This window comes from Micromonospora sp. NPDC047756, from assembly GCF_055587245.1.
In genome coordinates, this window is sequence record NZ_JBVJGQ010000005.1 from 1 (window position 1) to 43,951 (window position 43,951).

46 protein-coding genes and 1 riboswitch are annotated in these 43,951 nt (G+C 71.8%); of the genes, 21 read left to right on the forward strand and 25 right to left on the reverse strand.

Translation table 11 applies throughout. From position 1 onward, the window contains the following. Positions 1-785 precede the first annotated feature (785 nt). The 3 genes from ACZ6NZ_RS16695 to ACZ6NZ_RS16705 all read right to left on the reverse strand — a co-directional run bounded on the left by ACZ6NZ_RS16695 (position 786) and on the right by ACZ6NZ_RS16705 (position 3,630). On the reverse strand, positions 786-2,519 hold the full coding sequence (locus ACZ6NZ_RS16695) for a DEAD/DEAH box helicase (RefSeq protein WP_465858889.1): 1,734 nt from the start codon (positions 2,517-2,519) through the stop codon (positions 786-788). A 189-nt stretch (positions 2,520-2,708) separates the two neighbouring features. Next, complete coding sequence (locus tag ACZ6NZ_RS16700) at positions 2,709-3,371, reverse strand: trimeric intracellular cation channel family protein (RefSeq protein WP_465858890.1); 663 nt, start codon at positions 3,369-3,371, stop codon at positions 2,709-2,711. Positions 3,372-3,411: 40 nt separating this feature from the next. Continuing rightward, a complete protein-coding gene (locus ACZ6NZ_RS16705; RefSeq protein WP_007456912.1) occupies positions 3,412-3,630 on the reverse strand; it encodes a DUF3039 domain-containing protein in 219 nt (72 codons plus the stop codon). A gap of 88 nt (positions 3,631-3,718) precedes the next feature. Here ACZ6NZ_RS16705 and ACZ6NZ_RS16710 point away from each other — a divergent pair, with 88 nt between their 5' ends. Both ACZ6NZ_RS16710 and ACZ6NZ_RS16715 read left to right on the forward strand, forming a co-directional pair. Next, positions 3,719-4,654, forward strand: coding sequence for a pseudouridine-5'-phosphate glycosidase (locus ACZ6NZ_RS16710; protein WP_357263499.1), 936 nt, complete (start codon positions 3,719-3,721; stop codon positions 4,652-4,654). Then, positions 4,651-5,550 carry a carbohydrate kinase family protein gene (locus ACZ6NZ_RS16715; protein ID WP_465858891.1) on the forward strand — a complete coding sequence of 300 codons (900 nt, stop codon included), beginning with the start codon at positions 4,651-4,653 and terminating at the stop codon, positions 5,548-5,550. The genes ACZ6NZ_RS16710 and ACZ6NZ_RS16715 overlap by 4 nt, the downstream gene beginning before the upstream one ends. A 60-nt stretch (positions 5,551-5,610) precedes the next feature. Here ACZ6NZ_RS16715 and ACZ6NZ_RS16720 read toward each other — a convergent pair whose 3' ends face one another. Beyond that, positions 5,611-5,970, reverse strand: a complete 360-nt coding sequence (locus tag ACZ6NZ_RS16720) for a DUF3099 domain-containing protein (protein ID WP_355009882.1) — start codon at positions 5,968-5,970, stop codon at positions 5,611-5,613. A 104-nt stretch (positions 5,971-6,074) separates the two neighbouring features. Here ACZ6NZ_RS16720 and ACZ6NZ_RS16725 point away from each other — a divergent pair, with 104 nt between their 5' ends. Then, entirely contained in the window at positions 6,075-6,359 is a 285-nt protein-coding gene (locus tag ACZ6NZ_RS16725; RefSeq protein ID WP_030489374.1) for a hypothetical protein, read from the forward strand. A gap of 17 nt (positions 6,360-6,376) precedes the next feature. Continuing rightward, entirely contained in the window at positions 6,377-6,688 is a 312-nt protein-coding gene (locus ACZ6NZ_RS16730) for a hypothetical protein (RefSeq protein ID WP_366608435.1), read from the forward strand. 28 nt (positions 6,689-6,716) lie between these two features. Here the strand turns inward: ACZ6NZ_RS16730 and ACZ6NZ_RS16735 are convergent, their stop codons facing one another. Further along, entirely contained in the window at positions 6,717-7,307 is a 591-nt protein-coding gene (locus ACZ6NZ_RS16735) for an HhH-GPD-type base excision DNA repair protein (protein ID WP_465859478.1), read from the reverse strand. Between the two features lie 95 nt (positions 7,308-7,402). On the opposite strand from ACZ6NZ_RS16735, the gene ACZ6NZ_RS16740 reads away from it, so the two are divergent. Together ACZ6NZ_RS16740 and dtd are read left to right on the forward strand one after the other, a co-directional pair. Further along, entirely contained in the window at positions 7,403-8,887 is a 1,485-nt protein-coding gene (locus ACZ6NZ_RS16740) for a DUF7782 domain-containing protein (protein ID WP_465858892.1), read from the forward strand. Continuing rightward, positions 8,887-9,309 (forward strand): D-aminoacyl-tRNA deacylase, encoded by a 423-nt coding sequence (gene dtd, locus ACZ6NZ_RS16745; RefSeq protein WP_366608417.1) that lies wholly within the window; start codon positions 8,887-8,889, stop codon positions 9,307-9,309. The genes ACZ6NZ_RS16740 and dtd overlap by 1 nt, the downstream gene beginning before the upstream one ends. A gap of 109 nt (positions 9,310-9,418) precedes the next feature. On the opposite strand, the gene ACZ6NZ_RS16750 is transcribed toward dtd, so the two are convergent. Further along, positions 9,419-10,207: a sporulation protein gene (locus ACZ6NZ_RS16750; RefSeq protein WP_465859479.1), complete on the reverse strand. Its 789-nt coding sequence runs from the start codon at positions 10,205-10,207 to the stop codon at positions 9,419-9,421. A gap of 232 nt (positions 10,208-10,439) precedes the next feature. Here ACZ6NZ_RS16750 and sigB point away from each other — a divergent pair, with 232 nt between their 5' ends. Then, a complete protein-coding gene (gene sigB / locus ACZ6NZ_RS16755; RefSeq protein WP_465858893.1) occupies positions 10,440-11,456 on the forward strand; it encodes an RNA polymerase sigma factor SigB in 1,017 nt (338 codons plus the stop codon). Positions 11,457-11,565: 109 nt separating this feature from the next. Next, on the forward strand, positions 11,566-11,973 hold the full coding sequence (locus ACZ6NZ_RS16760) for a VOC family protein (RefSeq protein ID WP_465858894.1): 408 nt from the start codon (positions 11,566-11,568) through the stop codon (positions 11,971-11,973). A gap of 10 nt (positions 11,974-11,983) precedes the next feature. Here ACZ6NZ_RS16760 and ACZ6NZ_RS16765 read toward each other — a convergent pair whose 3' ends face one another. Genes ACZ6NZ_RS16765 through ACZ6NZ_RS16775 form a run of 3 tightly spaced genes read right to left on the reverse strand, consistent with a single transcriptional unit; the run spans position 11,984 to position 16,643 of the window. After that, positions 11,984-14,539, reverse strand: coding sequence for a bifunctional acetate--CoA ligase family protein/GNAT family N-acetyltransferase (locus ACZ6NZ_RS16765; RefSeq protein ID WP_465858895.1), 2,556 nt, complete (start codon positions 14,537-14,539; stop codon positions 11,984-11,986). 13 nt (positions 14,540-14,552) lie between these two features. Further along, positions 14,553-15,734, reverse strand: a complete 1,182-nt coding sequence (locus tag ACZ6NZ_RS16770) for an acetoin utilization protein AcuC (protein ID WP_465858896.1) — start codon at positions 15,732-15,734, stop codon at positions 14,553-14,555. 48 nt (positions 15,735-15,782) lie between these two features. Then, positions 15,783-16,643 (reverse strand): sulfurtransferase, encoded by an 861-nt coding sequence (locus ACZ6NZ_RS16775; RefSeq protein WP_465858897.1) that lies wholly within the window; start codon positions 16,641-16,643, stop codon positions 15,783-15,785. Positions 16,644-16,743: 100 nt separating this feature from the next. Here ACZ6NZ_RS16775 and ACZ6NZ_RS16780 point away from each other — a divergent pair, with 100 nt between their 5' ends. After that, positions 16,744-17,433 carry a metal-dependent transcriptional regulator gene (locus ACZ6NZ_RS16780; RefSeq protein WP_145784915.1) on the forward strand — a complete coding sequence of 230 codons (690 nt, stop codon included), beginning with the start codon at positions 16,744-16,746 and terminating at the stop codon, positions 17,431-17,433. 19 nt (positions 17,434-17,452) lie between these two features. On the opposite strand, the gene ACZ6NZ_RS16785 is transcribed toward ACZ6NZ_RS16780, so the two are convergent. Then, positions 17,453-18,001 (reverse strand): hypothetical protein, encoded by a 549-nt coding sequence (locus ACZ6NZ_RS16785; protein ID WP_465858898.1) that lies wholly within the window; start codon positions 17,999-18,001, stop codon positions 17,453-17,455. A gap of 99 nt (positions 18,002-18,100) precedes the next feature. Continuing rightward, positions 18,101-18,355, reverse strand: a complete 255-nt coding sequence (locus ACZ6NZ_RS16790; RefSeq protein ID WP_465858899.1) for a DUF5522 domain-containing protein — start codon at positions 18,353-18,355, stop codon at positions 18,101-18,103. A 139-nt stretch (positions 18,356-18,494) separates the two neighbouring features. On the opposite strand from ACZ6NZ_RS16790, the gene ACZ6NZ_RS16795 reads away from it, so the two are divergent. The 3 genes from ACZ6NZ_RS16795 to ACZ6NZ_RS16805 are packed head-to-tail and all read left to right on the forward strand — an operon-like array spanning position 18,495 to position 20,894. Beyond that, the gene (locus ACZ6NZ_RS16795; RefSeq protein ID WP_465858900.1) at positions 18,495-19,058 is read left to right on the forward strand and encodes a dihydrofolate reductase family protein; all 564 of its coding nucleotides are present in this window, start codon (positions 18,495-18,497) and stop codon (positions 19,056-19,058) included. Positions 19,059-19,061: 3 nt separating this feature from the next. Beyond that, on the forward strand, positions 19,062-19,919 hold the full coding sequence (locus ACZ6NZ_RS16800; RefSeq protein WP_465858901.1) for an alpha/beta fold hydrolase: 858 nt from the start codon (positions 19,062-19,064) through the stop codon (positions 19,917-19,919). A 33-nt stretch (positions 19,920-19,952) separates the two neighbouring features. Then, positions 19,953-20,894 (forward strand): MerR family transcriptional regulator, encoded by a 942-nt coding sequence (locus ACZ6NZ_RS16805; protein WP_465858902.1) that lies wholly within the window; start codon positions 19,953-19,955, stop codon positions 20,892-20,894. A 48-nt stretch (positions 20,895-20,942) separates the two neighbouring features. On the opposite strand, the gene ACZ6NZ_RS16810 is transcribed toward ACZ6NZ_RS16805, so the two are convergent. Beyond that, a complete protein-coding gene (locus ACZ6NZ_RS16810) occupies positions 20,943-21,878 on the reverse strand; it encodes a DUF2332 domain-containing protein (protein ID WP_465858903.1) in 936 nt (311 codons plus the stop codon). Positions 21,879-22,022: 144 nt separating this feature from the next. On the opposite strand from ACZ6NZ_RS16810, the gene ACZ6NZ_RS16815 reads away from it, so the two are divergent. After that, a complete protein-coding gene (locus ACZ6NZ_RS16815; RefSeq protein WP_465858904.1) occupies positions 22,023-23,135 on the forward strand; it encodes an FAD-dependent monooxygenase in 1,113 nt (370 codons plus the stop codon). A gap of 25 nt (positions 23,136-23,160) precedes the next feature. On the opposite strand, the gene ACZ6NZ_RS16820 is transcribed toward ACZ6NZ_RS16815, so the two are convergent. Further along, the gene (locus tag ACZ6NZ_RS16820) at positions 23,161-24,132 is read right to left on the reverse strand and encodes a CU044_5270 family protein (RefSeq protein ID WP_465858905.1); all 972 of its coding nucleotides are present in this window, start codon (positions 24,130-24,132) and stop codon (positions 23,161-23,163) included. Positions 24,133-24,142: 10 nt separating this feature from the next. After that, entirely contained in the window at positions 24,143-24,712 is a 570-nt protein-coding gene (locus ACZ6NZ_RS16825) for an RNA polymerase sigma factor (RefSeq protein WP_465858906.1), read from the reverse strand. 218 nt (positions 24,713-24,930) lie between these two features. Further along, positions 24,931-25,013: riboswitch (ZMP/ZTP riboswitch) on the forward strand. 13 nt (positions 25,014-25,026) lie between these two features. Between ACZ6NZ_RS16825 and ACZ6NZ_RS16830 the strand changes: the two genes are divergently transcribed. Next, positions 25,027-25,926: a bifunctional 5,10-methylenetetrahydrofolate dehydrogenase/5,10-methenyltetrahydrofolate cyclohydrolase gene (locus ACZ6NZ_RS16830; RefSeq protein WP_465858907.1), complete on the forward strand. Its 900-nt coding sequence runs from the start codon at positions 25,027-25,029 to the stop codon at positions 25,924-25,926. A 61-nt stretch (positions 25,927-25,987) separates the two neighbouring features. On the opposite strand, the gene ACZ6NZ_RS16835 is transcribed toward ACZ6NZ_RS16830, so the two are convergent. From ACZ6NZ_RS16835 to ACZ6NZ_RS16845, 3 genes are all read right to left on the reverse strand, one after another. Beyond that, complete coding sequence (locus ACZ6NZ_RS16835) at positions 25,988-26,170, reverse strand: hypothetical protein (RefSeq protein ID WP_465858908.1); 183 nt, start codon at positions 26,168-26,170, stop codon at positions 25,988-25,990. Next, positions 26,167-26,385, reverse strand: a complete 219-nt coding sequence (locus tag ACZ6NZ_RS16840) for a hypothetical protein (protein WP_465858909.1) — start codon at positions 26,383-26,385, stop codon at positions 26,167-26,169. Before ACZ6NZ_RS16840 ends, ACZ6NZ_RS16835 begins: the two co-directional genes overlap by 4 nt. 172 nt (positions 26,386-26,557) lie before the next feature. After that, a complete protein-coding gene (locus tag ACZ6NZ_RS16845) occupies positions 26,558-26,746 on the reverse strand; it encodes a hypothetical protein (protein ID WP_450038996.1) in 189 nt (62 codons plus the stop codon). A 142-nt stretch (positions 26,747-26,888) separates the two neighbouring features. Here ACZ6NZ_RS16845 and ACZ6NZ_RS16850 point away from each other — a divergent pair, with 142 nt between their 5' ends. The 3 genes from ACZ6NZ_RS16850 to ACZ6NZ_RS16860 all read left to right on the forward strand — a co-directional run bounded on the left by ACZ6NZ_RS16850 (position 26,889) and on the right by ACZ6NZ_RS16860 (position 28,239). Beyond that, positions 26,889-27,731 carry a helix-turn-helix domain-containing protein gene (locus ACZ6NZ_RS16850; protein WP_465858910.1) on the forward strand — a complete coding sequence of 281 codons (843 nt, stop codon included), beginning with the start codon at positions 26,889-26,891 and terminating at the stop codon, positions 27,729-27,731. Positions 27,732-27,740: 9 nt separating this feature from the next. Next, positions 27,741-27,911 (forward strand): DUF397 domain-containing protein, encoded by a 171-nt coding sequence (locus ACZ6NZ_RS16855; protein ID WP_354941853.1) that lies wholly within the window; start codon positions 27,741-27,743, stop codon positions 27,909-27,911. A 118-nt stretch (positions 27,912-28,029) separates the two neighbouring features. Continuing rightward, positions 28,030-28,239: a helix-turn-helix transcriptional regulator gene (locus tag ACZ6NZ_RS16860; RefSeq protein ID WP_465858911.1), complete on the forward strand. Its 210-nt coding sequence runs from the start codon at positions 28,030-28,032 to the stop codon at positions 28,237-28,239. Between the two features lie 284 nt (positions 28,240-28,523). Here ACZ6NZ_RS16860 and ACZ6NZ_RS16865 read toward each other — a convergent pair whose 3' ends face one another. Both ACZ6NZ_RS16865 and nrdR read right to left on the reverse strand, forming a co-directional pair. Beyond that, a complete protein-coding gene (locus ACZ6NZ_RS16865) occupies positions 28,524-31,433 on the reverse strand; it encodes a vitamin B12-dependent ribonucleotide reductase (protein ID WP_465858912.1) in 2,910 nt (969 codons plus the stop codon). A gap of 35 nt (positions 31,434-31,468) precedes the next feature. Beyond that, on the reverse strand, positions 31,469-31,969 hold the full coding sequence (gene nrdR / locus ACZ6NZ_RS16870; protein ID WP_366608395.1) for a transcriptional regulator NrdR: 501 nt from the start codon (positions 31,967-31,969) through the stop codon (positions 31,469-31,471). A gap of 538 nt (positions 31,970-32,507) precedes the next feature. Here nrdR and lexA point away from each other — a divergent pair. Beyond that, a complete protein-coding gene (gene lexA / locus ACZ6NZ_RS16875) occupies positions 32,508-33,293 on the forward strand; it encodes a transcriptional repressor LexA (RefSeq protein ID WP_091400540.1) in 786 nt (261 codons plus the stop codon). A 73-nt stretch (positions 33,294-33,366) separates the two neighbouring features. On the opposite strand, the gene ACZ6NZ_RS16880 is transcribed toward lexA, so the two are convergent. Together ACZ6NZ_RS16880 and hflX are read right to left on the reverse strand one after the other, a co-directional pair. Next, positions 33,367-35,166: a hypothetical protein gene (locus ACZ6NZ_RS16880; RefSeq protein ID WP_465858913.1), complete on the reverse strand. Its 1,800-nt coding sequence runs from the start codon at positions 35,164-35,166 to the stop codon at positions 33,367-33,369. A gap of 50 nt (positions 35,167-35,216) precedes the next feature. Further along, on the reverse strand, positions 35,217-36,671 hold the full coding sequence (hflX, locus tag ACZ6NZ_RS16885; protein ID WP_366608393.1) for a GTPase HflX: 1,455 nt from the start codon (positions 36,669-36,671) through the stop codon (positions 35,217-35,219). A 183-nt stretch (positions 36,672-36,854) separates the two neighbouring features. On the opposite strand from hflX, the gene ACZ6NZ_RS16890 reads away from it, so the two are divergent. Continuing rightward, on the forward strand, positions 36,855-38,321 hold the full coding sequence (locus ACZ6NZ_RS16890) for an NAD-dependent malic enzyme (protein WP_465858914.1): 1,467 nt from the start codon (positions 36,855-36,857) through the stop codon (positions 38,319-38,321). Between the two features lie 76 nt (positions 38,322-38,397). Here ACZ6NZ_RS16890 and ACZ6NZ_RS16895 read toward each other — a convergent pair whose 3' ends face one another. Beyond that, positions 38,398-39,300 (reverse strand): alpha/beta fold hydrolase, encoded by a 903-nt coding sequence (locus tag ACZ6NZ_RS16895; protein ID WP_465858915.1) that lies wholly within the window; start codon positions 39,298-39,300, stop codon positions 38,398-38,400. Positions 39,301-39,377: 77 nt separating this feature from the next. On the opposite strand from ACZ6NZ_RS16895, the gene ACZ6NZ_RS16900 reads away from it, so the two are divergent. Then, the gene (locus ACZ6NZ_RS16900; RefSeq protein ID WP_465858916.1) at positions 39,378-39,992 is read left to right on the forward strand and encodes a TetR/AcrR family transcriptional regulator; all 615 of its coding nucleotides are present in this window, start codon (positions 39,378-39,380) and stop codon (positions 39,990-39,992) included. On the opposite strand, the gene dapF is transcribed toward ACZ6NZ_RS16900, so the two are convergent. From dapF to ACZ6NZ_RS16915, 3 genes are read right to left on the reverse strand one after another with little or no spacing between them, the layout of a single operon-like run. Continuing rightward, a complete protein-coding gene (gene dapF, locus ACZ6NZ_RS16905; protein ID WP_465858917.1) occupies positions 39,967-40,812 on the reverse strand; it encodes a diaminopimelate epimerase in 846 nt (281 codons plus the stop codon). The two genes, ACZ6NZ_RS16900 and dapF, sit on opposite strands and share 26 nt — an antisense overlap. A gap of 8 nt (positions 40,813-40,820) precedes the next feature. Beyond that, positions 40,821-41,732, reverse strand: coding sequence for a tRNA (adenosine(37)-N6)-dimethylallyltransferase MiaA (gene miaA / locus ACZ6NZ_RS16910; RefSeq protein WP_465858918.1), 912 nt, complete (start codon positions 41,730-41,732; stop codon positions 40,821-40,823). Further along, positions 41,729-42,496, reverse strand: coding sequence for a class III extradiol ring-cleavage dioxygenase family protein (locus tag ACZ6NZ_RS16915; protein ID WP_465858919.1), 768 nt, complete (start codon positions 42,494-42,496; stop codon positions 41,729-41,731). The genes miaA and ACZ6NZ_RS16915 overlap by 4 nt, the downstream gene beginning before the upstream one ends. A 150-nt stretch (positions 42,497-42,646) precedes the next feature. On the opposite strand from ACZ6NZ_RS16915, the gene ACZ6NZ_RS16920 reads away from it, so the two are divergent. After that, a complete protein-coding gene (locus ACZ6NZ_RS16920) occupies positions 42,647-43,855 on the forward strand; it encodes a DUF349 domain-containing protein (protein WP_465858920.1) in 1,209 nt (402 codons plus the stop codon). Positions 43,856-43,951: the final 96 nt, after the last annotated feature.

Genomic DNA, 43,951 nt, shown 5'->3' on the forward strand with positions numbered 1-43,951 from the left:
GCGCCCCGCGCCCCGCGCCCCGCGCCCCGCGCCCCGCGCCCCGCGCCCCGCGCCCCGCGCCCCGCGCCCCGCGCCCCGCGCCCAAGATCCGAACAACATCCCCGATGCTGCTGCCTCCGACACGCACGGAGACACCAACATCCCTGATCCTGCACGGATCTTGAGGACAAACGCCGACCCTGGGGTGACCGGAGCCCCCGGCGTGGCACCCACGGCCACCAAGATCACACTCGAACCAGGATGTAGTGGCCACGGAACGCCGGGAAGCCACTAGAACCAGGATGTTGCGCGATCTTGAGATCGGGACGCCCGCACAGGGGGGCATCCATCGCCGTTTTTGGGCAGGCAACCCGCAGCACCAGCCGGGCCTCCGCTGACCCACTCGGGTTCCGTGAAATCGCGCTTTCCACCTCGCTCGAACACCGCGTCTTCAAGAAAGCCGAGTGGATCAAGGCGCAAAGCACGGACCGCGACCACAGGCGCAAGCACAGCCCGCCACAACACCGCAAGCACAGACCGCGACCACACCGGATTATCGAGACGGTCGAGGCGGCCAGGAGCAGCACGCCCAGCAGCCGGCCGCACGCCGGCCGCACGCCGGCCGCACGCCGGCCGCACGCCGGGCCCACGCCGGCCCCACGCCGGGCCCACGCCGGCCCCACGCCGGCCCCACGCCGGGCCCACGCCGGCCCCACGCCGGGCCCGCGCCGGCCGCACGCCGGGCCGGGCATCTGCGGCGGTACAGGCGCCGCCTACCGACTACCGACCGGCCACGGCTGGCCGGTCTAGAGGGTCTGCACGGTGGCGATGCGTTCCTCAAGCTGCTCGATGGTGGCCTGGGCGCTCGGCGGACCGCCGCAGAGCCGGCGCAGCTCGGCATGGATCTTGCCGTGCGGCTGGCCGGTGCGGTGGTGTCGGGCGGCGACCAGAGCGTTCAGTTGGCGCCGGAGCGCCACGCGGCGCTGGGCGGCGCTCATGGGTGCGGGGGGCGCTGCCGTGGCCGCAGCGGCCGGCTGAGCGGCCCCGTCGGCCGTACGGCGGCGTTGGGCGGCGAGCTGTGCGGCCTGCCGCTTGGTCAGTAGCAGCGAAACCTGGTCGGCGGTGAGCAGACCGGGCAGGCCGAGGTATTCCTCTTCCTCGGGAGTGCCGGCCTGGGCCGCGGTGCCGAACGACGCGCCGTCGAAGATCACCTGGTCCAGCTCGGCGGTAGCCGAGAGCGCCGCGAACCGCTTCTCCAGTTCCCCGCTGGCCTGGTCGTCGCGCTGCGCGCGTTCCAACAGGTCGTCGTCGAAACCGTCGGCTTCCTTGGGTTTGCCGAGTACGTGGTCGCGCTCGGTCTCCATCTCGCTGGCCAGCCCGAGCAGGTGCGGCACGCTGGGCAGGAACACCGACGCGGTCTCCCCGGGCCGGCGGGCCCGCACGAACCGGCCGATCGCCTGGGCGAAGTACAGCGGGGTGCTGGCGCTGGTGGCGTAGACCCCGACCGCCAGTCGTGGGATGTCGACCCCCTCGGACACCATCCGCACCGCGACCATCCACCGCTGGTCGGACGCCGCGAACGTCGCGATCCGGGCGGACGCGCCCTGGTCGTCGGAGAGCACCACGGCGGCCTTCTCACCGGTCACCTGTTCGATGAGCTTGGCGTACGAGCGGGCGGTCTGCTGATCGGTGGCGATGATCAGACCACCGGCGTCGGGCATGCCCGCGTTGCGCAGCACCGTGAGTCGGGCGTCGGCGGCCCGCAGCACCTGCGGCATCCAGTCGCCGGCCGGGTCCAGGGCGGTACGCCACGCCTGGGCCACCAGGTCCTGGGTCATCGGCTCGCCCAGCCGGGCGGCCAGTTCGTCGCCCGCGTTGGTACGCCAGCGGGTCTCCCCGGAGTACGCCAGGAAGAGCACCGGCCGGACCACCCCGTCGCGCAGCGCGTCGGAGTAGCCGTACACCGAGTCGGCGCGGGAGCGCAGCAGCCCGTCCCCGCCTCGCTCGTAGCTGACGAACGGGATCGGGTTGTCGTCGGAGCGGAAGGGTGTCCCGGTGAGCATCAGCCGGCGTACGGCGGGCTCGAAGGCGTTCTTCACCCCGTCGCCCCAGGACCGGGAGTCGCCGGCGTGGTGGATCTCGTCGAGGATGACCAGGGTGCGCCGGGTCATGGTGCGCCGTCGGTGCACCTGCGGGGCCATCCCCACCTGCGCGTAGGTGACCACCGCGCCGTGGAAGTCGGCCGAGGAGTGCAGGTCGGCGTTGCGGAAGGCGGCGTCGAGTTGGATGCCCACCCGGGCTGCCGCGTCTGCCCACTGGCTCTTCAGGTGCTCGGTCGGTGCGACCACCGTAACCGCCTCCACGGTGCCGTCGCCGAGCAACTCGGCCGCGATCCGCAGGGCGAAGGTGGTCTTGCCGGCGCCGGGGGTGGCGACCGCGGTGAAGTCCTCGGTACGACGACGCAGGTATTCCACCATCGCCTTGCGCTGCCAGGCGCGTAGCGCCGGGAACGTCTCGAGCACCGGCGTCCGGGCTGCCACGCGAAGCTCCTCTCCGACCGCACGATGGCGGACCCCGGGCGAGGGCCACGAGGATCCGCCGCCCATGAAAACGCCTCCGCGCAGAAGCTGCCGCGAAGGCCGACTCAGCATAACCAGCACGGGCCGCCGGGCCCAGGCGACGCCACGCTGGTCACAATCCCGCACCCGAGCGAACAGCGCCCGGCCGTCTCACCAACTCCGGTCGGTGCGTGGATCCGCCCCGTCGGCGCGCGGCGGGCGCATCCTGGCCACCGGCGCGGACCAGCGTCGACGCAGCGCGATCAGGCGCAGTCCGAAGACCAGGACGGCAGCGGCGGTGAGCGGACCAGGCCCGGTCTGCCCGGTGACGTACAGCAGCACCACCAGGATCGAACCGGCCAGCGCGGCCAGCGCGTAGATCTCCCGGCGCAGCACGACCGGGATCTCGGCGGTGAGCAGGTCGCGGCCGAGCCCGCCGCCGATGGCGGTGAGCATGCCGATCAGGCAGGCCCCGACCGCCGGCACCCGGGCGTCGAGCGCCTTGAGCGTGCCGGTGACGGTGAACAGCGCCAGGCCGGCCGCGTCCAGCACCAGCACCGTGGTGCGCAGTCGGGCCAGTTGCGGGTGCAGCCAGAAGACGGCGAGCGCGGTGATCGCGGCAGTGGCCGCGTACCGCCAGTCGGCGAACGCCAGCGGCGGCACCTCGTCGATGACCAGGTCCCGGAAGATCCCACCGCCGAGGGCGGCGACGAAGCCGACGAACGCGACGCCGAACAGGTCCAGTCGCTTGGCCACCGCCGCCGAGGCCCCGGACGCGGCGAACACCGCGACCCCGGTCAGGTCGGCGAGGAGCAGGGCGGTGGAGGTGGTCACCGCCGCAGGCTACGTCGCCGGCCGGAACATCGGCCGAGGTTCACTCACGGTACGAGTCGTAGATCTCCTTGCACTTGGGGCAGACCGGTGAACCCGGCTTGGCCGCCTTGGTGACCGGGAAGGTCTCGCCGCAGAGAGCGACGACGAAAGTGCCCATGACGGCGCTCTCGGCGATCTTCTCCTTGCGGACGTAGTGGAACATCTCGGGACCGGTGTCGGCGTCCTTCAGCTCCGGACGCTCGAGAACCTCTGTGCTCACGTCTGCACCTCCAACGGACAAGTTTGGCAGGTCATCACGGCCGGGTCCACTTGAGCCCGGCGGGGGCCCCACCCCGTACGGTGCCCGTGTGACTGACTTTCGCATCAGCTACGGCACCGAGGTGGCCGAAGCCCAGCGCGACGGCCGACCCGTCGTCGCCCTGGAGAGCACCATCGTCTCGCACGGGCTGCCCCGACCGGAGAACCTGCGCGTGGCCAGGGAGATCGAGCGGACGGTCCGGGAGGCCGGGGCCGTTCCGGCGACGATCGGCATGATCGCCGGTGAGCTGGTGGTCGGCCTGGACGACGCGCAGCTGACCCGGCTGGCCACGGTCGACGGCGTGACCAAGCTCTCCGTCCGCGACCTCGCGGTCGCCGCCGCGACCGGCGCGGACGGCGCGACCACCGTGGCCGCGACCAGCGCGGTGGCCGCCGCCGCCGGCATCGGCGTGTTCGCCACCGGTGGGCTGGGTGGGGTGCACCGGGAGGCCGAGCACACCTTCGACGAGTCGGCGGACCTGGTCACCCTGGCGCAGACCCCGATCGCGGTGGTCTGCGCCGGGGTCAAGTCGATCCTCGACGTGGGCGCGACGCTGGAGCGCCTGGAGACCCTCGGGGTCGCGGTGGTCGGTTACCGCACCCGCCGGTTCCCCGGCTTCTACCTGACCGACGCCGGCTTCGACCTGGACTGGTCGGTGGACTCGCCGGAGCAGGTCGCCGCCGTGCTCGCCGCCCGGGACGAGCACGCCGTGCACACCGGCGGGCTGCTCATCGCTAACCCGCTACCGGTCGACGAGCAGCTCGACCCGGAGCTGCACGACCGGACTCTCACCGAGGGCCTGGCCCTGCTGGAGCGGGACGGGATCACCGGAAAGGCCGTCACGCCGTACCTGCTGGCGCACTTCCATTCGGCCACCGAGGGCGCGAGCCTGGCGGTGAACGTCCGGATCATCCTGCGCAACGCCGACCTGGCCGCGCGGATCGCGGTCGCCTCGGTGGCACGCGGCACCGCCGTCCCGGCATGACCCGACCGGCCCGGATGGTCGTCGTCGGGGACGTGATCACCGACGTGGTCGCCGTGTTGTCCGGACCGCTGGCGGCCGGATCGGACACCGGGGCCGCCATCAGTCTCGGCGGCGGTGGTCAGGCGGCCAACACCGCCGCCTGGATCGCCGCGCAGCGGGTGGACGTCACGCTCGTCGGGGCCGTCGGTGACGACGACGCCGGGCGGGACCGGGTGGCCGAGCTGGAACGGGCCGGCGTCGACTGCGCCATCGAGCGGGTCGACGGCGCCCCGACCGGCACTGTCATCGTGTTGGCCGCCGACGACGAGCGGACCATGGTCAGCCAGCGGGGCGCGAACCTGCGGCTGAGCGCCGCGCACGTCGAGCAGGCCCTCGCGGCGGTGCCCGACGCCGGGCATCTGCACCTGTCCGCGTACACCCTGTTGGACGCGGAGTCGCGCGGCGCGGGGCTGCGGGCGTTGGCCGCCGCCCGCGAGCGCGGGCTCACCATCAGCGTCGACGCGGCCTCCGCGGCGCCGTTGCGGCGGATCGGCGCGGCGGTGTTCCTGAGTTGGGTACGCGACATCGACCTGCTCCTGGTCAACGCGGACGAGGCCACCGTGCTGGCCGGCGGCCTGGACCCGGCGGCGCAGGGGCGGGCGCTGTCGGCGACGGCTCGACGGGTGGTGGTGAAGCGCGGCGCGGCCGGCGCGGTCTGGGTGGATCGCACCGCGGGGGTCTGCGTGGCTCCGGCCAACCGGGTGGCGGTGGTGGACGTCACCGGCGCGGGCGACGCCTTCGCGGCCGGTCTGCTCACCGCGTGGCTCGCCGGTGCCACTCCGAGCGCGGCACTGGGTCGCGCCACCGACCTGGGCGCGCTGGCTGTCTCCACCGCCGGGGCTCGGCCCCAGGGGTAGCGGCCGGCGCACGGCCACCGCTCGACTTCTTGACTGCTCGAACCCTGGCCCGTTCGCGGGTCAGGGTTCGGCGTCGATGACCTTGTGTGGGCGCTCCTCGGCGGTGAGGCTCATCGGCGGGGTGTCGTCCTGCTGACGGGGGTGGAACCGGTTGGCCAGCCGGTGCTCCTCCTTCGGTGGCCGGTCGTTGGCCAGCAGCACGGCCAGCCAGGGGATGAGCACCATGCCGAGGCCGCACAGTGGCAGCCAGAGCCAGAGCAGTGGGGCGTTCGCACCGACCAGGATCGCGCCGACGATGATGCACAGCACCCGGATGCCCATCATCAGGACATAGCGGCGCTGGCGACTGTTGAGCTGATCGTCCTGGCTGCGCGAGGCGTCGGTGATCAGAATCGGCTGGTACGCCTGACGCTTCACCATGGACCTCCTCGAGGGGGTTACGCCTCATCCTGTCACCGCAGGTCCGTGATCAGCGAACTTCGACTCATCCCGGCACGTGTTACGCGCGTGGTACGCTCCGCGCTGTGGGCAGCAGGTTCAGCTTCACCGACGAGGCGTTGGCCAACCTGAGGGTCTACGACGTCACACCCGGGGAAGTCTGGGAGGCGCTGCACAGCGCCCGACGGGTCATCCGTCATCTGGGTGACGACGTGATGGTGGTCTACGCCGCCGCCCGTCGGGGCCGCAGGCTGGCGGTGCTGCTCGCCGAGGCCGATGGCACCGACAACGACTGGGACATTCTCTCCGCCCGCGAGTTGAGCGACGTCGAGTCCAAGCGCTACGACGAGGCCGTGCGGAGATCTCGCTAGACGAGGAGGCCGTGACGATGCACCGTAACGACGCGACCAAGCAGTTCCACGGCGGCGGCGAACGCATCGCCGAGCTGATCGACGAGAGCCCCGCGGCGGAGCTGCCCATCCCCGACAGCGACGTGCCGATGGTGAGCCGCTCGGTGCGGCTGCCACTGGACACCTACGAGCGGGTCCGCGCCGCCGCCGACGCCCGGGGCATCGGGGTCACCACGCTGATGCGCCAGTGGATCGAGGCCGGCCTGGCCGACCTGGACGACTCGGCGACCGTCTCGCTGGCCGACGTCCGGCGCGCGCTGGCCTCGCTGGCGCACCCCACTGCCGCCTGAGCCGACCGCCCCTCACCGGGCCGGCCGGTCAGCCGCCGGCGGTCTTCGCCTTGGCCGCCGCCTTCGTCTGCTGCTTGAACTCCCGCACCCGACGCAGCGAATCGGCGTCGGTGACGTCGGCCACCGACCGGTACGCGCCCGGATCGCCGTAGTCCCCGGCCGCCTTCCGCCAGTCGAGCGGTGTCACCCCGAACCGCTTGCCGAGCAGGGCCACGAAGATCTGCGCCTTCTGCTTGCCGAAGCCGGGCAGCGCGGAGACCCGGCGCAGCAACTCCGGCCCGTCGACGACCTCGGCCCAGAGCAGCGCGGCGTCGGCGTCGTACCGCTCCACCAGCACCTGGCAGACCTCCTGCACCCGGGCCGCCATGGCCTTGGGAAACCGGTGCAGCGCGGGCGGCTGGGCGAAGAGCGCGACCAGGGCCTCCGGGTCGTACCCGGCCAGCTCCGCCGCGTCCAGCTCATGGCCGAGCCGCTGCGCCAGCACGTACGGCGAGGAGAACGCCTTCTCCATCGGCACCTGTTGGTCCAGGACCATGCCGAGGAGCAGTGCCAGTGGGCTGCGCTCCAGCAGCCGGTTCGCTTCGGGGTCGATGGGCAGCACGAGCGTCATGCCGACCATCCTGCCCGGCGCACCGATCCGGGCAGACACCGACGCTCCGACACCATCCGGCGGGTGACGCTGACCCGGGACGCGACGGGAGGCAGGATGTCGGGGTGGACGAACACGACATGCTGCTCTCCCCCGCCGGTGTCGACGCGCTGCGCACCGCGCTGACCCGGGCCGGTTTCACCAGCCACGGCATCGCCGAGCGGCTGGGCGCGCAGGCGACCGCGGCGGTCGCCCGCAACGACTACCGGGCCGCGCTGCGCGCCACCGAGGACGGCGACCCGCTCGGCACCCTGATCCGGGTGTTCATCTGCGACCAGACCGAGCCGGAGGGAGCGGTGGCCGCCGCGCTGACACCGCTGAGCCTCACCGAGGCGCTGGCCGGCGGGCTGGTCGAGCGGTACGGCGACGGCCTGCGTGCCGGCGTCGACCTGGAGCCGTACGGGGACGACTGGTGGGTGCTCGCCGACGTGCCGGCCAGCGCCCGGCCGGGTCGTCCGCTGCACGCCGAGCACGTCCTCGGCATCGGCGGGGCGACCCACACCCTGATTGGCGCGACCATGCGGCGGCCGGTCGACACCGCCCTGGACCTGGGCACCGGTTCCGGCGTCCAGGCCCTGCACCTGGCCACCCACGCCCGGTCCGTGACCGCCACCGACCTCTCCGATCGGGCGCTGCGTTTCGCCGCGACCACCGCCGCCCTCAACGGGCAGGACTGGGAGTTGCTCCGCGGCGACCTGGTCGCCCCGGTGGCCGGTCGGCGGTTCGACCTGGTGGTGAGCAACCCACCGTTCGTGGTCGGCCCGGGCACCACCACGCACGTGTACCGCGACTCCGGCCGGGTCGGTGACGCGATCGGCGCCGAGCTGGCCGCCGCCGCCCCGGGCCTGCTCACCGACGGCGGCACCATGCAGTACCTGGCCAACTGGGTGCACGTCGCCGGCGAGGAGTGGGACGAGCGGGTGGCCGGCTGGTTCGCCGGGACCGGCCTGGACGCCTGGGTGATCCAACGCGAGGTGGCCGACCCGATGGCGTACGTCGACCTGTGGCTCACCGACGCCGCCGAGAGCGCCGACCCGCAGCGGATGGCCGCCTGGCTGGACTGGTTCGACGCGCACAAGGTGGAGGGCATCGGCTTCGGCATCGTGTCGCTGCGTCGCGGCGGGCATGCCGACCCGGTGGTCCGGGTGGAGGATCTGCGCCAGCAGGTGCAGCCGCCGCTGGGCGACCAGGTCGCCGCCTGGTTCGACCGCCAGGACTTCCTCCGGGTACGCGACACCGAAGCGTTGCTCGCCGAGCGCTACCGGGCCGCCGAGGGCCTCCAACTGCGGCAGGAAGCCACCATGGGCGACGAGGGCTGGGGGGTGGACCGCCAGGTCCTCGCGATGCCGCACGGCCTGCGGTGGACCGAGGAGATCGACCCGCTGGTCCTGGCGCTGGTCGGTGGCGCCGACGGCCGGCTGCCGCTGCGGGACCAGCTCGCCCTGCTGGCCGCCGCGCACGACGTCGAGCCCGACGAAATGGCCGAGGCCGCCGGCCCGATCGTGGCGCACCTGGTGGAGCGCGGCTTCATCGAGCCGGTGAACGCCTGATGCGGGCGGTGGTGCAGACCGTCGGGCGGGCCAGCGTGACGGTGGACGGCGAAGTGGTCGGTGCGATCGAGAACGGCCTGCTGGTGCTGCTCGGCGTGACCCACACCGACACCGCGGAGACGGTTCAGACGATGGCCCGCAAGGTGCACGAGGTACGCATCCTGGACGGGGAGCGGTCCGCCGCGGACACCGGCGCGCCGATCCTGGTGGTCAGCCAGTTCACCCTCTACGGCGACGCCCGCAAGGGCCGCCGACCGAGCTGGTCCGCCGCCGCCCCCGCCGAGGTCGCCGAGCCACTGGTGACAGCGGTGGTCGACGCCCTGCGGGAACGAGGAGCGAAGGTGGAGACCGGCCGCTTCCGCACCCACATGGTGGTGGAAAGCACCAACATAGGCCCCCAAACCCTCCTCCTGGACCTCTAACCCCCCCCACCCCCCACCCCGCCTCCGTTGATCATGAAGTTATTGCCCTCCACCTCGGCGTGTCGTGGCAATAACTTCATGATCAACGCGCAAAGAGGGGTGGGTGGGGTCAGGAGAAGAGGCCTCGGCGGGTCAGGGACTGGCGGAGCCAGTTGTCGAGTTCGGCGGTCCAGTCGGTGCGGTCGGCGGTGGCGTGGTCGACAGTGAACCGACCGAAGGCGTCCCGGCCCTCGGCGAAGACGCCGCCGCGCTTGTCGACCTCAAGCACCACCTGCATCTGCTGGGCGTCGGCGATGAAGGTGACCTCCAACTGGTTGATCGAGCGGGCGTACTGCGGCGCCGGGCTGAACTCGATCTCCTGGTAGAACGGCAACGTCTGGCGTACGCCGTAGATGTGCCCGCGTTCCACATCGGCGCGCGCGAACCGGAAGCCCAGCCGCAGCAGCGCGTCCAGCAGTCGCTCCTGCGCCGGCAGTGGGTGCACCGACACGGCGTCCAGGTCTCCCTTGTCGACCGCGCGGGCGACCTCCAGCTCGGTACGCAGGCCCATCGTCATCCCGTGCAGGTGCTGCCCGCACAGCTCGGTGACCGGTGTCTCCCACGGCACGTCGAAACGGAACGGGAGGTCGTAGCGCTGCCCCGGCTCCAGCCGGAACGCGCCGGTGACCTGCTGGCGGTGGAACTCCTGAGTGGTGTCGTAGTCGTTGTCGCCGCTCTCCACCTCCACCCTGGTGACCAGGCCGAGGGTGACGTGGTCGATGTCGACCTGGTGGTCGCCGCCCAGCACCTGGATCCGGCCCTCCAACTGGCCACCCGGGCGGCAGTTCGGGTCGGCCAGCTCCGTCTGGACCGACGGACCACCGACGCCCATCGCCTTCATGAGCCGCTTGAAGACCACACCGTCCTCCAACTGTCGTTTCCGGCTGGCCGGAGGTGGCCGGCCGTCCGCAACGTAGCCGGGGCGGGCAACCACACACTCCGACGACACACCGCACCAGCGATCTGACGCGATTCCTGTCGGGTGCCCGATCGCCTCACTCCCGTTTTACGCCCCGCCCGCCAAGCTGTTGTCACACCGGCACCACTGGGCCGGGAACACGGCACCGACGTGGAAACGGGGAGAGACAGAGATGGTTCTGCAGATGACGGAACACCGGACGCGCCCGGCCACCACGACCGACACCGACGGGGCCACCGAGGCCCTCGTCGACCTGGACGCCACCGACGAGCGCGGCATCTCGACCGACCTGGTCCGGGCCTACCTCAACGGAATCGGCCGGACGAAGCTGCTGACCGCCGCGCAGGAGGTCGACCTGGCCCGGCGCATCGAGGCCGGCCTGTTCGCCGCCGAGAAGCTGGCCACCTGCACCCCGGTCTCCGCGGAGCTGCGAGCCGACCTGGAGCTGATCGTCGCCGAGGGTCGGGCGGCCAAGGACCACCTGCTGGAGGCGAACCTGCGGCTGGTGGTCAGCATCGCCAAGCGCTACACGGGCCGTGGCATGGCGTTTCTCGACCTGATCCAGGAGGGCAACCTCGGTCTGATCCGGGCCGTGGAGAAGTTCGACTACGCCAAGGGCTACAAGTTCTCCACGTACGCCACCTGGTGGATCCGACAGGCCATCACCCGGGCGATGGCCGATCAGGCCCGTACGATCCGCATCCCCGTGCACATGGTCGAGCAGGTCAACCGGATGGTCCGGGCCCGCCGCGAACTGGCGGTGACGCTGGGCCGCGAACCGACCGTCGCCGAGGTGGCCCGCGCGCTGGAGGTCCCCGAGATCCAGGTCATCGAGCTGATCTCCTACGACCGGGAACCGGTCAGCCTGGACCAGGCCGTCGGCGACGACGGTGAGAGCGCGCTCGGCGACTTCGTGGCCTCGGTGGACCCGCGCACCGAGCCGGGCGACGCCGCCGCCCAGGGCGAGCTGCGCAACGAGGTCAGCATCGTGCTCTCCACCCTGTCCCAGCGGGAACAGGCGGTCATCCGTCTCCGGTTCGGCCTGGACGACGGCCGTCAGCGCACCCTGGACGAGGTCGGTAGGGAGTTCGGCCTGTCCCGGGAGCGGATCCGGCAGATCGAGAAGGTGACGCTGCTGAAGCTGCGCGCCCCGGAGCGGGCCCAGCGCCTGGAGGCGTACGCCTGCTGACGCACCCGGTTCCCACGCAAGGCCCCGGCGGTTCGCCGGGGCCTTGCGTGCTGTCGGGGTGATTGACTGGGGATTCTGTCCGCCGGTCGACGATGCGGGGATAACGACGATGAACTGGACGCTGGAAGTGGTGATCGTGCCGGTCTCGGACGTGGACCGGGCGAAGAAGTTCTACGCCGAGCAGCTCGGCTTCGCTGTGGACCACGACACCGTGATCAGTGACGACGCGCGCATCGTCCAGCTGACGCCACCCGGCTCGGGCTGCTCGGTCGTGATCGGTAAGGGCGTCGTCCCGGAGATGCCGCCCGGCTCACTCAAGGGCCTGCAACTGGTGGTGCCCGACCTGAAACGGGCCCACGAGGAGCTGGTCGAGCGGGGTGTGGACGTCAGCGAGATCCAGGTGATCGGTCAGAACCCCCGGCCGGTGCCCGATCCACTGGACAATGTGGGTTTCGTCTTCTTCGCCGACCCGGACGGCAACACCTGGGGCGTCCAGCAGATCTCCAGCCGCGCCTGACCGGGCACGCTCACAGGCGGCGGGGGCCGGTGTCCGGGCGGGCGACCACGCCACCCACTCCCACCTGCGCGTGCAGGATCGAGATGCCGTCCGGGCGGGCGAGCACCGGGTTGAGGGTCAGCGAGCGCACCCGGGGTTGTTCGTCGGCGAGCTGACCCACCCGGAGCAGCAGATCGGCCAGGGCCGCCCGGTCGACCGGCGCGGCCCCCCGGTGCCCGCGCAGCAGCGGTGCCGCCCGAGGCTCGTCGACCAGCTCGGCCGCGTCGGTGTCGGTCAGCGGCACCGCCCGCCAGGCCCGATCGCCGAGCAGCTCGGTGGCGACCCCGCCCAGGCCGAAGCCGACCACCGGCCCAAACGCGGGGTCTTCCACCACCTCCACCACGCAGGCCACGCCGGGCGCGACCATCGGCTGGACCAGCGCGTCCGCGCCGAAGCTCGCGGCCAGGTCGGTGTACGCCCGGCGCAGGGTCGGCTCGTCGGGCAGGTCCAGCCGAACCGCGCCGAGGTCGAGTCGGTGCCGCAGCCCGGGATCGGCCGCCTTGAGCGCAACCGGGAAGCCCAGCCGCGCCGCCGCGTCGACGGCAGCCTCGACCGAGTCGACGGACACCGAGGCCACCACGTCGATGCCGTACGCGGCCAGCAGCGCACCCGGGTCGGTGCCGTCGGCGCGGAGCGCGGCCTGCGCGGCGGCGCGATCGACGTCGGGCAGTTCCGGGGCGACCCCGGGCGGGCGGCGGAGCCACTCGGCGTACCGGTGTGCGCGGGCGAGCGCGCGGACCGCCTCCTCCACGCCGCCGTACGCCGGCACCCCCGGTGGCAGCCGCCCGACCAGGAAGGTCGCCACCGTCGGCTTGCCCAACGCGAGGGCGGCCGGCAACGCGGCGGTCACGTCGGCGTCCACCTCGGTCAGTTGACCGGGCAGCGGCGGGGCGAAGACCACCACCAGGGCGTCCACCCGTTCGTCGGCGGCCGTCTCGGCGAGCGCGGCGGCGAACTCGGCGGCGCCGGCGCTCGGCCCGACGTCGCGGGGATAACCGTCGGCCACGCTCAGGCCGTGCCCGACGCAGGCGGTCGCGGCGAGACCGGTGAGGGCCGAGGAGTTGCCGACCACACCGACCCGACCGCCGGCCGGCAACGGCTGGTTGGCCAGCAGCACACCCACGTCGAGCAGCTCCGGCACGGTGTCCACCCGAATCACCCCGGACTGGGCGAAGAGCGCCGCCACCGCCACCTCGTCCGGCCCGGCGGCGTCACCGACCCCGGGCGGACGGGCCGGCGAGGCGAGCGCGACCACCGGTTTGGCGCGGCCGATCCGCCGGGCCAGCCGGGCGAACTTGCGCGGGTTCCCGAAGGTCTCCAGGTAGAGCATGATCACGTCGGTGCCCGGGTCGTCCTGCCAGTACTGCAAAAGGTCGTTGCCGGAGACGTCGGCCCGGTTGCCGGCCGAGACGAAGCTGGACAGCCCGAGGCCCCGCCGGTCCGCCTCGGCGAGCAACGCCACCCCGAACGCACCGGACTGGCTGAAGATGCCGACCCGACCGGCCGGCGGCAACGACGGGGCGAGGGTGGCGTTGAGGCGTACCGTCGGGTCGGTGTTGGCCACGCCCAGGCAGTTCGGGCCGACGACCCGCATCCCGGCCGCGTGCGCCGCGCGGACCAGCGCCCGCTGGGTGGCCGCGCCCTCGCCGCCGGCCTCGGCGAAGCCGGCCGAGATGACCACCAGGCCGTGCACCCCCGCGGCGGCGGCGTCGGCGACCACGGCGGTCGCCGCCTCCGGTGGGACCGCCACCACCGCCAGGTCCACCGGCGCCGCCGCGGCAACAGCCGACGGGTACGCGGGAAGGCCCGCCACTGTGGACGCGCTCGGATGCACCGGCACCACCGCACCGGTGAACCCGCCGTCGCGCAGATGCCCGAGCACCGCCGCGCCGACGCCCTGGCCGGTGGCGCTGGCACCGTAGACGACGATGCCGCGTGGGGCGAGCAGCCGGGCGATCGAACGGGCCTCGGTACGGTGCTCTCGGCCGCGCTGCACCTCCAGGCTGGCCTCGGTGGGCGCGATGGGGAAGCTCAGGTGGACCACGCCGTCGGCGTACTCGCGCTGGACCTGGTAGCCGAAGTCGGCGAAGACCCGCAGCATCGTCCCGTTGGCCGGCAGCACCTCCGCGACGAAGCTCATGATGTCGTTGCGGCGGGCCGCGTCGGCCAGGTGCTCCATCAGCACCGAGCCGATCCCCCGCCCCTGGTAGGCGTCCTCCACGACGAAGGCCACCTCCGCCTCCGGGGCCTGTGGGCCGAGCCGCTCGTACCGGCCGACGGCGACGATCTGATCGGCGGCCAGCACCACGAACGCCTCCCGGTCGTGATGGTCGACCGTGACGAAACGGATCAGGTCCCGTTCCGGGATGCGTGGGTACGGCGAGAAGTACCGCAGGTAACGGGTGCGCTCGGAGAACCGGCTGTGCATCGCCACGATGCCCGGCGCGTCGGCCGGGTCGATCGGTCGCAACTGGACCGTGCTGCCGTCGCTGAGCAGCACGTCGACCGGTTGGTCCAGACTCGTCACCGAACGGCCCGGCTCAGTCCCGTGGATCGTGCGGATCGAGCCCGAGCAGCGGGAAGACCGTCTTGCGGGTGGCCGCGATCGCCCGGTCCACCGCGTTCGGCTCGCCGGTCGGCTGCCACGGCTCGTACGACGGGTCGGCGTCGTCGGTCATCCGCAGCGGCACCTCCCGACCCAGACGTCGGGAGGCGACCAGGTCCCGCCACGCGGGCGGGGTGAGCGTGGCCGGGTCGATCGGGTCACCGGTGGCCACCGCCAGCAGGTGACTCCACGCCCGGGGCACCACCTCGACGAGCGCGTACCCGCCGCCGCCGGTGGCCACCCACCGGCCGTCGCACAGCTCGTCGGCGAGCGCCCGCATCGCCAGGTAGGTGGCCCGCTGCCCGTCCACCGTCAGGTTGAGGTCGGCGAGCGGGTCGAGTCGGTGGCCGTCGGCGCCGCACTGGCTGACCAGCACCTGCGGCTTGAACGCGCGCAGCACCGACGGCACTGTCGCGTGGAACGCGCGCTGCCAGCCGCTGTCGTCGACACCGGGCGGCAACGGCATGTTGACGGCGGTGCCCTGCGCACCCGGCCCACCCGTCTCGTCCGGGAAACCGGTGCCCGGGAAGAGCGCCAGCGGGGTCTCGTGCAGGCTGACCGTCAGCACCCGCGGGTCGTTCCAGAAGATGTCCTGCACACCGTCGCCGTGGTGCACGTCGACGTCCACGTACGCGATCCGCTCGGCGCCCAGGTCGAGCAGACGGGCGATGGCCACCGCGGGGTCGTTGTAGACGCAGAAGCCGGAGGCTCGGGCGGACATCGCGTGGTGCAGCCCACCGGCCACGTTCACCGCCCGCCGGGCGTCGCCGCGCCAGACCGCCTCGGCGGCGGCGACCGTCGCGCCGGCGATGAGCGCGCTGGACTCGTGCATACCGTCGAAGACCGGGTTGTCGGAGGTGCCCAGCCCGTACCCGGCGAAGAGCGGGTCGCGCGGCGCGTTGCGCACCGCGGCGAGGTAGCCCGGCGCGTGCACCCGGGTGAGCAGGGCGTCGTCGGCGGGCTCCGGCTTGACCATCCGCACCCCGGGCCGATCCAGGATGCCCAGCTCGCGGGCGAGCGCGATGGTCAGCTCCACCCGGACCGGGTCGAGTGGATGGTCACCCATGTCGTAGGCGAGCAGCGACTCGTCCCACACCACCACAGTGTCGTCGGACATGAGCCCATCGTCGCACGAGGATCGGCGCGGGCCCACCGCACGCGCTGGTCAGCGGCCGGGTGTCGACCCGGAGGCGACCGGCCGGGCCGGGTCCGCCACCCAGTTGCTCCACGAGCCAACGTAGAGCGCGGCGTCCGTGCGGCCGGCCAGGTGCAGCGCCAGCACCGCCTGGGCGGCGGTCACCCCCGAGCCGCAGTACGCCCCGACGGCCCGCCCCTCGGTCACCCCGGCGGCGGCGAACCGCTCACTCAGCACGTCGGCGGCCAGGAAACGGCCGTCCGGCCCGACGTACTCCCCGGCGGGCAGGTTCGCCGCTCCCGGCACGTGCCCGGCCACCGGGTCGATCGGCTCGACCTCGCCCCGGTAGCGGGGCACCGCCCGCACGTCGAGGAGCACGGCGTCGTCCGCGGCGGCCAACGCGGCGGCCTGCCCGGCGTCGAGCACCGGAAGATCGCCGGGGCGCACCACGATGTCACCGGGAGGTGGGGCGGGCGCGTCGGTGGAGACGGGTCGGCCGGCGGCGACCCAGGCCGGGTAACCGCCGTGCAGCAGGCGCACCGGCCGGTGGCCGGCCCAGCGCAGCGTCCACCACGCCCGCGCGGCGGCCATGCCGTCGCCACCGTCGTACACCACCACGGGGTGACCGGTGCGAACGCCGGCGGCCCGCAGCGCCGCCTGCAACGTTGCCGGGTCGGGCAACGGGTGCCGGCCGCCGACGCCCGGCACCCCACAGAGCGCGGTGTCCAGGTCGACGAAGACGGCCCCCGGCAGGTGACCGGCGAGGTAGTCGTCGTGGCCGGGCGGGCCGATGAGCCGCCAGCGGACGTCGAGCAGGGTGGGCGGGTCGACCTGGTCGAGCTCGGCGGCGAGGCGGTCGACCTCGACCAACGGCTCCTGGGTACCGGACATGGCGACATCCAACACCATTCGGCGCGACGGCACGCGGTTCGGCGACGGTCGTCGGCCGTTCACCCGAGGTACCATCGTGCATCGGAGGGCCGCTGACCTTATGAAGTCTCACGACCTGGTCGACACGACCGAAATGTACCTGCGCACCATCCTCGAACTCGAAGAGGAGGGGGTGCCACCGCTGCGTGCCAGAATCGCCGAGCGGCTACGACAGAGCGGCCCCACAGTGAGCCAGACCGTCGCCCGGATGGAGCGCGACGGCCTGCTCACCGTCGAGGGTGACCGACACCTCACGCTCACCGCGCTGGGTCGCGGCACGGCGGTTTCCGTGATGCGCAAGCACCGGCTCGCCGAGCTGCTGCTGGTCAACGTCATCGGGATGCCCTACGAGGAGGCCCACGAGGAGGCCTGCCGCTGGGAGCACGTGATGAGCGACGCGGTGGAGAAGCGGGTCTACGACCTGCTCAACCGGCCGACCCGCTCCCCGTACGGCAACCCGATCCCGGGCCTGGAGGAGCTGGGCTCCCCCGAGGCGGAAGCGACCGAGGTCGCCGAGGGTGAGCGCAACCTGGCCTTCCCCGGCCTCTCCGGGCCGGTGGTGGTCCGCCGGATCTGCGAGAGCGTGCAGACCGATGGCGACGTGCTGCGTCAGCTGCACGCCGCCGGTGTCGACCCGGGCGCCACCGTGACAGTGGCCCAGGAGCGCGACGGGGTGTCGATCGACCGCTCCGGTGACCGGGTGCGGCTGCCCCGCGAGGTCGCCTCCCGGGTCTTCGTCGCCGCCAACTGACCAACCGGCCACCCGGGCGTCACAACGCCCGGGTGTCCACCTTCTTCGCCAACGCGGTCAGGCCACCGGTCAACTTCTCCGCCGCCGAGCGCTCACTGCCACGGGCCGTGGTCCAACTCACCGTGGCCAGCCTTCCGTCGCCGGCCAGCCAGCCCACCTCGGCGACCGGCCCGTGCCCGCTCGCCGCCGCGGTGGTCCGCTTGTACGCCTGCTGACCCAGCCCGGTGACCTTCGCCGCCTTGTCCGGCACCACGTCCGCGCCGAAGGTGGTCTTGTCGATCGTGGTCTCGGTCACGCTGAGCGTCAGCTCCGGCAGGGTGGCACCCGTCGCCCGGACCACACAGGTGTGGGTGTCACCCTGTGCGCTGGCCGCCGCCACGTCGAAGCGGACCTTCACCACCTGCTCGATCACCGCGAAGTCCAGCAGACGGCAGGCGCCGCCCGAGGAGGCCGCCGCCACGTCCACCGCGATCGGCACCGGCGGCGGCACCGCCACCGGCTCCGCCTCGTCGGCGCACCCGCTCACCAGCAGCCCGGCCAGCCCGGCGACCATGATCCGCCCGCGCACGTTCCACCCTCTCGCCGACCGACGGCGGAAGGCGCCCGCCAGGTGTCCGTCGGACACCGTACGGGGTGGTCGGTGTCGGGCGAAAGCCCCCGCTGACGCCTATTCCGACGGTGGATCGTCCACGTACGGACAGTGCCGGCAGCCGCGCCCGCAGCACGTGCCACGACGGGCCAGGAAGCCGGCGCTGAGCACGAACAGCCCGCTCGCCGGGTCGAGGTAGCCAGCCTCACCGGCGGCCAACGCGGCGGTGTGCGCGGCGAGGATCCGGACCCGGTCGGGGTGCTCCGGCGACAGCCGGGAGGGGTGCGGCTCGGTGAGCGGCCGGTCGGCCAGGGGTTTCCGCTCTTCGCTCACCGCAGCAGTCTAGGGACGGCGCGGTGTCGTCCTCCCGCCGGCCGGAATCCGGCGACATGCCCCCGGCGTGGTCGCGTTTCGTCGTACGGTCCGACGACGATCGAGGTCGACAACCATCGAATCCTACGGAGGAGACGCGATGCGGAAGATCGTTGTGCAGATGAGCCTGTCATTGGACGGGTTCTTCGAAGGCCCGGGTGGGGACATCAGTTGGCACCAGGTCGACGAGGAGTTGCACCAGCACTTCAACGACGTGATCGCCCCGATGGGCGGGTTCCTCAACGGCCGGGTCAGCTACGAGCTGATGGCCGCCTACTGGCCGACCGCCGATCAGGACCCGACCGCCAGCGGCCCGGAGCGCGAGTTCGCCCGGATCTGGCGGGACATGCCGAAGGTCGTCTATTCGCGCACCCTCGACCACGCCGACTGGAACTCCACCATCGTGCGCGAGGTCGACGTCGAGCAGGTCCGCAAACTCACCGCCGAACCGGGCGGCGACCTGGCGCTCGGTGGGGCCGACCTGGCCGCGACGTTCGCCCGGCACGACCTGATCGACGAGTACCGGATCTACGTCAACCCGGTGCTCGTCGGTCGGGGTCGCCGACTCTTCCCCGACGCCGAGACTCCGACCGGTCTGCGGCTGGTGGAGAGCCGCGTCTTCGGCAACGGCGTGGTCCTGCTCCGCCACCAGCGGGTCCGCTGACCGATGATCAGCACCTTCGCCGGGATCGACGGGACCACCCTCGCGTACCGGACGATCGGGGTTGGAAACCCGCTCGTCTGCCTGCCGGGTGGGCCGATGCGCGACTGCGCGTACCTCGGTGACCTCGGCGGTCTGGGCGCACACCGGACGCTTGTTCTCCCCGATCCGCGGGGCACCGGCCGCTCCGAGGCCCCAGCGGACGTCTCGACCTACCGCTGCGACCGAATGGTCGACGATGTGGAGGCGCTACGCGCACACCTGGGCCTCGACCGGCTGGATCTGCTCGGGCACTCCGCCGGTGCCAACCTGGCTCTGGGATACCTGACCCGGCACCCCGGCCGGGTGGGCCGACTCGCGCTCATCAACCCGAGCATCCGAGCGGTCGGGCTGGAGACGACGGCCGCGCAACGCCAGGAGGTCATCCAGACCCGGGCCGACGAGCCGTGGTTTCCAGCGGCGGCAGCGGCGTTGGAGTCGGTCCTCTCAGGTCAGGCCGACCCGGGCGCCCGGCAGGCAATCGCGCCGTTCTTCTACGGCCGGTGGGACGAGACGGCACGGGCGCATCAGGCGGCCGAGGATGGTCAGCGCAACGACGAGGCGGCGCGGGTCTTCAGCTCCGAAGGCGCCTTCGATCCGCCGGCCAGCCGTACAGCGCTCGCCGCACATCGAGGCCCGGTGCTGCTGCTGGCCGGTGCGGTCGACCTGGCCGCGCCGCCGGGACTGGTGGCCCGGTTCGCCGAGCTGAGTCCGCGCGCCACGCTGGTCGTCCAGCCGGACGCCGGGCACTACCCGTGGCTCGACGACGCCGAGGCGTTCACCGCGACGGTCGCGGCATTCCTCGCCGGCTCGGATGGTGCTTGAGTCTCCACCGGGGGGAGACGCGAGGGTGGGGGCATGAGCGGGGAGACGCGTCACACGATCGGCGAGCTGGCCCGACGGACCGGCCTTAGCGTCAAGACCATCCGGTACTACGCCGACAGCGGGGTCGTGCCGCCGACCGATCGGAGCCCGGCCGGTTACCGGCGGTACGGCCCGGCGGCCGTGGCCCGGTTGGAGCTGGTCCGGACGTTGCGTGACCTGGGCCTGGATCTGGCCACCATCCGGCGGGTGGTAAACGACGGGGTGCCCCTGCACGAGGTGGCCGCCGCGCACGCCGAGGCGTTGGCCGTGCAGATCCGGGTGCTGCGGCTGCGCCAGGCGGTGCTCACCGTCGCGGCGCGGCGCGGGTCGGGCCCGGCCGAGGTGGACGAGCTGCACCGGCTGGCTCAGCTCACCACCCGCGAACGCGGGCAGTTGGTGGCGGACTTCCTGAACGGCGTCTTCGCCGGCCTCGGCGACCAAACCGCGTACCCGGGTGTGATGGTCTCGTTGACGCCGGAGCTTCCCGACGACCCGAGCATCGAACAGGTCGAGGCGTGGCTGGAGCTGGCCGAGTTGTGCCGGGACCGGGATTTCCGGGCCCGGATGCGGCGACTCGCGCGGCAGCACGCCGCCGACCACGACATCCCGGGGCTGCCCCGCCCGGACGCCGTCGCGGTGGTCCGGGACGCGGTGGCCCCTGCCCTCGCGGCCGGTCTCGACCCGACCGGCCCGGACGCCGGTCCGGTGGTCGCAGCCGTCACCAACCGGTACGCGAGCCTGCACGGTCACTCCGACGAGGCCGACCTGCGTCGGCGGTTGCTCGATCGGCTGGTGCCGGCCAACGACCCCCGCCGGGACCGCTACCTCGACCTGTTGGCGGTGCTCAACGGCTGGTCGACAGGCGATGCGACGACACCCGCGGTGGACTGGTTCATCCGGGCCCTGCGCCACCGGATGCCCGAGCCGGCCCGCTGAGCTGACCGGGTCGAACCAGCGGCCTGGCCGTCGGTCGGCGCGGTGCCGTCAGCCGAACCAGGTGAGCGCCTGACCGTGGCCTCTGGCCCAGGCCAGCGGCTTCCCGTCGAGCGCGAGAACGTTGTGCAGCGCGTCGCTCGGCGGGGCGGGCAGCCCGTCGTACCGGAGCACCGTCGGCGCCTCGATCGCCACCCAGTGCCCCGGCAACTCGCGCACCAACCGGACGAACGCGTCCCGGCGCGGGGACGGCACCTGATAGAGCACGGACGTGTGGAAGACCACCAGCGTCGCATCGGCCGGCGCCCGCGCGGCCAGCGCCGGCAGGTCGTCCACCAGGTCACCGCGGACCAACAACGGCGGGTCGGCCGCGGCCACCGCGGCCGCGGCGCGCAGCCGGGCCCGCCGATGGGCGTGCTCCGGCCAGATCAGCGCGTCCAACCAGGACACGTCGTCGGGGTCGGTCACGTCGAGCGGGTTGAGGTCGAGCCCGGCCCGCCACACCACCCGGGGTACGCCGCCCGGCGGCACCAATCCGTCGGCCACGCAGTCGAGAAGCGGCTCACCGGAGCCGACCTGATGGCCGCCGTAGCGGTACGCGTACCGGTCGGGGTAGAGGCCAAGACCGGCCGACGCGCCGACCTCCAGCAGGGCGAGCGGCTGCGGTAACGCGGCGAGCACCGGCAGCAGGACCGCGCACCGGCCCGCCTCGTTCGTCTGGGTCGCCCGGGTGAGCACCTGCGTCTCGATGGCCGGCCAGTGCGTCACCACGTAGTCGTGGAAAGCGGCCGGGTCGTCGACCGGACCACCGAGCCAGCGGACGACGCCGAACAGCAGATTCGGCTGCCGCTTGGCCGGCGGCAGCCCGTCGAGCAGGGTGAGCAGGTCGCCGTCGCTGGCGACCGCCTGCGACAGGCGCTCATACGTCGGCGACACCCCGCGCGCCTCGCGGCTGCTGAACTCGGCGTACGTCTCAGCGGTCGTCATGGCCTCATCGTCGCAGCCCATTGGTCGGTATTTCAGCCCCCGTTCCCGCACGCCGGCTCACCCGCCTCGTAGAGTGCTGCCGCGGCTGACCCGTTGAGCAGCAGCTCAGCGGGGTCGCGCAGGGGCAACGGGGAGGAATGTGTCGTGCGGGGTGACGGCGTCCGGGTACTGATCGTCGGCGGAGGTGTCGCCGGGCTGGCGACGGTCGCCGCGCTGCGCGGGTGGGGTGCCACTGTCGACGTGGTCGAGCGGGCATCCGGGCCGACCGACTCCGGCACCGGCATCTACCTGACCGGCAACGCCACCCGGATGCTCGACGTACTCGGTCTGCGGGAGCCGGTCGCCGACGTCTCCGTGGAGATCACCCGGCAGCGCAGCGCCAACCAGCGCGGGCGTCGCCTCTTCGACATCGACGTGGCCGCGCTGTGGCGGGGCGTCGGGCCGTGCGTCTCGCTGCCTCGGGCACAACTGCACCGGGCGCTGCTCGCGGGCGTCGGCGACACCCCGGTCCGCTGGGGCCGCCAACCGGTCGCGCTCCTCGCGGACGGCGACCAGGTCACCGTCGAGTTCGACGACGGTGCCACCGAACGGTACGACCTGGTGCTCGGCGCGGACGGGGTGAACTCGACGGTCCGCCGGCTCGCCTTCGACGGTCAGGCGGCCCGCGACCTCGGCCAGTACGCGTACCGGTGGGTCGCTACCCGCGTCGACGACGAACCGGTCTGGTCGGTGCAGTTGGGGCGCGGCAGGCAGTTCCTGACCATTCCGATCAGCGCCGAGCAGACGTACTGCTATTACAACGACGGCCCGGTGGCCGACCGGCCCGGCTGGCGCGACGAGCTGGCCGAGACGTTCACCGAGCCGGTGGCCACCATGCTCAAGGCCCTCGACCACGACGACAGCACCCTGCACGCCGGGCCGAACCAGGAGGTCGTGCTCGACTCCTGGTCCCGGGGGCCGGTGCTGCTGATCGGCGACGCCGCCCACGCCACCTCACCGAACATGGCGCAGGGCGCGGCGATGGCGCTGGAGGACGCGGTCGTGCTCGCGTCGTCGTTGGCAAGCGCCGACACCGTCACCGACGCCCTGCAGTCCTTCGAGGCGCGGCGCCGCCCGCGTACGGACTGGGTGCTCGGCCAGACCCACCGCCGGGACAGGGCCACCGGGCTCCCGCCCGCGCTGCGCGACGTGGTGATGCGTCGCCTGGGCGAGCAGATGTTCCGCTCGAACTACGGCCCGCTGTTCGCCCAGCCCTGACCGGCCGGGACGACTTCGTCGCCGCTCACGGCTGCTGGCCCGGCCGGTCGACGATGGCGATCCGCAGGAGCGCGGCAGCCGACTCCAGTGACTCCTTGCCGTTGCGAATCACCGAGTTGCGGGTGCCGAGGTAGACGTGGGAGTCCCGATCGAAGATGAGGTCCATGTTTCCACCGATCACCCCGGGCATCCGGATCGCCACCCCGTGCCGGCCGGCGGCGTCCACCACGTCGGCGGAGATGACCGTCGCCCCGGGCTGCCGGGCCAGCACCTCGTACAGCGCCGCGAGCGCGCGGGGCGGCACGTAGCCGTGGAGCATCGACCAGGCCGTGGTGTACGCCATGCTCTCGTCCCCGTAGACGGCCTCCTCGTCGGCTCCCTCGGGCAGGTGCAGGTCGATCGGGTGCTCCCGAAGGTAGCGAAGCAGCTCGTCCGGGTCGGTGGGCAGGTCGCCGTGGTACGCCGGCGACTGGAATGCGTCGAGCTCCTTCTCGGGATCGCCGGGATCGTCGATGCGAAGCTCGGTCAGCTCGCCCCACCCGTTCGGATCAGCCTCCGACCGGTACCGTGCCTGCGTGTACGCCACACCACCGGCCGACTGCCACAGTTGGTTCCGAATGGTCCGGTACGGGCCACTGGCCGGCCGGTCCCGAATCGTCGCCAGGGTCTCCGTGAAGACGTACTGATCGGGTCGGGCGGTGAGTTCCGGCTGTTGTCGGGCGGCGTCGGCAGCCAGGTGGAAGATCTCCGACGCGCTGGCCGTGGGCGGCGGCTGGTCCCCAAGCCGCATGGTCTGGACCGCCAGCGCACCGGTGGTCAGCGTCAGCGCCAACGCGGCCGCACCGGCGAGGCGCCAACCGCGCACGAATCGGGTACGGCGTTCGGCGGGACGGGCCGCCGACGCCAGCTCGGCCCGCTGGGCGACGTGGGCGGTCAGATCCCGCAGGAGTCGCTCCTCGAAAATCTGCGGCGACCGTTCGGTCTCGTTCATCGTCATCTCCGTCTCCTCAGGCGAGGGTGGTGACCGGGCGGGCGAGCACAGCGCGGACGACGCGGCGGGCACGGTGCAGGCGGACCCGGGCGGCGACCGGCGACACCCCGAGCACGGTGGCCGCCTCCGCGACGGTGAGGCCGTCCACTGCGACGAGTTCGACGAGCGTGCGGGTGCCCTCGGGCAGTGCGCTCAACGCCCGGTAGGTGCCGCGGGCCGCCGACTCGGCGTCGATCCGCTCCTCGATGCGGGCGATGTCATCGGGGCCGAGGTCCCGTCGGCCGGCCAGCCGGCCGGTCACCCGCAGCCGTTGGGCCGCCCGACGCCGCTCGTCGCCGATGACGTTGCGGGCCACCCCGTACAACCAGCCGATCTGGCTGCCCCGGTTCGGCCGGTAGCCGGCCGCCGACTCGATCACCGCCAGGAACACGTCGGCGGTGAGGTCGGCGGCGAGGTGCGGGTCGTCGACCCGCCGCGCCACGAACCGGCCCACCGCCTCCAGGTGCCGGCGGTAGAAGACCTCGAAGGCCACCGGATCGGTCCCGATGCCAGAGATGTCATCATCGGCTCGGCTCGGCTCATTCACAGGCCGTCCTCCCTCGTAGCCTTCACACCCCTTCTTCGTCCGGCGGAGCACGAGTGTTACCGGACATCCGGCCGTAGGGTGACGGCGTGGTGCACGACACCACCGATCCCGCGCAGGTCGAAGCCAATCCGACTGAGCCCGACCGGCTCCGTCGGCGGCACCGCTTCGAGCGGCGCTGCTGGTCCAACTGGGCAGTTGCCCTGGTGATGGGGCATGATCGAGGCACCGGCGACTGGCGGCACGGGGATGGTCACAACCATCGGGGAGCCTCTCGCGGGCGTCGACCGCCTGGGCGCCTGCGTCGAGGAACCGTCATGACCACGACCAGCCCATCCGCCGAGCACCACACCCCATCGGGCGTGGCCCGGCTCCTGCCCGGTGCACCCGTCGCCGAGGCCGTCCTGGCCGAGACCGCCGCCGCAGCCGCCCGGCTGCGCAACCGCGGGATCACACCGAGCCTCGCCACCATCCTCGTCGGCGACGACGACGCCAGCGCCGGCTACATCGCCATCAAGCAGCGCCAGGCTGCCGCGCTCGGGTTCGCCTCCCCGCACGTGCATCTGCCGGCCACCACCACCCAGACCGAGCTGCACCAGGCCATCGCCCGATTCAACACCGACCCGAACGTGCACGGGCTGCTGGTGCAGTACCCCGTGCCGGGGCATCTGGACTACGACGCGGCGTTGCAGACCATCGACCCGGACAAGGACGTCGACGGCATGCACCCACTGAACATGGGGCGTCTCGCCGTCGGCCTGCCCGGCCCGCTGCCGTGCACCCCCGCCGGCATCGAAGCTCTCCTGGCGTACTACGAGATCCCCGTCGCCGGCCGTGAGGTCGTCATCCTCGGCCGAGGTGCCACCCTCGGCCGCCCCTTGGCGATGCTGCTCGCCCAGAAGCGCCCGACCGCCAACGCCGCCGTCACCGTCGTCCACACCGGGGTGCCCGACTGGGCCCGCTACACCCGCCGCGCCGACATCCTCGTCGCCGCCGCCGGCGTACCCGGGATCGTGAAGCCTGAGCACGTCAAGCCCGGCGCGGTCGTCATCGGCGCCGGCGTCCGCTACGACGGGCGGCGCCTCCTACCGGACGTGGACGAGGCGTGCGCCGAGGTCGCCGGCGCGATCACCCCCCGGGTCGGCGGCGTCGGCCCGACCACCGTCGCGATGCTGTTCCGCAACGCCGTCCGCGCCGCCGAACGAGCAAACCAGTAGCCCGGTCCGCCCGACTCGAAGATCAAGTGATGAAAAGTAGGTCCCAGGGCCATCTTCAGACCTACTTCTCATCACTTGATCGAGGCGGCCTCCTGCGGCTGGAGATCTCCTCCAGGTGCTGGAGCTGGTGCTGGCGGACCATCTCGTTCCAGACCTCCTGGTCGTAGTCCGGGTTCGGCGGGATCCACTTGTGCGAGTTGTCGCTGTAGTGGAACCGCTCATCGCCCCGCCGGATCAGACTCACCGGACCCAGCCCAGGAAACGCCGGTGCAGCAACCCGGCAGGCACCCAGGTCAGATCCTCGGCCGCCCAGACCAGGTAGGACCCCATGTAGAGACCCAACGACACGGGTGCGCCCTCGAACTCGGCATGCAGCTCCGTGCGCCGAGTCCGGCAGGGCCAGGGCGCGGCGCAGCCGCCGCAGGTCCACACCGGAAGAACCGGGCCGTGGGTGGTCACGACAGACCATCCAGAAAGCGCCGGGTGGCGACCCGGGCGTGCAGGCGCGTGGCCCACTCCGCCTGATAACAGGGGTACGGGGACAACCGTGCCCACCACCAGCGACAGCCGGCGCAGAGCCTCTCAACGCCGGGAAGGTGCACGAACAAGACCCGTCCGACCTCATCCTCGGTCACTCCTGCTCCTCCCCTGGCCAGTGGCCTCGCCGGATCGGGATGCGGTGCCGGGCTCGGCACGGCAGGTCAGCTCCACAGCGGCAGACCCACCGCCACCGTCGCCACGACCAGACCGGCCGATGCCGCCGAGCCAGGGTCAGCGCCACCGCCAGCAGGTAGTCGTCGTACGGCACCCGATCCGGCATCAGACCTCCCGACGGTCCACCTCGGACACGCGATTGCCCGCCCATTTTGCGCGCGCATGTTTAGGTGGTCAACGACCATGGGTCATAGCGCTTGGGCGTGTCTGGTGATCCTGGGCGGCAGCGTTGGCCCACAATGACCGCCATGGAGAGTCCGACCTTCGTTCGCTTCCAGCTCGGTGCACAGCTCCGCCGGGTCCGCGAAGAGGCCAGCGTCACGGCCGAACAGGCTGCCGACGTCATCGAGGTCTCGGCGAGCACGCTCCGACGCATCGAGGCCGGGCGCGTTGGTATCAAGGCGCCCGCGCTCAACGCCCTGCTTGATCGATACGGCGTCACCGATGCCGAGCTGCGCGACACGCTCCTGTCGATGGCGAAGACAGGCAAACAGCGCGGCTGGTGGGCCAAGTACGGCGATCTTCCGTCGTCGTACCGCCAGTACATCGGCCTGGAGTCGGCGGCCGAAGAGGTACACAACTTTGAGACGCTGGTCGTCCCGGGGCTGCTTCAAACAGAGGACTACGCCCGTGCCTTGACCAGCGAGGACGCACTGGAGCCCTCACCCGAGGCGGTCGAGCGTCGAGTTGCCGTCCGAATGCAACGCCAAGAGCTGATCGCGACAGGGAAGCTGCGACTGTTGGCCGTGCTCGACGAGGCGGTACTGCACCGACAAATTGGCGGAGCGGCCGTCATGGCTGAACAACTGACCACACTGCTCGAAGCCAGCAAGCGGTGGAACGTCACCCTTCAGGTCATCCCGTTCCGGGCGGGCGCCTACGCCTCAATGGTGTCGAGCTTCCACATCCTCAACTTCGCGGGCGGACCCGGAGTCGTCTACATCGAGGGCATCACGGGCGACCTCTACGCGGAAGGTGACGATGTGAGGCGCTGTACCGTGGTCTTCAACAGCCTGCGCGCCTCGGCCTTGTCTCCCAGCGACTCAATCGCGATGATCAAGGCGATTCAGGATGCCGGGCCCGACATGTAGGAGGCGGCAGTGGACTCGCAGTGGCGCAAGAGCACCCGCAGTGGCGGCAACGGCGCCTGTGTCGAGGTCAGGCGTGACGGGCTAGCGGCACAGGTCCGAGACAGCAAGGACGAACTCGGCCCAACTCTTCGATTCGACGCCGCGGCCTGGTCGACGTTTCTCTCCGAATTGAAGCGCTAGCAAGCGGAAACCTCACCGCCCGGCGGTGGATGTGTCGAAGTTGCCGCCCCACTCGTTGCTGTCGCGGTTCCAGCGACACCGGCCCCAGCGCAGCCCAGCGCGCACCTACGATCAGGCTGTGAGGCGACCGCGCTTGTACGGGCCTGGCGAGTTGGCCGCCCTGTTCAACGTGTCGCGGCAACGGGTACTCCAGATCACCCGCCGACCCGGCTTCCCTGAACCGATGGCCCGCCTGATCGGGACGACCATCTGGGACGCGGACGAGGTTGACGAGTGGGCGAAGCACAACCGCCCGCCTCGTCCAACCGAGGGCGACGACGACCGCTGACCCGTTGCGCCTACGCCTGCGACCGGTACGGCACCGTCGTTGTTGAGCTGCGCTCCACGCTCCCGTCGATTCCGAAGGCTGGCAAGCGGCACAGCTGGTGGTGGCGAGCCTTGTCAAACCACCTCTCGACCTTTGGTGATCAGGTGATGAAAAGTAGGTAGAAGAAGGCCCCTGACACCTATTTTTCATCACCTGATCATGGCAACACCGGGGTCCGCTTCCTGGAGACGGCGCTGCCCCGACCTCCAGCACGGAGATCGGGGCAGCGCCGAGTTTCGCGTACGTCAGCTGCAGCCGCTGGTGGAGCCGCAGCCCTCGCAGACGTAGCAGCTACCGGCGGGGCGCATCTTCGTACCGCAGGTGAAGCAGAGCGGCGCGTCGGCGGCCTTGCCGATCACGGCCTCCAGCAGTTCGGTGCTGGAACCCACGCTCGGAGCCGGCTTGGCGGCGGCCACGTCGGCCATCTCCTGGGCCGGCTGGGCGAGCGCCTCCGGCTTGGCCGGGGTCTCCACCGGCGCGGACGACGCCATCGCGGTGAGGTCGGCACCGGTGACGGCGGCGGCGGCCTCCGCGTCGGCCTCGGCGCGCAGCTGGGCGGCCCGCTCCGACGCGGTGAAGATGCCCAGCTCGGCGCGGCGCTCGTAGGGCAGGAAGTCCAGTGCCAGGCGACGGAAGATGTAGTCCATCACCGAGGCGGCCATCCGCACGTCCGGGTCGTCGGTCATGCCGGCCGGCTCGAAGCGCATGTTGGTGAACTTGCTGACGAACGTCTCCAGCGGCACGCCGTACTGGAGGCCGATGCTGATGGCCACCGAGAAGGCGTCCATCACGCCGGCCAGGGTCGAGCCCTGCTTGGACATCTTCAGGAAGACCTCGCCGAGGCCGTCGTCCGGGTAGGACGACGCGGTCAGGTAGCCCTCGGCGCCACCGACGGAGAAGCTGACCGTCTCGGACGGGCGCTTCTTCGGCAGGCGCTTCCGCACCGGCCGGTACTCGATGACCTTCTCGACCGCGGCCGGCGCTGCCGTTGCGGTCTCGACGGCGGCCGTCTCGGTGGCCTTGTTGGATTTGGCCACCGACAGCGGCTGGCCGACCTTGCAGTTGTCCCGGTAGATCGCCAGCGCCTTGAGGCCGAGCTTCCAGCCCTCGAAGTAGATCTTCTCGACGTCCTCGACGGTGGCCGCCTCCGGCATGTTGACCGTCTTGGAGATCGCGCCGGAGACGAACGGCTGGATGGCCGCCATCATCCGCACGTGACCCATCGGGGCGATGGTCCGCTCCCCCATGGCGCAGTCGAAGACCGGGTAGTGCTCCGGCTTGAGGCCGGGGGCGTCCACCACGTGGCCGTGGTCGGCGATGTGCTCGACGATCGCCTCGACCTGCTCCTCGGGGTAGCCGAGGCTGCGCAGGGCACGCGGCACCGTCTGGTTGACGATCTGCATCGAGCCGCCGCCGACGAGCTTCTTGAACTTGACCAGCGCCAGGTCCGGCTCCACGCCGGTCGTGTCGCAGTCCATCATGAAGCCGATGGTGCCGGTCGGGGCGAGCACGCTGGCCTGCGCGTTGCGCCACCCATTCTTGTCGCCGATCTTGTTGCCCTGGGTCCACTGCTTGGTCGCCTCGCGGACGATCGCGGTGGCCACCGGGCTGGTCGGCTTGATCTCGTCGTTGGCCGCGGCGTGCTTGCGCATGACCCGCTTGTGCGGCTCCGCGTTGCGGGCGTAGCCGTCGTACGGGCCGACGACGCCGGCCAGCTCGGCGGAACGGCGGTAGGCGGTGCCGGTCATCAGCGACGTGATCGACGCGGCGACCGAGCGGCCCTGCTCCGAGTCGTACGGCAGGCCGGAGGCCATCAGCAGGGCGCCCAGGTTGGCGTAGCCGATGCCGAGCTGCCGGTAGGCGCGGGACGTCTCACCGATCTTCTCGGTCGGGAAGTCCGCGAAGCAGATCGAGATGTCCATCGCGGTGATGACGAACTCGACGGACTTGACGAACTTCTCCACCTCGAAGCCACCGTCGGCGCGGAGGAACTTCATCAGGTTGAGCGACGCCAGGTTGCACGAGGAGTTGTCCAGGTGCAGGTACTCCGAGCACGGGTTCGACGCGGTGATCCGCCCGGTCTCCGGGCAGGTGTGCCAGTCGTTGATCGTGTCGTCGTACTGCAGACCGGGGTCGGCGCACTCCCAGGCTGCCTGGGAGATGGAGCGGAACAGGTTCTTGGCGTCGACGGTCTCGATCACCGAGCCGTCCAGCCGGCCGCGCAGGTCGAAACCCTTGCCGTTCTCGACCGCCGACATGAACTCGTCGGAGACCCGGACCGAGTTGTTGGCGTTCTGGTACTGCACGCTGACGATGTCGGAGCCACCGAGGTCCATGTCGAACCCGGCGTCCCGCAGCGCGCGGATCTTGTCCTCCTCGCGCGCCTTCGTGACCACGAACTCCTGGATGTCCGGGTGGTCCACGTCGATGATGACCATCTTGGCCGCCCGGCGGGTCGCGCCGCCGGACTTGATGGTGCCGGCGGAGGCGTCCGCGCCGCGCATGAAGCTGACCGGGCCGGAGGCGTTGCCGCCGGAGGAGAGCAGCTCACGGGACGAACGGATGCGCGACAGGTTGACCCCGGAGCCGGAGCCGCCCTTGAAGATCAGCCCCTCCTCCTTGTACCAGTCGAGGATCGAGTCCATCGAGTCGTCGACGGCCAGGATGAAGCAGGCGCTGACCTGCTGCGGCGACGGCGTGCCGACGTTGAACCAGACCGGCGAGTTGAAGCTGAACACCTGGTTCAGCAGCATCCAGGTCAGCTCGTGCGCGAAGATCTCGGCGTCGGCCGGGCTCGCGAAGTAGCCGTACTCCTCACCAGCGGTGCGGTAGGTGGTGACCACCCGGTCGATCAGCTGCCGGAGCGACCACTCGCGCTCCGGGGTCCCCACCGCTCCCCGGAAGTACTTGGTGGTGACGATGTTCGCGGCGTTGACGCTCCACGACTCCGGGAACTCCACCCCACGCTGCTCGAAGTTGATCGAGCCGTCCCGCCAGTTCGTCATCACGACGTCACGGCGCTCCCAGGAGAGCTCGTCGTACGGGTGGACCCCCTCGGTCGTCCACACCCGCTCGATCTTCAGCCCCGCGCCTGCCTTGTTTCGTGAACGGCTAGTTGTCACGCCGTCGCCCCCCTCGTCTGCGCGGTGCCCCACCGCGCGTCCCAATCTCTTCTGAAAACCGTGAAGACTCAGTTGGTACGGCCGGCGGTTTCCACCGCATCGGCCCGGCCCTGCTCCCGGGCTCGCGCCGCGGCCCGCAACGTCTCGATCTCGCGCTCGAAGTCGGCGAGCGAGTCGAACGAGCGGTAGACGCTGGCGAACCGCAGGTAGGCGATCTCGTCCAGGTCGCGGAGCGGACCCAGGATCGCCAGGCCCACGTCGTGGCTGGGGATCTCGGCGGCCCCCTTGGCCCGGACCGACTCCTCCACCCGCTGCGCGAGCAGCGCGAGGGAGTCGTCGTCCACCGGCCGGCCCTGGCACGCCTTACGCACCCCGCCGATGATCTTCGTGCGACTGAACGGCTCGGTCACCCCGCTGCGCTTGACGACAGCGAGGACCGCCTCCTCGACGGTGGTGAACCGCTTGCCGCACTCCGGGCAGGACCGCCGCCGTCGAATGAGCTGACCGTCGTCGGCCTCCCGCGAGTCGACCACCCGGGAGTCAGCGTGCCGGCAGTACGGACACCGCATCGCCCACCTCCTAATCGTGATCAACCGCGTCGTACCGGGCACACCCGGGCACGACTCACCACGGCGGTGTGATGCGCTCACAGCGCCCGCCGTGGTGAACCTTACGGGAGTGCGGTCGGTAGTCAGACCCAACCTGTAGGCAACTTACGCCCGTGTCACTACTACATCTAGGGGTCGACCGTATGTCGCTGCGGATGCCGGGTCAAGTTGGTCGGCGTGTCCGGCGCGTCACGGACCATCCGGTCATCAACGCACCGCACAACGCCCGAAGACCCAACGTCACGATGCCGCCCGGGTTACCGGCCAGCCGGCCGGACACCGCCGGAAGATGATGCAGGATCGAACACCAGTGCTACCTGACGTACCATTTATCAGAACATCCGTACGACCGGAGCGCTTTTTCACCCCGACACGCCGGTGAGAGGTCGTACAGATGTTTGAAAATGACTGATCTCACCTATACGGTCATGAACAACGTGGCACCACCGCACGCACCACGAGCCGACGAGGCACCCAGCGCCGACCAGGGAGGACGGACGTGACCGAGGACCGGGCCAGCCGGCCGAAGAGCCCGCAGCAGATCACCGAGGCGGGCCCCCCGGCCACCCGACGCCGCAGCGCCGCGCGCAGCCGGACGGGTCAGCCCGCCGTGCGCCCGGTCACCCCGGTGGTCAGCGCCTTCCCCGACCCGGCGACGGTCGACCTGACCGCCCGCCAACGGCGCATCCTGGAGTTCATCCGCACGTGGGTGGAACGCCACGGCTACCCGCCGAGCGTCCGCGAGATCGGCGAGGCGGTCGGCCTGGTGTCGCCGTCCAGCGTCGCCTACCAGCTCAAGGAGCTGGAGAAGAAGGGCTTCCTGCGCCGCGACCCGAACCGGCCGCGCGCAGTGGACGTACGGGCCCCCAGCGAGGCGATCGACGACGAGCTGTCGAGGGCGCAGCGGCCCACCCCGGCGTACGTGCCCATGCTCGGCCGGATCGCCGCCGGTGGGCCGATCCTCGCCGAGCAGGCCGTGGAGGACATCTTCCCGCTCCCCCGCGAGCTGGTGGGTGAGGGCGAGGTCTTCATGCTCCAGGTCAAGGGCGACTCGATGCTCGACGCGGCGATCTGCGACGGCGACTGGGTGGTGGTCCGGCAGCAGCCGACCGCCGACTCCGGCGAGATCGTGGCCGCGATGCTCGACGGCGAGGCGACAGTGAAGACCTACCGGCGGCGCGACGGGCACGTCTGGCTGATGCCGCAGAACCCCGCCTTCGACCCGATCCCCGGCGATGACGCCACCATCATGGGCCGGGTCGTGGCGGTGCTCCGCCGGATCTGACCGATCGGCGGGTGGGTGCCACCGGCGCTCACCCGCACCGCTCGTCAGGCAAGCCGAGCGCTACAGCGCCCGATCAGTAACGGTCGCCACGGGGGCCGCGACCGCCCCCGGGATACTGCCCGTACGGGTCGACGGGCGCGTCCTCGTCACGCCGCCGGCTGGGCCGCTGGCCCCGGTAGTCGGGCTCCTGCCCACCGCGCCGGGGCGGCTCCGCACGACCGGGCTGACCGCCGTCACCGCCGCCGTACACGCCACCGCCAGAACGGCCACCGCCACCCTGCGGACGGCCACCGCCACTACCCTGCGGACGACCGCCACTGCCACCCTGCGGGCGACCACCGCCACCAGCCGGCGGACGACCACCACTGCCAGCGGGCGGACGACCACCACCGCCGGCCGGGGGACGACCGCCGCCGCCGTAAACGCCAGCACCGCCGCCGTCGGGTCGGGGCGCACCATAGCCACCGTCAGCCGAGGCCGGCCGGCCACCGCCGTACACCGCGCCACCCGCCGGGGCCGCCCCGCCCCGACCAGCGCCACCCGCCGGGGCTGCGCCACCGCGACCAGCACCACCTGCCGGGGCCGGGCCACCGCGGCCAGCGCCACCGCCGTAGACCGCGCCGCCGGCCGGCGCTCCGCCCCCGTACACACCACCTCTGCGGTCGTCGTCGGCCGGGAACCCGTCAACGGCACGGCCCGCACGCGGGCCGAACGGCTCATCGTCCGGCTCCGACGGGTCGGACGCGTCAGCGGTCGGCGGCCGACGGCGGGCGCGAACGATGCCGAAGATTCCGGCGGCGACCAACACCAGGCCGATCAGCCCGACCGCCCCCACCAGGTACGTGATGTCGTCGAGGCTCAGCCCGTCGGTCCAGGACTTCGAGGCGGCCGGTCTGGCACCGTCCTCGGCGGCCAGTGGCGCGGCCGTCGACGTCGACGGGGCGTAGCCGAGGATGTCGATCGGCTCGTCCTCGCTGAACCGGCCCGCGTCGGAGACGGTGACGAACGACTTTCCGTCCGGGGTGTAGCTGATGGCCTCGCCGAAAGGGTCGGCCAGCGGCGTCACCCGCGGCTTGCCGGTGGTGAGCGCACCCACGATGTCGCCACCGGTCACGTCGAACTCGAAGGCGTCGGCGTACGTGCGCAGAACCACCCGGGAGCCGTCCGGTGCCCGGGACGCGCCGGTGATGGCGACCCGGCCGAACGTGTTGAGGGTGTTCTCCGTCTGGGTCTTCGGCAGCGTGAGCTCGCCGGCCTTACGCATCGGCACCGGCTCGGTGTCGCCGCTCTTGAGGGCCGCCGACGGCGTGTAGATCTCGGCCTTGCCGCTGGTCACCTTGGTGATGATCAGCGGTTTCCCGTCGTCGCCGATGAGCAGCGCCTCAGCGTCGTGCGGTTTGCCCTCGGGGTAGGAGAGCCGGTGCAGCGTCGGCTGCTTGGCGCCGGTGACCGGCATCGACCAGAGCGCGACGCGACTGCGGCGCTCCTTCGAGTCGGGGTTGTCACCGGTGTCGGCGATCCAGACGGTCTTGCCGTCCTTGGACAGGGCGAGATCCTCGGTGTCGAACGGACCCTGCCCCGAGTAGCGGACCGGCTCCTTCGAGATCTTGCACTTGCTGTCGAGGAAGAAGACCCGCTTGCGCTCCGCGACCTCGGTGCCATCGTTGATGACGATGTAGCCACTCTTGGTGGCGACCAGCCCGGACAGCTCCCGTAGGCGCTCGTCGGTGATCGTGCACCGCTTCTGGCCGGCCTTGGCGGCGGGCGGCCCGGACGACCCAGGGGCGGGAGCCGCTGCGGCGACTCCGGCGAGCGCCACGGTTGCCCCGAGCAGGCCGAGGGCAACCGTGACCGAGGAAACAACGCGGCGCATTCGGCCAGTGTCGCATGCCGCGCGTTTCCGGTGGATGACGCCGGGGCCGCTCAGGATCGGCTGCCGGCCGCCTGCCCCTGCCGCTCCACGTCGAAGGCTGTCAGCTCCGCCGCCAGCTCCGCGCCGACACGGACGTGCAGCAGAGTGCCCTCCGGCAGGTGCGACGTGCTGAGCACCTCACCCGTACGGTGTGCCCGAGCTACCAGGTCACCCCGGTCGTACGGCAGCACGGCCCGGACCTCGACGGCCGGACTCGGCAGCCGCTCCTCGATCGCCGCGCGCAGCTCGTCCATGCCCCGCCCGGAGTGCGCGGACACGAAGATCGCGTCCGGCCAGAGCCGCTTGAGCCGCAGCAGAGTGTCCTCGTCCGCGGCGTCGGTCTTGTTGACCACCAACAGCTCGGGGAGCCGGTCCGCGCTGACCTCGGCGAGCACGGTGTGGACCGCCCGGACCTGCTCCTCCGGATCCGGGTGGGTGCCGTCCACGACGTGCACCACCAGATCTGCCTCCGCGACCTCCTCCAGCGTCGAGCGGAACGCCTCGACGATCTGGTGCGGGAGGTGTCGGACGAAGCCGACGGTGTCGGAGAGGGTGTAGAGCCGCCCGTCCGAGGCGGTGGCCTTGCGGGTCGTCGGGTCCAGCGTGGCGAACAGCGCGTTCTCCACCAGCACGCCCGCGCCGGTCAACCGGTTGAGCAGGCTGGACTTGCCGGCGTTGGTGTAGCCGGCGATGGCGACCGCGGGAACGGCGTTACGGGAACGGCGGGAACGCTTGGTCACGCGTACCGTCTTCATGCTCTTGATCTCGCGACGCAGCCGGGAGATGCGGTGCCGGATGCGCCGCCGGTCGGTCTCCAGCTTGGTCTCACCGGGACCACGGACACCCACACCGCCGCCGGCGCCACCACCCCGGCCCGAACCACCGGTCTGCCGGGAGAGCGTCTCACCCCAACCGCGCAGTCGGGGCAGCAGGTATTCGAGCTGGGCCAGCTCGACCTGCGCCTTGCCTTCCTTGCTCTTGGCGTGCTGGGCGAAGATGTCGAGGATCAGCGCGGTGCGGTCGACAACCTTGACCTTGGTGCGCTGCTCCAGGTTGCGCAGCTGCGACGGGGACAGCTCACCGTCACAGATGACCGTGTCGGCGCCGGTGGAGAGCACCACCGCGCCAAGATCGTCGACCTTGCCGCGGCCGATGTACGTGGCCGGGTCGGGTCGGGTACGCCGTTGGATGAGCCCTTCGAGCACCTGCGAACCGGCGGTTTCGGCCAGCGCGGCGAGCTCGGTCAGCGAGTTTTCCGCGTCGGTGACGGTGCCTTCGGTCCAGACGCCAACCAGGACGACCCGCTCCAGCCGCAGCTGGCGGTATTCCACCTCGGTGACGTCGGTGAGCTCGGTTGACAGGCCCGGGACGCGTCGGAGGGACTGCCGCTCCGACAGCTCCATCTCGCCGGTGGTGACGTCGTCGAGCTCGTCCTCGACGGGGACAAAGCTCTCCTGGTCTCGCAAGCGGTTCTCCTGTCCGTTTTGATAAGTAGAACGTAATCCTGACATGACACAACGCCGAACGCACCTGCTATATGCCCATGGTGAAGGTCGCCAAAAGTGGGGGCGAATGCTGGTCGGCCGCGACAACCCGGTAGAAATGCGGGCGGCGGCCGACCGGCCGCACAGCCGTTACGGAGGGATCCCGTGGCCATCACCCGACTGCCCAGCGCCGGATTTTCGATCACGATCCGGATCGCCGTGACCGCGGACGCCTCCTCGATCGGCCGGCTCACCACCTCCGTCGGCGAGGCCGGGGCGATCGTCACGGCGCTGGACGTGGTGGACTCGGACCCGACCCACGTGATCGTCGACCTGACCTGCGACACCGCCGACGCCGGTCACGCCGACCAGGTGGTCGAGGCGCTGACCGCGCTGGACGGCGTGGACGTGCGCAAGGTGTCGGACCGGACCTTCCTGCTGCACCTGGGCGGCAAGATCGAGGTGACCTCGAAGGTCGCGCTGCGCAACCGTGACGAGCTGTCCCGCGCGTACACCCCGGGGGTGGCCCGGGTCTGCATGGCGATCGCCGAGAACCCGGCCGATGCCCGGCGGCTGACCATCAAGCGCAACACCGTCGCGGTGGTCAGCGACGGCTCGGCCGTGCTCGGCCTGGGCAACCTCGGCCCGGCCGCGTCGCTGCCGGTGATGGAGGGCAAGGCCGCGCTGTTCAAGCGCTTCGGCGGGGTGGACGCCTGGCCGGTGGTGCTGGACACCCAGGACACCGACGAGATCGTGCAGATCGTCAAGGCGATCGCGCCGGCCTACGGCGGCATCAACCTGGAGGACATCGCCGCGCCACGCTGCTTCGAGATCGAGGCCCGGCTGCGCGAGGCGCTGGACATCCCGGTCTTCCACGACGACCAGCACGGCACCGCGATCTGCGTGCTGGCCGCGCTGACCAACGCGCTGCGCGTGGTGGGCAAGCAACTCGCGGACGTCAAGGTGGTCGTCTCCGGAGCCGGCGCGGCCGGCACCGCGATCATGAAGCTGCTGCTGCGCCAGGGCGTCGGCGACATCATCGCGTACGACCGGGAGGGCGCCCTGCACCGCGGGCTGACCGGGCTCAACTCGGCGTGGCAGTGGCTGGCGGAAAACACCAACAAGGAGAACTACTCCGGGGACCTGCCCGGAGCGATCCAGGGCGCCGACGTGTTCATCGGGGTCAGCGCCCCGAACCTGCTCACCGGCGACGACATCGCCCAGATGGCGAAGGACTCGATCGTCTTCGCGCTGGCCAACCCCGACCCGGAGGTCGACCCGCGGGAGGCGCGCAAGCACGCCGCGGTGGTCGCCACCGGCCGCTCGGACCAGCCGAACCAGATCAACAACGTGCTCGCCTTCCCGGGCGTGTTCCGCGGCATGCTCGACGCGCACGCCGAGGAGTTCACCGAGGAGATGGCCATCGCGGCCGCCCGCGCCATCGCGGACGTGGTCGGCGAAGAGAAGATCAATCCGACGGTGATCGTGCCGAGCGTCTTCGACTCCCGGGTCGCCCCGGCGGTCGCCGCCGCCGTCCGCGCCGCCGCGCACAACCCCAGCCCGCTGCCGGCCGCCGACCCCGGCCCCGCCGACCTCCCCGAGATCGCCGCCAACGCCAGCGCCACCCCGTAAACCCCCACCCGCCACCTTGTTGTTGATCAAAAGGTTTGCGTCAGGAATCGCGCTGATTCTGACGCAAACCTCTTGATCAACTTTCGGGGGCGGAAGCGGGGGGTTGGGTGGTGGTTGCGAAGGCGGCGGCGCGGTCGACGATCAGGTCCGGGTGACTCAGCGGCAGGTCGTGACCCGCGCCGGGGACGACCTCCGACCGGGCGCCCGGGACCAGGCTGGTGATCCGGTCGGCAACGGACCGGGCGTCGTACAGCTGGCTGTGCTCGCCGAGCAGCGCCAGCACCGGCACCGCGAGGTCACGCAGCTCGTCGTCGGTGAGCGCCGGTGGGACCGGGTGCCGGCGGCGGAAGCCGAAGGTGGCGCGGACCAGCCCCATCAGATCGTCGTCACGCAGGGTCGCGTTGCGCAGCATCCGGGCCGCGCCGCGGCGGACCGGGGCGGGGGCGAGGCCGACCAGGCCGCCCAGCACCACCCAGGCGAGGAACCGGCCGTTGACCCTGCCGAAGCCGGCCGGGTCGAGGAGGACAAGGCCAGCCACCCGGCCGGGTGCGTGCCGCGAGTACTGCACGCCCACCCAACCGCCGAACGACGAGCCGACGAGGTACGCCCGGTCCACGCCCATCCCGTCGAGGACCTCGGACAGCCAACGAGCCCAGTCCCGGCCGCCGTCGAGGGGCAGCGACTGCACGGAGCAGCCCGGCTCGCCGACCGGGTCGACGGCGATCACCTGCCGGTCCCGCCCGAGACGGCGCACGTGCGGGTGCCAACTCAGGGCGTTGCCGCCGGCACCGGGCAGCAGCACGAACGGCGTTGCGGCGCCGGCCCCGAATCGGTAGACCCGGGTGCGTCCGAAGCTCGTCGGCAGGTCGACGGCGACCGCATCGGCGGGCCACACCCGCTGCTGGGTCCGCTCGTAGGCGTCAAGAAACCGGACGCGGGCGCGATCGCTGGTGAACTCGCCGATCCGTGCGACTGTCACGATGACTCCGTCCCCTGGAGTTTTGATGATACGAACGTACCATCAAAACCCGCTGACGGAACAGGACGGAGTGCACCGTGCCCAAGCGCGTCGACCATGAGCAACGGCGTCGGCAGATCGGCGACGCGCTGCTGCGGATCGCCAGCAGCCGGGGACTGCAGTCCGCGAGCATGCGGGAGGTGGCCGCCGAGGCCGGGGTGTCTCTACGGCTCGTGCAGTACTACTTCCACACCAAGGACGAGCTGCTCTTGACCGCGCTCGGCTATCTCGGCGAGCAGCTGACCGCCCGCGTCGAGGCACGGATTCGGGCCCTCGGTCCGGTCACCCCGCGCACCGTCGTCGTCGGCACCCTCTCCGCCATCCTCCCGACGGACCCCGAGAGCCACCAGCTCACCAGGGCCTACACCGGCTACTACGCGCTGGTGTTCACCGAGCCGGACCTCGCCGAACGGCACGGCACCACGTACCCCGACAAGCTCGAACGGCTGCTCGCCGGACAGCTCCGGCAGGCACAGCAGGACGGGACCGTCGACCCGGAGCTGAACTGCGACGTGGTCGCCGCCGGGCTGCTGGCGCTGACCAACGGGCTGGGCTCCAGCGTGCTCGGCGGTCAACGCGACGGGGCGAGCGCGCTGGCGATCCTGACCTACCACCTCGACCGGGTGTTCACACCGCCAGCGCGGGCAGGCTGATCTTGCCGGTGGCTACCAGGACGGCGGGGCCGGAGAGCCAGCAGGAGGTCTCGGTGACGGTCACCGTCAGGCGGCCACCGGGCACGTCGACGGCGACCACGCCGGTGTCCCGGCCGGCGTTGCGCAGGGCCACCGCGCCCACCGCGCAGGCGCCGGTGCCGCAGGAGAGGGTCTCGGCGCTACCGCGCTCGTACACCCGCATCAGGCTGTGCCCGTCGGTGCCGTCGACCGGGTCGCCCGCCACGATGAACTCGACGTTCACCCCGCTCGGGAAGACCGCCGGGTCGAACCCGGGGGCCCTGGTCAGGTCCAGCGCCGACAGCTCCACGCCGGCCGGCAGGACGCAGACCAGGTGCGGGTTGCCGACGTCCACCACCGCGCCGGTCAGGGTCAGCCCGCCGAGGGTGGCCGCCGACTCGTCGTACACCTGGGGTCTGCGCATCTCGACGGACACGGCGTCGCCCTCGACCAGCGCGCGCACGACGCCGGCCCGGGTGGCCACCGGCAACGCCGCGCCGGCGGGCGTGGCCAACCCGGTGTCGAGCAGGTAGCGAACGAAGACCCGAGCGCCGTTGCCGCACATCTCGGCGAACGAGCCGTCGGCGTTCCAGTAGTCCATGAACCACTCGGCCTCGCCGGCCAGACCCGCGCCGTCCGGATGCTTGGCCGCGCGAACCACCCGCAGCACACCGTCCGCGCCGATGCCGCGGCGCCGGTCGCAGAGCGCCGCGACCAGCTCCGGGGTCAGGTCGAGCTGACCGTCCGGGTCGGGAAGGAGGACGAAGTCGTTGCCGGTGCCGTGGCCCTTGGTGAACTCCACACCCATCATCATCGCGCAGCAGCCGGCACCAGACGCAGGGCGGCCCCGATCAGGTCCGGTTCCGTCGAGTCCAGCCACTGGATCCGCGGGTCGCGGCGGAACCAGGACCGTTGCCGGCGGACGAAACGCCGGGTCGCCCGGACCGTCTCGTCGTGCGCCTGCGCCTCGGTCAGCTCACCGGCGAGCATCCGCAGCACCTGCTGGTAGCCGAGCGCCCGACTCGCCGTCCGCCCCGCGGGCAGCCCTCGCCCGACCAGCTCACGCGTCTCGGCCACCAGGCCGTCGGCCCACATCCGGTCGACCCGCAGCGCGATCCGCTCGTCCAGCAGACCGGTGTCCAGGTCGACGCCGAGCTGCACCGACGGGTAGTACGGCGTGGGCTGCGGCAGCGAGGCGGTGAACGGCGCACCGGTCAGCTCGATCACCTCCAGGGCCCGCACGATCCGCCGGCCGTTGGCCGGCAGGATGCTCTCGGCGGCGACCGGGTCGGCGGCGCGCAGCCGTGCGTACAGCGGGGCCGGGCCGACCTCGGCCAACTCGCGTTCCAACCGCTCCCGCAGCGTCGCGTCCGTGCCGGGGAACTCGAAGCGCTCCAGCACCGCCCGCACGTACAGCCCGGAGCCACCGACCAGCAGCGGCACCCGCCCCCGCGACAGGATGTCGTCCACCGCCGCGCGGGCCAGCCGCTGGTACTCCGCGACGCTCGCCGGCTCGGTGACCTCCCAGACGTCCAGCAGGTGATGCGGCACCCCGTCCCGCTCGGCGAGGGTCAGCTTCGCCGTGCCGATGTCCATGCCCCGGTAGAGCTGCATCGAGTCGGCGTTGACCACCTCCCCGTCCAGGGCATGGGCCAACGCGATGCTCAGCGCGGACTTGCCGGCCGCGGTCGGGCCGACCACAGCGACGACCAGGCCGGTCACGCCCGCTCCCAGGACGCCACGAAGTACGCCACCCCATAGGGAGCGGCGTCGTGCAGCAACTCGCCACGCCACCCACCACCGGCCGCGCGGGCCGCGCCCGCCAGCACCTGCCAGGGGGCCCGACCGGCGGCCTTCAGCTCCGTCGACACCACCGGGTCCAGGTCGAGCAGGGCATCCAGGTCCGCGTCGGCCAGCGCTCGGGCAACCCCCTGGTCGTACGGGAGGGCACGCGCGTCGTCGTACCCGGGTGCTTTCTCCCCGCGGCAGGCCGACCCGTCCCCGAGCACCAGCGACGCCACCCGGTCACCGGCGGCACCGACCTGGTCGGCGAGCGCGGCCAGCTCGGCCGGACCGGCGTCGGCGGCCACCTGCACGGCCGTCACCGGTGGTCGAGTGTCGTGACGGGCCAGCAACCAGGCGCCGATGGTCAGGCTCAACGGCAGCACCCCGCCCCGGTCCGGTTGGCCCACCACCATCGGCACGTACAGGTCGACACCCCACGGCTGCAGGGAACCGGTCGCCGGGGTGCGGATCGGCCCGGTCACCGGACCGGTGCCGACCAGCACCACAATGTCCGGATCGGTGACCAACAGCCGGCGTACGGCGGTGTCACAGGCCGCCCGCAGAGCGTCCAACTCCGGGGCCGCGGAGCCCGCCACCTCGGGCACGAGCAGGGGCGGATGCGGGCAGACGGCGGCGGCGACCAGTGGCACCCGTCCACCGTAGCGGGAATCCCCGGTGCGTCTCCGCGCCGATCCGGTCATTCGGCCCCTAGGACACCGTATGGTCACGGTCGGCGATAGGCGCTCGACGCGGACCGGGTCAGACCTGTGACAATGCCGGAAGCAACTTGGCTGCGCCGTGGCGGCGACGGGGGATCGATCCCTCGACGCCGGGAGAACGAGGATGGGCACATGAGCGACTGGACTGCCTTCGGACGGGTGGACGCGGACGGCACCGTGTACGTCAAGACCACCGAGGGAGAGCGGGTGGTCGGATCCTGGCAGGCGGGAGCACCGGAGGAGGGCCTGGCACACTTCGCTCGACGCTTCGCCGACCTGGTGACCGAGGTGGACCTGACCGAGGCGCGACTCAAGTCGGGTGCGGCGGACGCCGGGCACTCCCTGAGCACGATCCGGCGGATCCGGGCCACGCTGCCCGAGGCCAACGTGGTCGGCGACATCGACGCGCTCGCCACCCGCCTGGACAAGCTGGCCACCCTCGCCGAGGAGAAGGCCGGCGAAGCGCGCGCCGCCCGGGACGCCGCCCGAGGCGAGGCCCTGGCCCGCAAGACGGCGCTGGTCGAGGAAGCCGAGAAGCTGGCCGCCGAATCCACCGGGTGGAAGACCGCCGGCGACCGGCTCAAGGAGATCCTCGACGAGTGGAAGACCATCCGCGGGGTCGACAAGAAGGCCGACGGTGAGCTGTGGAAGCGGTTCGCCGCCGCCCGGGACGGCTTCACCCGCCGCCGCGGCGCCCACTTCGCCTCCCTCGACTCGCAGCGCAAGCAGGCCCAGACCGCCAAGGAGGAGTTGGTCGCCGAAGCGGAGAAGCTCGCGGACTCCACCGACTGGGCCGCCACCGCGAACCAGCTCAAGGACCTGATGACCCAGTGGAAGGCCGCCCCGCGCGCCTCCAAGGAGGCCGAGCAGAAGCTCTGGGAACGGTTCCGGGGTGCGCAGGACGCCTTCTTCAGCCGGCGCAGCGAGGTCTTCTCCGCACGGGACAACGAGCAGCGCGGCAACCTGGAGCGCAAGCAGGCCCTGCTCGCCGAGGCCGAGGCGCTGGACATCGACGCCGACCCGAAGGGCGCCCAGGCCAAGCTGCGCGAGATCCAGGCCCAGTGGCACGAGGCCGGCCGGGTGCCCCGCGAGGCGGCCGCCGGGCTGGAGCGTCGACTGCGTGTCATCGACGACAAGGTCCGTGACGTGATGGACTCGGCGTGGCGCCGCACCACCAAGGAGGACAACCCGCTGCTCGCCCAGATGCGGGCGCAGGTGGCGGAGGCCGAGGATCGGCTGGCCCGGGCGCAGAGCGCCGGGGACGCCCGCCGGATCAAGGAGGCCGAGCAGGCCCTCGCCTCCAAGCGGCAGTTCCTTCAACTCGCTGAGCAGGCCGGCTGAGCTGACGACGTCCGGAGCCCCCGGTCCCCCTACGGGACCGGGGGCTCCCGCGTGTCCCCGGCCTCCGCACCCCCGAACCCCCTCCGCGCCCGCGCC

Coding starts and splice junctions, on each gene's coding strand:
- ACZ6NZ_RS16820 (WP_465858905.1), bottom strand. CDS start 24,132: ATGACGATGAACGAGACCGAACGGTCGCCGCAGATTTTCGAGGAGCGA.
- ACZ6NZ_RS16800 (WP_465858901.1), top strand. CDS start 19,062: ATGATCAGCACCTTCGCCGGGATCGACGGGACCACCCTCGCGTACCGG.
- ACZ6NZ_RS16775 (WP_465858897.1), bottom strand. CDS start 16,643: ATGTCCGGTACCCAGGAGCCGTTGGTCGAGGTCGACCGCCTCGCCGCC.
- ACZ6NZ_RS16760 (WP_465858894.1), top strand. CDS start 11,566: ATGAACTGGACGCTGGAAGTGGTGATCGTGCCGGTCTCGGACGTGGAC.
- nrdR (WP_366608395.1), bottom strand. CDS start 31,969: ATGCGGTGTCCGTACTGCCGGCACGCTGACTCCCGGGTGGTCGACTCG.
- ACZ6NZ_RS16770 (WP_465858896.1), bottom strand. CDS start 15,734: ATGTCCGACGACACTGTGGTGGTGTGGGACGAGTCGCTGCTCGCCTAC.
- ACZ6NZ_RS16805 (WP_465858902.1), top strand. CDS start 19,953: ATGAGCGGGGAGACGCGTCACACGATCGGCGAGCTGGCCCGACGGACC.
- sigB (WP_465858893.1), top strand. CDS start 10,440: ATGGTTCTGCAGATGACGGAACACCGGACGCGCCCGGCCACCACGACC.
- ACZ6NZ_RS16780 (WP_145784915.1), top strand. CDS start 16,744: ATGAAGTCTCACGACCTGGTCGACACGACCGAAATGTACCTGCGCACC.
- ACZ6NZ_RS16845 (WP_450038996.1), bottom strand. CDS start 26,746: ATGCCGGATCGGGTGCCGTACGACGACTACCTGCTGGCGGTGGCGCTG.
- ACZ6NZ_RS16735 (WP_465859478.1), bottom strand. CDS start 7,307: ATGGTCGGCATGACGCTCGTGCTGCCCATCGACCCCGAAGCGAACCGG.
- ACZ6NZ_RS16795 (WP_465858900.1), top strand. CDS start 18,495: ATGCGGAAGATCGTTGTGCAGATGAGCCTGTCATTGGACGGGTTCTTC.
- ACZ6NZ_RS16850 (WP_465858910.1), top strand. CDS start 26,889: ATGGAGAGTCCGACCTTCGTTCGCTTCCAGCTCGGTGCACAGCTCCGC.
- ACZ6NZ_RS16720 (WP_355009882.1), bottom strand. CDS start 5,970: ATGGTGAAGCGTCAGGCGTACCAGCCGATTCTGATCACCGACGCCTCG.
- ACZ6NZ_RS16715 (WP_465858891.1), top strand. CDS start 4,651: ATGACCCGACCGGCCCGGATGGTCGTCGTCGGGGACGTGATCACCGAC.
- ACZ6NZ_RS16730 (WP_366608435.1), top strand. CDS start 6,377: ATGCACCGTAACGACGCGACCAAGCAGTTCCACGGCGGCGGCGAACGC.
- dtd (WP_366608417.1), top strand. CDS start 8,887: ATGCGGGCGGTGGTGCAGACCGTCGGGCGGGCCAGCGTGACGGTGGAC.
- ACZ6NZ_RS16830 (WP_465858907.1), top strand. CDS start 25,027: ATGACCACGACCAGCCCATCCGCCGAGCACCACACCCCATCGGGCGTG.
- ACZ6NZ_RS16920 (WP_465858920.1), top strand. CDS start 42,647: ATGAGCGACTGGACTGCCTTCGGACGGGTGGACGCGGACGGCACCGTG.
- ACZ6NZ_RS16810 (WP_465858903.1), bottom strand. CDS start 21,878: ATGACGACCGCTGAGACGTACGCCGAGTTCAGCAGCCGCGAGGCGCGC.
- ACZ6NZ_RS16915 (WP_465858919.1), bottom strand. CDS start 42,496: ATGACCGGATCGGCGCGGAGACGCACCGGGGATTCCCGCTACGGTGGA.
- ACZ6NZ_RS16880 (WP_465858913.1), bottom strand. CDS start 35,166: ATGCGCCGCGTTGTTTCCTCGGTCACGGTTGCCCTCGGCCTGCTCGGG.